This window comes from Rhodohalobacter sp. SW132, assembly GCF_003390325.1.
In the GTDB taxonomy this organism is placed as follows: Bacteria; Bacteroidota; Rhodothermia; order Balneolales; family Balneolaceae; genus SW132.
Window position 1 is genome coordinate 1 of record NZ_QUOK01000012.1, and the last position, 57,671, is coordinate 57,671.

Consider the following 57,671-nt stretch of genomic DNA (forward strand, 5'->3'; position numbering starts at 1 on the left):
CATCACTCAAAATTCAAAATGAATCTCGCCATTCTCCAGCCCGTATTTATTCCTGACCTGCACGACCTTGCCGTGATGATGGCGGTGGAAACAGTGGTTTTGCAGGATTCTGAGCAGTGGTCCCGAAAGGGGAGAACGCACCGGGCACAAATCCGAACGCCTGAAGGCGCGCAGTATCTGAATATCCCTGTTCGGACGGATGACCGGAAAAAAGCGATCTGTGAGGTGCGGATTGACCATTCCGAAAACTGGATCGAACCGATGCTGCGATCGCTGAAATTTAACTACAGCAACAGCGTGTATTACGATTTTTATGAACCGGAAATCAGGGCTGACCTGGAATCCGGTTCAGGTTTTGAATTCCTGCTGCCGTTTAATCTCTATATCCGTGAGCGAATATTCAGATATATGGAAATTGAGCTTAAAGCCACCTACCTGTACAGCAGTGAAATGGAAACGTATTATTCCGATCCCGATCAGCTTGCCAGGCAACTAAAAGCGGAAACCTATTACCAGGAACACGATGCGCGCCACTACCAGCGTCAGGGTAAAACAAAAAGTGAGCTTCCGTTCGAGCATCCCCAATACCGGCAGCATTTTGATGGATTTGAACCGTACTGCTGCCTTCTCGATTTACTGTTTCAGTATGGTCCGGAGAGCTTCAGGATTATTGACCGGGTTCTGGGCAGGGTGGGAAATTGAATTTCATACATTATTCACCTTCAGGTTCCAGTGAAAACTGAAATGATGATCCGCCCTGCGTGAATCTGAACTCTTTATACCGCTCCTCTTCTTCCGACATTTCTTCGAAGACAATCTCAATGCCTGCCTGGTCAAATCGCATCGTCCGCTCATCATAGATTGTAAGCGGAAATGGTCCTTGACCTGTAGCCTGACCGAACATGTTTCCATCCTCGGCAAACAGACGGATTTGCAGCGGGAATCCCGGCGAGGAGTAGGTTCCGGCGTAGAGCTCAAGCTGTTCTTCCCCGAGCGTAATAGGTTCAGATGTTTCGAAAGTGGGCATTTCGAATTCAACGTTGTATATAATAGAGTTGAGAGCGATCAATATGTTGTTAAAATTAAGGTTGACAGCATTGCCCAATACGGCATAGATATATTCATCTTCTGGCTGATACGCACTGTTTGACTGATATCCGTCGATTCCGCCATTGTGGCCAATGAGCGTTTTATCGTGAAATGGAAAGCGAATCAATCCCATGCCGAACGGCCCTTCAAATGAAACCATTGCTTCGAATGATTCTTCATTGAGCAGCTCCCCGTTAAAGAGCGCGTGATAGAAAAGCGCGGTTTCACGGGCAGTAGACACGATGGAGCCGGCGGCGTGCGGAACACTCATATCCGTTTCCGGTGATAGCTGCCACCCACCGCGGTAGAAAAAGGACGCTGCTTCACCGGCATCCGTATCAATTCCGTCACCCACATAGGTTAACATAAGGCCAAGCGGTTGTGAAATACGTTCCTGAAGGGCATCGGCATAACTCATTCCGGTGAGGTCTTCAATGATAAACCCGAGTAAAACATATGCCGTATTGCTGTATTCCACATCGGATCCCGCTTCAAATGACGTTCCGATCTGCTCAAAATTTTCAAGGTGCTGTTCACGGGATCTCGGCTCAGACATATATCCGGTATACTCCTCAAGATTCGTAAAATTTACCAGGCCCGATTGATGACGCAGCATCTGTTCAATAGTGATTGATTCCGATCCGGGAATTCCGGGGAAAAAATGATTGAGTGTAGTATCGAGTGAAAGCTGCCCCTCTTCGACAAGCTGCAGGATCAACACGGCAGTGTAACTTTTGGTGATCGATCCGATGCGATACTTTGATGAAGGCTGTGCCCGCTTGCCATCCTCGCTGATTTTTCCATACGCGTGCTCATATAGTGTTTCATCATCTTTCATGATGAACACGCTTCCCATAAAGCGATTATTCTTTTCAAGAAGAGAAAAGTATTGGTCGATTTTATCGGTATCCAGTGAAGATTGACCATACACTCCGACCGAAAGTGGCAGCAAGAAAAGTAAAAAGGATAGGGTACGTAATGATGAATTCATAACAGATCGGGTTAATTGGAAGATGAATTTTGATACGACATCTTCCGGGAAAAGTTGCTCATTTTCCCGAACCTGTTATGCCCGGATGGTGGAGTTCGAAACCATGTTAATCATATGTGATTTAATTCCCCGACATTCTGGGGCGGAAAGGACGTAAAGTCCCCCTTCGAAGGGGGACACTCCAGAATAATCTCCATATCGATCAAAAAATTATGGGATTCAATAGGGATTTTTTATATCAAAATTGAAGCTTTAGCCCGGCCATAATCCATCGGCGCGGCATTGGTGCTCCAAGGATCTCCTGGTATTCGGTGTCGGTAAGATTCATCACGCGGAGATAAACCGTGGAAGGGCTCCAGCCGGTCTGAGCTTCTATTTTTAGATTGCTCAGGAAATAGGCTGACGGAACATCTCCATCAATAATCTGGTCGGACTCTTCCGAACGAACATGGTAGCTGTTTTCTGAATGAAAGGAGATCCATCGTGCGGTGTACCGCAGCCCGAAGTTTACCTGGTGACTGGGGTGATTTGCAATGTACTTCGACGGATCATCGCCATCACTCGTTGTGCGAATAAAGGTGTAGCCGGCCTGAAGCCCGATGGCCCGGTTTTGATTCAGGTTATGGGTCAGATCAGACAAAAACTCCACACCCACTACGCTGCTCTGTTCGATGTTGGATGCGTAAAAATAGAGTTCATCCGGCTGCAGATTATCGGCATTTGTAATCTGATTGGAATTCACCAGTGCATAATCGATCAGGTTGCTCGATGATCGGTAGAAAACGGTTGGTGAAATTTTGACTGTACTGCGGGGTCTCCAGTCGAGCCCGCCGTCGATGGTAAATGAGCGCTCGGGACGAAGATCCGGATTTCCGATGTTTCGAAGCGGCTGCAGATCAGGAATTTGTGAAGAGATATAGCGCTCGGTAAAATCACCCACGCGAATGGCACGGCCTGCTGAACTGCGAAGCGTGACGGTGCCGGCGGTATAGGAGGCACTCAGCTGCGGCAGAAATTCAGCCGGCACGTTGCTGTCGAACTGAATACGGGCACTGGCCGTGACATTAAATCCGTTGAGCCAGCTGAAGGATCCAATCGCGTAAATTCCGCCCATATCGGTTTGATGGTTTCCGCGGTCGGTACTCTCAATCTGCTTGTTCAGGTACTGTGCACCCGCCATCAGGCGAATGTAATTGAACCGGTTTGAGATTGCATCACTCTGAAGTTCATATTGATGGGAGAGATTTACAAAGATCTGGTCAGTCGTGTGATCATTTGGCGGAATGGCACCGGGCATAAAATCGAACGTATCCTCCACATTCCGGTAGGAAAAATTAAGTTCGGAGCGGTGCGCATTTCGGTCGTGCGTGATTGCTGCAAGTCCCCATCGGCTGCCGATCTGTTCTTCAGATTGATCAAACTCACTGCGTGTGTAAAAATATCGGGCGCTGAAATCCCGCTCTTCAATACCGCCGCGGGTGTAGATGGTGAGGTGATCGGAGAGCCTGTAGGAGAGCGAGGAGGTGAAGGTGGTCAGGTTAAAATAGTTGTTGTAGGTGGGCTGATCAGAAGCACCGGCGTCAAAACCGGGATTGTCGAGCTCCTCACCGTCGGATGAAACGTGCCGCAGCGAGGTGCTGAATCTCCATCGATTTTGCTGGAGGTCAACGGCTATGTCGCCAAGCTGCAGGTTGTGCTGACCCGCGCCAAGATCGGCTGAAACGCGGGTTTGAAGCTGATCACTTCTCGATAGTTCACGTTCGAGGTATGACCTGGTTTTGATATGGATCACGCCGCCAACAGCATCGGCGCCAAAAGAAGCACTTGCAGGACCGCGAACGAGTTCAATCTGACCGATTTCAGAAAGAGAAACCGGAATATTGGTATTGAAATGAGCTGTGAGCGGATCGTTCAGCGGTACATTATCAAGCATAAACAGTACCTGTGAAAACGTGCTGCCGCGAACGCCCACATCCGCCTGTACGCCAAAACCCTGCCGCGCATTGATATTTACGCCCGGCAGTGACCGGAGCAGATCATCCACAGAAGTGACAGGCATCTGGTCGATATCACGCCGGGTGATTACCGAAACATTTTTTCCGCTTTCGGAAACGGTGGAAGAGATCCGGGATGCAGTAACAGCAATAGAATCAAGTTCCACCTCAACCTGTGAAAATACATCCTGAACAATAAAAAGAGCTATAAATGTGAGAGATAAGAGTAACTTGTAAAACATAGAATTTGTACATCTTTAAATTTTTTGATCAACCGGTGCAGAGATATTTCGTGGATTACCCGGTTTTTTTGATAGCTTAGTTAGATTTGTATGCTCGTACATACAGAACACGTATCGGATCGAAAAGATACAGGCATCGGAATTGAATAGAAACCTGAATCCATAAAAGGGTAAATCCAAAATAGAGAGGCAGATTATGGGATTACGCCAGACACAGGGTTCAGATGTTTCATTACGACTCCTTAAAGGGCGCTTACCTTCGATATCGATATTGCTCGTAAGGACTGGTTTTGTATGGAGCGGTTGAACTGTACTGAATTGCGCCGCAATTTGATGGTTAATTACCCTAAATATTCAGATATATCAGATAGAACTGCTGACCGAAAAAATAGTTTTTGTTCAGTTTCTTAAGCCTAAAGCCCGTTAAATTTTAATTTCATTTGATCATTGTTCGATAATTTTGATATTTAAGGGCTGTAAACTCACTATTATCAGGAGTGTGGCATTTTAAATGCAAATTTAATCCCGTTAGTATGTATGATGAAAAAGACTTAAAAACGATTCTTTCAAGGGCTTTACAAATTCAAAAACATAATGAAGGGAGCAGATCACTTTCCGGTTCCATTGAAAAACTATCACTCGATGAAATAGAAGAGATTGCCAGGGAATCGGGTTTATCCCCGGATTATGTAAGAGAGGCAGCAGTTGAACTGGAAGGCATCCCCAATGAGAAACCAATCTTTCTGGAAACTGGAAAAAATCATGAAATTGAACTTTTGGGTTATGCAAAAGGGGAAATTGATCAGAAAAGCTGGGCAGAATTACGATCTGTAATTGAAGAAAATTTTAAAAGTTCAGGAGTTGTAAGAAGATATCCGGATGGCGTTCAGTGGAATGTGAAGCCAACCGGTTTTTTTAAAATGTTCAAGTCGAATAACACAAAAAGTGTAGAGTTTCAAAATTCGGGACTGAGAACGATTATCCGAATTAAAAAGCATCTGAAATTATACCGGAGGATCTTGTATCCCGCCTACGGTTCCCTTGCAGGTGCCTGTATGGTGTTTGCTCTCTTACTCCGGTCGGGAGATATAGGAGCACTTATTGGAATTGCAGCATTTTTGGCTGTTTCGAAGCTATTTTTCAAATGGGCTGATTTTGTTAAGGAGAAATCAAGGGCAAATCTGCAGGACACCATGTCACAGCTTCAAACGATTATTAATCGAAAGTACAAAGCCAATAATCAAGATAAATTAAGCGGCGGTATGGTTATAGATGATAGTGCAGCAGAATCCAGCTCCTATGATAGGGATCAAAAAATGAAACCTTCTGTCAAGAGTCGCACTTCTTAGCATTTTTCAATTTTCGTCTGTTAATAAAAAAGGGATCTGCAAGCCCCGGCTGACGCCTACATTTTCTCTTTCTGTAGGGTAGGTTGATGGCCATTGATTCTTTTGAAGAGAGTTCGGAGTCAGGTTCTGCTCGTCAGCCCGCAGAGGCAGTGTGCAGACGAGGGTTGGGCAGTTGACATTTTTTCAAACCGAAAATGAAAAAACGTCATTTTCATCTCCGAAGTTTGACATTTTTTCAATTTTGAAAACCATTTAAACCGAGTGGCACAGCCGTTGCATGAATACTTAGTGAGTGTTGATGACTAACATTCATTCGTTCAAAGATTCGTAATCAAATCAAACAACCCTAAAAATAATTTAAACCTGGAGGTAACAGTCATGAGAAATCGAAATCTTCCAACCATGTTTGCGGATCGAAATTCAGATGTAGCCAGTTTGAGCAGCTGGATGGACCGCGTGTTTGATGAAGTTGTAAATCGTAACTCCGGAACATTTGTACCTACACTGAATGTCTCCGAAACGGATAAAACATTTGAAATTAATGTAGCACTTCCCGGTATGAGCAGGGAAGATGTTGAAATTCATTATGAAAATGATATCCTGACCATCAGCGGTGAACGTCGCTGGAAAGAGGAAGAGAAAGAAAACGGCCGCCGCTATCACAGAGTGGAATCAGGATATGGTACTTTCAACCGGTCGCTGCCATTGCCAAAAATTGTAGATGCTGAAAACATTTCTGCATCATTTGAAAATGGTGAGTTAATCATAACAGCGCCGAAATTAAAAGAGAAGGCCGGCAAAAAAATCGAAGTGAAATAAAACAGAGTCGCCGGTTTGAAACGTACACTAAAAGCCGTGGTAAGAGCCACGGCTTTTCTTTTTTGGTGATCCTGACACTAAGGAATTTCTATTTCTCAAATAGAGTGACCGGTATTCAAGGAAATATCAGGAGTGTTACGATCATAATTCTAATAATCACTGCTCCTGTTTTTGATCTTAGAATAGATAGTCAGCATCAATTCATAAATAGCTGGCTGTCGGAGCTGCCTTTGATATTTGATTTTATAAATGAGAGAACCAGCTTAATGTTGAAGTCATCCAAATCGATTTTGTAATCCGCTCCACACTGCTTCAGTAGCGAGTGGAACAGTTCTCTTGAGAGTTCATCGTTGCTGGAGGTGATATCGTATTTTAGAATGGAACATGCGTCACCCGTTTTGTAAATCTGCAGGCGAACCTGCTCGTCAACTTCATCCAGTGAGATGGTAATTGGATTGGGATCGCGACCCAGGCAGGCGTAAATCAATTGATTGATTGCGAGTGCAAATGGAATTGCCTGGTTGATGTTAATATCAACCGGAACTGACTCAATGGTTATCTCCGGGGCGTGGTCTCCAGAAGCATTTTTCGCCGCAATTGAGATAAGATCTTCAAGCAGGCTGCCAAACGGTACCTTAGAAAAAGAATCGGATTGATAGAGATTTTCATGTACCAGGGCGAGCGATTGAATTCGGGTGAGTATGCTCTGGATGGATTCAGAATCGGGCTCGCTACTGCTCATCTCAAGCTGGATAATGCCGGAAATCATCGCCAGGTTATTTTTCACCCTGTGATGAATCTCACCGAGCATCAGCTCCTTTTCGTGAAGGGACTCACTGATCTTCATCTGCGACTCTTTCTGCTGGGTAATATCTTTCAATATTCCCATTACTTTAACAGGAGCGCCCTCTTCATTTCGGTAGACCTCAGCCCGTTCAATCACGTGAATCTGTTCACCATCTGCACGGGTTACTTTATGTTCGCATGGGATAAATTCACCACCCCCGATTACACGGGTTACAGCATCTGTAAGTTTTTGTACATCCTCTTCACCTGGAAGCATTTCTTCAAACCTTTCGATAGAAGGTTCAAAAGTATCGGGGTCGGTTCTCATTAGTTGATGGAGCTGAGGTGACCAGGTGAGAATATCTTGCTGTGGCAGCCAGACCCAGTGACCAACCATGGCAATCCGCTGAGCCTGCGTGAGGATATTCAGCGTATCCTGATGACTCATTTCGATCTCTTTCATCTTCTGGATACTTTTGGCGGTAGCGTACCAGAGTCCTTTTTTTTCAGAAAGCGTAACCTCAAACCAAAAACAGTTTTCATTCGCAGATTTTATCAGTGTTTGCCTGGAAAAGTGGTCTGGACGATCATTAGAATCGGCCCATCGATTCAGTTCGTTAATAAACTCAGAGCCGTGGATCAGCTTGGTAAGCGGCTCTCCCGACAGGTCATTCGTGGAATACCCAAGAAGGTGCTGAACCTCGTCGTTGATGCTGAGAATCTTATATAATTTCGGATCGATGGTAAACATCAGATCCGCAGAATTTTTCAAAAAAGTAGCGGTTTTTTCCAGTTCAGCATTTCTTTTTCGCAGATTAAGGCGAACCTCAACCTCTGAGCTCAGAATGCTCAGGCTTTCGAGCTGATGATCCGTCAGCTTTCGAGGTTCCTGATCGATAACACAAAGTGTTCCGATGTTAGATCCGCCGCTTCCTTTAATATTATAGCCGGCATAAAACCGAAAATTAGGTTCATTAAGAACATAAGGTGAGTTTTTAAACCGGTTATCTTCGGCTAAATCCTCAACGACCATTCGTTTATCATTCTGAATGGTATGTTGACAAAATGTGTGTTCCCGCGGGTATCGGCCCACATCAATACCAACGGATGATTTTGTCCATTGGCTATCTTCGTCAATGAAATTGATCATTCCAATCGGGGCGCCGCAAATCCGGGCTGCGAGGCGGATAAGAGAATCAAGATTTTCATCACTATTTAATTCAGGAATATAGTACGATTGAAGTTCTTTAAGGCGAACTTCTTCTACGGTGATGGTACTGCCGTTCACCGCATCTCCCTGATACTGAGATGTTTGTAACGCTGAATGATTAGTCACTTCTGGTAGTAGAATCTTATTGAATAAATGTACACGGAAATTCTTTTCACAATAACAGGAGAACCTGAATTATAACCGTAGTTCGTTTATCGGTTGAAATTAATAAAAGCTTAAAACAGCGGACTTCAACGAGATTTAGCCTAAAGAATGGTGACTTTTTTTCCAAAACGAGTACCTCATTGTATCTAAACAAATGGTACCGCTTATTGTGAGAATTTGGATACTGAATATAATGGGAAATCTTACTCTTGATTGCAGAAGATTGTGGAGATTTGAGACCTTCATAAATAGGCTGTCCTTTGAAATATAGATTCCATTACCTGCTTTTCCACTATATCGGTGATGAAATAGTTTAACCCTTTAAACCTGAGTTCGCTTCTTAAATTTATCGTATATCAACAAAAACAGTCCAAAAAGGGCGTTAGTTAATTTGATTCGTCAACAATTATGTCATGCCGGACTCCGATCCGGCATCTCCTGCCTTGTTAAGGACGGGAGATCACGCATCGAGTGCGAGATGACGCCCTTTTTGGACTGTTTTTGACATTTTTAAATCGAACTCAGGTTTTAAAAATGAGGTTATTATTCAATTGGTTTTAAATAGTTTAGAAAATAAAAAATGGATGAAAATCAGATTATTATGATAGGTGTAAAGATAATTTCACGCTTAGTCTAATGTATAGGCTTGTTAAAATTGAGATACGATTTTGGTATAAAGAATAAGGGGTGGCATAGAAATTTTACAGGCTCTTAAGTAGACATATTGATAACGCAAATGTAATTGAAACAGGGGGTAAGTATGAGGGATAAAGTAGATGTATCAAACTCAATAAAAATATTGAACGAAAATCTGAACAGTGTTGCAAGAGTGGCAGAGTGGGCGGATGTAATGGGGTACGACTGCCCGAAAAAGTTCGCCAGAAGCTTTTTGAAGCATTACTACGAACGCCCGCAAGCCTACCTGAAATATGTCCGTTTGAAAAGTATTACTCGGGATTTGCGTGATGGCAAGCAGTCAAATTTCATGATTGCGATAAAACACGGAATTCCGGATGAGATTGCGCTCAATAAGTTTGTGAACTACCATCTTGGATGTTCACCCACTGATATTAAGCGAATGACGACTGAACAGGCTGAAAGATGTATTGGGAAAATTCGGTAGTAAAGTTCGGTAGTGAGACTCTACTATTATTTATCTATAGTGCATCATAGCAAATGTCTCATTCAACAGCCGGAAGGCTATTAAATTGTGTATAGAGAGGGAACTTAATGATACACACATCTCTAACTTTTCTAACCCGGCAGATCAATGAAGATCTGAAATTACGGACGGATGATCCCGATACGGAACGGATATTTTTGACAAGTGTGGCTACTGAAAGTGCCGGTATTGTGATTCCCGACAGCTCCCTGGGGCTCTCGCTGATCAATATCGAGGAGGAGAGACATTTTAAAGACCAGAAGACCACCGTCTTAAATGAAAATGGCATCGCCGAGCAGATGAATCCGGAGATTAAGCTGAACCTGTTTATCCTGATTTCGGCCAACTTCCAGGATACCCGTCAGCAGGATCCGAGTGATGATTATGTGGAAGGGCTAAAACAATTGTCGTACGTAATCTCTTTTTTTCAGTCCAAAAATGTATTCACCCCGGATAACTCCCCGGCCATGAGTGAAATCGATCCGGAGCTTCAAAAATTGGTAGTTGAGCTCTACTCCTATTCGTTTGAGCAGCTCTACAATTTCTGGAGTGTTGTTGGAGCGAAATATTTACCGTCGGTTCTCTACCGCGTCCGGCTGATTCGCTTCCAGGAGAAATCGATCAAATCTACGGCACTGCCTATCGAGAAAATTGGAATTCACAGTCATGGGAAGAATCATGGTTAGCATTAACTATAAAAGGCTGTTTAACCTCCACTTGTTTCATAATTATTATGAAAACGGGCGTCCGACTGGAATTCATCTGCATCCCGCTCATCAAACCGCCCGCAAGATGAAGGGGGCAAATATGCTCTTTAAGCGAATTCCGGGCGGTGTGGTTGTGCTGTATCGTGCGGGAGAGGACGAAACAACGCCGGTTGTTGAACTGGATCCCGATCAGCGGTTCACGTTCTTCATCACATCAGATCATAAAACCGAATTTCAGAATATCACGCAGCTGGATCTCGCACCAGATGACCGTTTTCATTCCGGCAGCATTCTTCATTTCAGTAATGATCCGGAAAATCCTTCTATCGATCCAGATCAGCCGGAAGGGATCTTCCATTCCATTCTTGACGGAACCCGAAACACGGTGTTCAACTATTTCTTTCAGATTGATGGTAACCCTGATGTGGTGCTCTTACAAGTTAGTAACGATGAGGGGGACTTGATATCCCTTGGTAAAACCGTTGATGGATCACCTCTGCCCACCTCTCTTACTCTGGAGAAAACCGATGAAGACACCTATAGCCGTAGACTTGATCTGCAAAACCAACCCGCCGGGCGATATACGGTGACTATCCGAAACGAAGATGATGACGAAACTTTAAAGGAAGAAACATTTTATGTGGACGACCGGCTGGCATCCCGCAATATTTTGGGTATTGCTGAAATCAAATATACCAGCGGAACCGGCCATCTCTATGGCGCCACCGAAGAGTACAGGCTCAGTTTTACCCGTAAAGAGACCATCTGGACCTACTACATTGTCAACAAAAACGGGAACGTTATTTTTGATGATCATGACCTCGAAATCACAGAACAGGTAACCAACGGTTCTCCTCCCGTGCAGTTTAGCGTCGATGGAGATCAGCCCAACACGGATATTAAAATCAACGGGCAAGAGACTGTGATTTTCAAATCGCAAACTCCCATTCCGTTTACCGACAGACCTAAAGCCAGTCTTCGGCTGCTTAGAAACCCCGGAAGCATAGAGCTGGTCGGGAACCTGCCAAACCCCTCTCATTTTGGTGTCGAGAAGGTGGTTAATGGCATTCCTGAAAGCGAAATATTTGTATTCATTTAACTCTAAATCAACGCCATCATGCCCGATTATAAAACACCCGGTGTCTATATTGAAGAGATCTCAACTCTGCCGGCTTCCGTTGCAGCTGTCGCCACCGCCATCCCTGCATTTGTAGGCTACACACAAAAAAAAGAACGAAATGGGGAGACCATTCCAGACAATACTCCTGTCCGTATCACTTCGATGCTGGAATACCATGAAATATTTGGCATGCCGTTCGATGAGCAGTTTGCTATCACGCTTACACCCAATCCCGATGATCTGGATATCACAGATATTTCGATACCTGATCCATCAGGAATGTCGCCCTACCTGCTTTATTACCAGCTGCAGATGTTTTATGCGAATGGCGGCGGCCCCTGCCATGTAGTTTCAGTAGGAACATACGTAGATGCTCCCGCATCGTCATCCGACATAAGCGTGGGAGACCTGGAGGGGGGAATCACCGCATTGGAACAGGAAGATGAGCCAACTTTGCTGGTCGTTCCGGAGGCTGTTCACTTAGATTCAACCGACCGAACAGCCATTCATAATCAATTGCTGGCTCAGTGCAATAAACTGCAGGACCGGTTTGCCATTATGGATGTTTTGGCTAACCCCGACACCAATACCGTAGAGGAAGATGCTGCCGCATTCCGTGATGAGGTGGGTACAAGCAATCTGAAGTATGGAGCGTCCTACTATCCTTCGCTTAAAACCAGCCTGAATTACTATTACAAAGATGCTTCTGTGCTGATAACCGATGATCGTCCCGATGGACCGTATCATTTGAGCTCGTTGAGGGTAATTGGTGAAGGGGCCAATTACGCAATTGGGCAGATTTCATTTGCCGGCAATGATGTTGTCGGCGATATATTTGACATTGATGGTGAAACATTTGAAGCGGTAGCATCTGAAGGGGATGACCCGGTTACCGGTGATTACGGTTTTGTGCGAGGATCCGGCCCGGCTACAACCGCAGCAAGCCTTCTGGAAGCCATACAGGCAGCCGGCAATGACAACTACACCGCTGAGCGATCCAGCGAAATTATCACCCTTACGGCTACGGCTGAAGGAACTGCAGGGGCGGACATCGTTCTTACCTATACCGACAATGGAGGCGGGGAAGGCAGTGTATCCGGAGACGACACTTTTGATATCATAGATCCGGACAAAACACTCTACAATAGGATTAAAAAAAAGCTCGAAAGGCCAGTTGAACTATATCCGTCCGGGGCCATGGCAGGTATATACGCCCGAGTAGATCGTCAGCGCGGCGTATGGAAAGCTCCGGCAAATGTAAGTGTTAATCGTGTGCGAGAGCCCGGCCTGCCCATCAGCAGCCAGGACCAGGAGGGGTTAAATATTGATGCCAATTCCGGAAAATCGATCAACGCTATCCGCCAGTTTGCCGGTAAAGGAACACTGGTTTGGGGAGCCCGAACCCTGGCCGGCAACGACAACGAATGGCGTTATATTCCTGTAAGACGGCTGTTTATCTTCATTGAGGAGTCAATCGAGAAAGCCACGGAGTTTGTCGTCTTTGAACCCAATGATGCCAAAACGTGGCTTCGCGTAAAATCGATGATAGAGAACTTTCTGGCAAAACTTTGGAGAGACGGAGCCCTGGCAGGTGCCACCCCGGATGAGGCATTTTTTGTGAAGGTGGGCCTGGGGCAGACGATGCCCCCTCTCGACATTCTTGAAGGCCGAATGAATATCGAAGTTGGCCTGTCTGCGGTGCGTCCGGCTGAATTTATCATCCTGAAATTCTCTCATAAACTGCAGGAATCGTGATTGACAACTACCCAGAATTATTCAGGAGTGGTCCCCTTTTTGTCTCATCAGGAAAGGAGACTTTTTGAGAATTAATTTTAAATCAAACTAAGGAAATAACCACCAAATCCCACCACTATGCCAGACTATAAAACTCCCGGCGTTTACATTGAAGAGATCTCCACACTGCCCGCTTCTGTAGCAGCAGTAGCTACCGCAATTCCCGCCTTTATTGGCCACACGGATAAAGCCGGCAAAGGGGATGACCCAGAGGAGCTTCGCGGCGAACCCACCCGCATTACCTCCATGCTTGATTATATCGACATTTTCGGCGGGCCAAATCCAGAAGAGCTCGATGTGACCGTAACCGATACTTACACCGGAACGGACGGCGAAGAGGCAGAAATGATTGACCGGGCAATTACAGGAAATCTGCCTGACCCCATCAGCAACTATAAAATGTACTACGCCCTGCAGATGTTCTTTAACAATGGAGGCGGCCCGTGCTATATCGTATCTGTAAACGATTATGACAACGATGTTGAAGCCGGCGACGATGACACCACACCTACGAATCTTCTTGGCGGGCTAAAAAAGCTTGCAAAATATGACGAACCGACTCTCATTGTCTTTCCTGACCAGATGGGAATTGTTGCCTATAAAGATGTATATGAGGCCGCCCTTGCACAGTGCCGCACTCTGCGCGACCGCTTTGTGATTATGGATGTAAAAGAGGTAACGGATGATCCCATTGCTGATGCAACCACATTCAGAGATGACGGAATTGGGATGGGGAACCTGAAATATGGCGCGGTGTACTATCCCTACCTGAAAACCAGCCTGAATTATGGATATAACGATCAATCTAACGATGAACCAACCTCTTTAAGCATAACTCACCGAAAAGAATATGTCGGTTCAGGCAACCCTTCCGGACCAGCCGGAGTTCCAGGTGATACTACTCCGTTTCTTTATGATATTAGCAATGAGGATCCAAACCTCTATCGCTCTATAACCGCCGAACTATCCAAATTACGGGTTGACCTGGCACCCTCGGCCGCAATCGCCGGAATCTATGCGAGAGTTGACCGCCAGCGCGGTGTCTGGAAGGCACCGGCCAACGTGGATGTCCGCTCGGTTGTTGGCCCTACCCTGAAGGTATCACACGCCCAGCAGGAAACCCTGAATGTGGATGCCGGTTCCGGAAAATCGATCAACGCCATCCGCACGTTTACCGGCAAGGGAACACTTGTATGGGGTGCCCGAACACTGGCCGGAAACGACAATGAGTGGCGCTACATCCCCGTGAGGAGACTCTACATCTTCGTGGAAGAGTCCGTGAAGAAGGCCACTGAATTTGTGGTTTTCGAACCGAACACTGCCAATACCTGGCTGCGTGTAAAATCGATGATCGAGAACTTTCTTTCGAAGCTTTGGAGAGATGGTGCCCTGGCAGGGGCCAAGCCAGAAGAGGCTTTCTTTGTGCGCGTAGGCCTTGGGCAAACCATGAACGCGCTCGACATCCTTGAAGGACGAATGAATGTTGAAATCGGGCTTGCTGCTGTGCGGCCCGCCGAGTTTATCATCCTGAAATTTTCTCACAAACTCCAGGAGTCCTGATATTTCGAAATGGCAATCCACACATTCTAATATCCAAATACGATTAAACCAATAAACCAAACCTGAACGATTATGGCTGTTAATTATCCAGTATCCGCATTTCACTACCAGGTTGAGTCCGGAATGACCCGTATCGGGTTCACCGAAGTCACCGGGCTGAACGTAGAACTACAAACCATCGACTACAGGGAGGGCAGCTCGCTCGATTACCAGGTGAGCAAGATGCCCGGCATTCCACAGTACTCCAATATCACCCTGAAGCGGGGCATATTCAGATCAGACAATGAGTTTTTCCAGTGGCTGAACACAGTAAAAATGAACAACATTGAGCGGCGTGATATCACCATCAGCCTGCTGAATGAAGAGCATGAGCCGGTGATGGTCTGGAAAGTTCGGGAGGCCTGGCCCTGCAAAGTTGAGGGTCCGTCGCTCAACTCCACCGGTAACGAAGTGGCGGTTGAGTCGATTGAACTCTGCCACGAAGGTCTTGTTATCGAAACTCCATAACCGAATATACACTATGGCTCAGTTTCATCCGCCCACCGGTTTTCATTTTTTGGTCAGGTTTGAGGGGCTTCTGCTCTCTTACCCCGGCATTCCTGATATCGGGTTCCAGGAAGTATCCGGAATCAATGTGGATATCGGGGTGGAGGAGTACCAAGAGGGCGGCGAAAACCGGTTCGCGCACAGGCTGCCGCAGCCGGTAAGCTACCCTAATCTTGTGATGAAACGAGGTATGCTGATTGGATCGCAACTAATGCAGTGGTTCAGGGAAGCCGTGGAAGGATTTACTTTTGAAGCAAATGACATCACTGTTGTGCTGCTTAATAGTGATCACATTCCGCTCCAGGCGTGGAATTTCATCAATGCCTGGCCTGTAAAATGGTCGGTTGATGGTCTACACGCCGAAGAAAACAAGATCATGATTGAGAGCATTGAGTTTGCCTACCAGTATTACCGTCGGATCGATCCCACATCCATTTTATAACTATAAAAACTGACCACCATGCCTATAGAAGTTCGTGAACTTGTGATAAAAGCCGTTGTGAACAACAACGAAAAACCGGTATCAGGGAAAAAAGGACATGATAAACAAATCTCCCAAAAAAATGTGGAAGCGGGCCTGGAAGAAGTGCTGAAGCTAATTAGAAACCGAAACGAGCGATAGCAAGAAAATGGGTTTAAAAGATATATTTTCCCCACAAGGGAGCCTCGAGAAGCTAAAGATTACCGCTTTTGAGGATGATGAATATTCAGCAACAACAGCCACCTACGTGGTGATGTATAATCCCACATCGTTCAGCTACAGGGTCACCTCCGACTGGCTCCCTGAAGAAGGAGTAGTTCCTGATGCCCGACAGCTGCAATTTCGGGCCAACAAATCAGACAGCGTCTCTTTTGAATTTCTGTTTGATGCGACGGGTGCCTCTCCTCCCGGAAACGATATGTCCGGCGACCTGGAACTCGGCTACCTTGGTGATAACAGCATCAACGACGACCTGATCAGCGATGAGCGTGAAAGCGCCATTGAAATTATTCAGGAAGATAAACATGTAGACCGGGCCATTACCCGCTACCTGGAAATCACACAAAATATCCAGTCATCTACCCATACACCAAACTACCTTCAGATTAACTGGGGAGCGTACCAGTTCCGGGGAGTGGTTCAGGATACAACGATCAGCTACAAGCTCTTTAATTCTGCCGGTCTTCCTATCCGTGCCACGGTTAGTTCTAACTTTGTACAGTCTCTGTCACGGAAGGAGCAGGCGGCTCTGGCGGGACGGGAATCAGCGGATCTTACCCATAAACGGATTGTAAAAGAGGGAGATACCCTGCCGCTGCTGGCTAAACGAATCTACGGTGATCCATCTTTTTACATCGAAATTGCAAGGGTAAACAAACTGAAAAATTTCAGAAATCTAAAGACAGGGCAGGAACTTATTCTGCCACCTGTTCAAAAATAAATTAACCTACTGTGCCTGTAATACCCACACAAGCCAATACAAACCTGGCAACCTTCCGGATCTTTTCCAACGGCGAAGAACTGCCCGATGAAATAGGTCTTTCCTCAATTTTCGTTACCAAAAGTGTGAACAGTATTCCAAAAGCAACCATTGAACTCTTTGATGGAAGCCTTGCCAATGAAGATTTCACTCTGAGTGCCGGTGAGTTGTTCACCCCGGGTAATGATATTGAAATCAAGGCGGGATACCGGTCTGTTGAGGATACCATTTTCAAAGGAATTTTGATAAAACACGGCATTGAGGCAAAAACAAATCAACCCTCCAAACTTCGGGTTGAACTGCGGGATGTGAGCGTTAAAATGACTATTGGGCGCAAAAATCGATATTTTGAAGACGTGAGCGACAGCGAGATCATCGAAGATCTGCTGGGCAGTTACGGCCTTGATTCAGATGTAGAGCAAACGGCCGTCACGCATAAGAAGATGGTTCAGTATTACTGCACCGACTGGGATTACATGCTGACCCGTGCAGAAGCAAATGGTCAGCTTGTGTTTACGGATGATGGAAAAATCACAGTTAAAGCGCCTTCTCTCGGTGATGAACCAATTTTAACACTGCATTACGGCCAAAATGTATTTGAGTTTGAAGCCGATATGGACGCCCGGGATCAATACTCCTCCACCGTTGGAAAATCCTGGGATTTTATCAAACAGGAGGTTACAGAACTTGAAGCTGATAACAGTGCATCTGATGCCCACGGCAACATTTCAGCTGCTGACCTGGCCGGGGTAATTGGCCTCGATAACTGGACGATGCAACATAATGGACACCTGCCTGACCAGGAACTGCAGGCATGGACCGATGCAAAACTGATGCGCAGCCGCCTGGCGAAGATTCGCGGCAGGGTGACCATCATTGGGTTTACCGACATCAAGCCGGGACACACCATCAACCTTGAAGGGTTTGGCGATCGTTTTAACGGAAAAGCTTTTGTCTCATCTATTTTTCACGAGTTTGCCGCGGATAAAAAATGGATAACGCACATTCAATTTGGACTCGATCCTCAGTGGTTTTCACACAAATATGACGACATCATCGAAAAACCTGCGTCTGGTCTTCTGCCTGCTATCCAGGGTCTTCACCAGGGGATCGTCACAGATCTCGAAGATCCCGATGGCGAGGGACGTGTAAAGGTTCGAATCCCGGTGATCAGTACAGAGGAAGCGGGAATATGGGCACGACTCGCCACACCAGACGCCGGAGCAGGCAGAGGTATCCAGTTTTACCCGGAGCCGGATGATGAAGTGGTGGTGGGATTCTTTAACGACGATCCGCGCGATCCGGTAATTTTGGGAGGGATTCACAGCAGTTCAAAAGCACCGCCCTATGACGTTAACGAAGATAACTTCGATAAAGGAATTGTTACCCGCGGCGAGCTAAAGCTAACGTTTAACGACGATTTGAAGAGTGTTACCATCGAAACCCCGAACGGAAATAAATTGATCATTAGCGATGATGAAGGGACAATCCTTCTGGAAGATGAAAACGGAAATAAGGCACTTCTGGGCAGTGACGGAATCACTCTTGAAAGTGCAAGTGACATGATCCTGAAAGCCTCGGGGGATGTGAAGATTGAAGGGACCAACGTGGAAATTGCTGCCAATGCGCAATTCAAAGCCGAGGGCAGCGCAGGGGCCGAAGTTTCCTCCAGCGGCCAGGCCGTGCTGAAAGGATCGATTGTACAGATTAATTGACCTTTACAGGAAAAGTATACTTTCGACAAATACTCATGAACAAGAAATTTGGGGAGATAAAAGGAATCATAATGAATCTTTTAATGGCGACAGATACAATTTCGAATGTTACTCATTACATAGCCCCCCTCCATATGGAGTGTTTTTGCGAAATAGGAGCCTGTCCGACTACCGGCGGAAGGGGACGGGGGTGGGTCAGAAATATCAATTACCTAATTGGAGGAATATATGCCCGCAGCAGCCCGAATGTCTGATACTACAACCCACGGCGGAACCATTGTTGGACCCGGGGAGCCTACCGTTCTTATTGGCGGAATGCCTGCGGCAGTAATGGGTGATAACCATGTGTGTTCGCTGCCGCCAAATTCCCATCAGCCAACCGTGAGTCCGTTTTTGATAGGAAGCACTACCGTAATGATTGGTGGTAAACCGGCTATCCGTGTCGGTGATACCTGCCTGTGCGGGGCCGGCGCTGCTGTGGGTGAACCAACCGTAATGATAGGATAGAAAAATATGAGTGAACAGAACTCCATATTAGGCCGCGGATGGGCATTCCCGGTGCGCTTCAAAAAAGGCAGTTTTACAGCGGAGCTTTCCGAAGATGAGAAAGATATCCGAGAAAGCCTGATTATACTTCTGAAAACAAGCCTGGGCGAGCGTGTGATGCGGCCTGATTATGGTGCGAATATGGAAGATATGCTCTTTGAGTCGATCAACGTCACTACTGCGAGCATCATCATAAACCGGCTCAAGCGTGCCATCCTGTTTCACGAACCGCGGGTAAAGGCCAATAATATCGATCTGGTGCCAGATCGTGCCGAAGGACGTATTCAGGTTACCCTGGAGTATACCATTATCGCTACCAATTCGCGGCTGAACCTCGTATTTCCCTACTACCTCGATGAAGGAACTAATATTTAATTTATGAGCGACAATTGCCGACATAGCAACCTATTAAAACGCAGCGGTACCAGCCGGCAGGACAGGCTCCTGAAGGCTCTGATTCCGGAGTATGTGGCAGTTGATGAACGTAAAATTGAGGATCTCAAATCCTTTGTACGCGAATATGCAAAACAGATTCAGTACTACGATTACAACCAGGATCCTGATGAATCCCGGCCCGACTGGGAATCATTTTTTGATAAGCAGATCGACCCGGAAAGATATACCGAACCTCATTACGCGCTTTTCATGGCGTTTCTTCAGCTTTTTAAAATTGCACGTGATGACCTGAACCAGATCACACGAAAACACCTCGACTTCTACTATCGCGACGTGCTTCAGCTTCGGGAAAAGCAGCCTGTCCCCGACCAGGTATTTCTGATATTTGATCTGGCCAAAAATGCAGAACAGCACCGGGTGGCAAAAGGAACACAGTTAAAGGCCGGAAAAGATGAGTCCGGCGTTGAGCTGATCTATCAAACAGACCGTGAAATTGTTCTGAATAAAGCTGTCGTAACAGATCTGAAAGCTATTTTTAAAGAAGAAAACAGCAGGATGTACGCCTCACCTGTCGCAAATTCAGCCGATGGTGAGGGAGCCGAGATTGAATCATCAGAAATGAACTGGCGGACATTTGGCAAACCGACTGGAGACTGGCCGGATCAGGACCGCCCGCAGGCGGAAACGGGCTTTGCTTTTGCCACTCCGCTTCTTTTTTTAGCGGAAGGAGAACGGGAGATTACTATTACCCTTACACTGAAGGAGAACAGTTGCAATACGGTGGGCAGCGAGCTGAAAAAACTATACGGGAGTAAACCATTTCAGGTTCAATTTAGCGGCGAAGAGGAGTGGATTGAACCACAGTTAAATGATGAGATAGCAGAGGACTGGACTATTACAGCCGCAATTGTTGAACGGATCTTAGATTTGCTGAACAAGGCGGAAACATGGCAGGACATTGCAGGTGTTAAACCCAGAACCGGTCCGGTTTTTGACGATCCTTCCACTGGTCACAGTGGTTCCCGCCCGGGATATGATATCGGAAGAATTACGGCGAATGAAATTTTGAATTACCGTAAAGATAAGCTTCCCAGTGGACGATTTAAATCACTTGAGGAGGTTAGGGCAGTACGAGGAGTTGGGGAGGATAAGATCAATGACCTGATATACACATTCCGAAAACCAATAAACCAGACACTTGTTGTTCCGGATAAAAGGCAGATTATTATCAAGAGAACCATTACAAAAGATCAGGGTCCAATCGTAAAATACGTACAGAATGATGGAGATTTGTCCGATCCGTTTGTGACTGATTGGCCGGTTGCCAAAATTACCTTGCAAACAGACCAGCATCCTTACCATTATGACACTCTGAAGAAGTTTGAAATTGAAAAAGCAGATATATCCGTCCATGTCTGTGAGGTGCGTAAGTTAATCGTGCAGAACGATCAAACTGTGCTGGACCCGGGTAAAGATTTTCAGCCTTTTGGGATGCGCCCGGTAAAAGGCTCCAATTTTTACATCGGCAGTCGGGAGGTCTTTTCTAAAAAGCTGGATAAATTGAAGATTCACCTCAAATGGCACGATCTGCCGGATGAAGATGATGGCTTTGAAAGCTATTACACCAAATATACCGGTCCGACCCGCACCAACGACTCCTTCCGGACCAATCTTTATATGCTCGATCAAAAAAAATGGAAGCCTCTCTTTGCGGAATCGGCTTCAACCGCTCTCTTTCTGCATGACGGTGGTAAGCTATATGAGGAACATCTGATATTAATAAATGATACGGAAAAATTGACGGATGTTCAGCGGGATCCGGGCCTTAAAGAATTGGACTCATTCAATACTGATACCCGAAAAGGTTTTTTGAAAATGGTGCTGGCAGGGCCGGATTTTGGGCATAAGGATTTCCAGCCGTCATACACAAAGGCTGTTATGGGAGCATTTGAGGAGGGTGGAACTTTCGATGATAGTGCTGAACTTCCAAACGAGCCCTACACCCCGGTTCTGAAAGAGATCTTTCTTACCTATCAGTCCTCAGCAGAATTCGATCTGACAAAACATTCATCAAAAAATAAAGAGAATAAGATACACGAACAGTTCTTCCATGTGGGTCCATTTGGCGTTTCGGAGCAGCGAAAAGAAAATCACAGCGCCCATGTAAAATTATATCCACAGATTGATAGTGAAGGAAGCCTCTATATCGGGTTGGAGAATTTCACCGCCGGGCAGACGCTTTCACTTCTATTCCAGGTTGCCGAGGGCAGCGCTGACCCCGATCTTGAGCCTCAGCCTGTTCGATGGAGCTATCTCTCGGACAACCGGTGGATCCATTTTGAACCATTTGATATCCTGTCCGACAGCACATCGGGCCTGCTCACATCCGGTATCATCCGGTTTAGTGTACTCAAAAAAGCTTCCGACCAGAATTCTATTCTACCCTCAGGCCTGCACTGGCTCAGGGCTGCCATTACCAAAGATTCAGACGCGATTTCTGACATTATTCAGGTATCGGCCCAGGCGGTAACGGCAACTTTCAAAGATCAGGATAATGATCCCAGCCACCTGAAAAAGGCTCTACCCGCTGAAACCATCAGCAAGCTAAAAAATGCCGATTCAGCCATTGGCGGAGTTGAGCAGCCGTTTTCCTCCTTCGGCGGAAGTACCAAAGAGAAACAGAACGATTTTTATACACGGGTAAGTGAACGCCTTCGCCACAAAAAACGAGCAGTTACCTTCTGGGATTACGAGCGGCTGGTACTGGAAGAGTTTCCCTCGGTCTATAAGGCAAAATGCCTGAATCATACCCGCTATACCGGGAGCCTGGATACCTATTCAGAACTGGCACCGGGCCACGTTACGCTGGTTGTGATTTCCAATGTACGTAACAAAAATGCGGTAGATCCACTACGTCCTAAAACCAGCCTGATTACTCTCACCAAAATCAGCCAGTTTCTCTCCGGTATAAACTCTTCCTGTGTGGATCTGCATGTTAAAAACCCAATTTATGAAGAGATCAAAGTGAAGCTGAACGTAAAATTCCACGAAGGATTCGATAATGGTTTTTACGGTAAGCAGCTCGAAGACGATCTGAAAGGATTTCTCTCTCCCTGGGCGGTTGATGCCGGATCCACACTTGAGCTGGGCGGCACCATTCACAAATCGGTCATTTTAAATTTTGTGGAAGAGCGGGCCTACGTGGATTTTCTCACTTGTTTTGAGACGTGGCATATCATTTTTGATCCGGCGACCGGTGAAGAGATTTCCCGAAACAGTGTAAACCAGGCGGAAGCGAGTACGGCTGTATCCATCCTTGGCTCTACCGGGCAAATGGGGCACTATGGAGATCATGATATCACCGTGCTGGAGTCAGACGATTGTGAATGCCCCGACAATGAAATTCAGACAACAGCCACGATCGCTTCAGCGGATGACTGTGGCTGTGAAGAAGATCAACAGTTTAAAACGTAAGAATCAAATGAATGGATGAACCTGTAACCATATCAAAACATGCTCCGGACCAGAAGAGTATGGATTATGAGCTGCTCCGCCAGGAAGCCATCAATTACATTCAGACGGTTGCTGGAAAAGTGTGGACCGATTTCAACACCCATGATCCAGGAGTGACCATTCTTGAGGTGTTATGCTATGCCATTACCGATCTCGGTTATCGCACATCTTATGATATCAAAGATCTCATCGCAACGGACCCGGACAGCCCTGAAAACTCTGCAATTCAAGATTTTTTTACAGCAGCTGAGGTTTTGCCCAGTGCTCCCGTCACCGCCAATGATTACCGCAAGCTGATGATCGACGTAGCGGTAAAAAGTTCAGAAGCCGGGTGCAGCAGTGTTGGTGTAAAAAATGCATGGATCGAAAAGGCGAAGGGACCGGAACACGATATCTATGTGAACAAACAGGAGAGCCATCTGGGCTTTGAGCCGGAACATTCGGGGGATGAGCCGCTGGATCTTAAGATTTTGCATAATGTGTTACTGGAGTTTGATGAGTGCGAGACCTATGGCGACCTGAATGACAACAAACTCGTCCGTGATTTTATCCTTACTGAACACACTCCCGACCCGGAGCTTGAGGGACTCATCATCCGGGTTGAGGTGGAGTTTCCACGCTGGGATGATGAAGAAACGGACTTTGAGGATGAGCAGAGCATTGCCGGAGAAATACGCGATATCTACCTCACCTTTCTGGATGCCGGTGGAAATTATACTTTTAGTTACAGCCTTAACTCCGTAAATGAGGTGATTCTTTCAGGTACAAAAATGTCGGTATCCGGCCCGGTTCCAATTGCAGGAATAGAGCATCTGACACTGAAACTGAACCAGTTCATCTATGATCCCAATGAAGGGATAATTCATTTCTATCGCCTGAAGATCGCAAAAATCCGGGAGATCGCCGACCAGGTGGAAGCACGAGTGAATGCCAATCGAAATCTCTGCGAAGATTTTATGCAGTTCAACGCGCTGCGAATTGAGGAGATTATCGTATGCGCAGACATTGAACTCACGGCCGATACGGACGTGGACCGGGCCCAGGCTGAAATTAACCACGAAATTGAGCGATTTCTATCTCCGACGGTTCATTTCTATTCTCTAAAGGAGATGACCACCCGATGTTTTGATCAACACCGCTACGACCTCACAGGTGTGGATACACAGCAAAAGATCATCAGCATAGCGGGAGTTCCAGACCCGCTGCCGGAACCCGGTGCGATCGTCACCATAACCGGGTCAAACAATAATAATGGTCAGTATACCGTGGCCTGGGTTCATGTCAATCCGGAAAGCGAAAACCGGCTGGATATTTTCGTGCAAGAGACGATCCCATCGGATTTCCTTTCAGATGACGATCAGCTTATCCTTGCAGATCTCGAACAAGAGCAGTGCTCTCCCACAGAATCGATCTTTGAAGGGCCTTTGCTGAATCATGGATTTATCGATGACAACGAACTTAAACAGGCCGGCCGCAGAAAAACGATTTATGTGTCGGACCTCATTCAGATCATTATGGACGTTCCCGGTGTAACAGCGGTCAGGGATATCCAGATTGCCAATCTTCCACAGGATAATGAAGATGGAAGCATCGACACCAAAAGTGTGAAATGGTGCCTGAAGCTTGCGTATGATGAAAACTATGTTCCAAGACTGAATTCAGATCGTTCCAGGTTTACATTTTATAAAGATCAGCTTCCTTTCCGGGCCAGCCGGCTGACGGTGGATGGGATGATGTCCGAACTTCGATCGGCTGAGCGGCCTCAAAAATTTTACCCGTCGGGACCCTACGATATCGCGCCGCCAAAAGGGGAGTATAAAAACCTGGAAGAGTACTCGACCATACAGAACGATTTCCCTCTCGTGTATGGCATCGGTGAAGAGGGAGTACCCACACGCAGCGACCAGAGTATCGGGTCAGATCTGCCCACGGAGATTGATGCCCTGCAGCTCAAAGGATTTTTGATGCATTTTGATCAGCTCCTGGCCAACTACCTCTCGCAGCTTGCTCACGTGAAAGAGCTGTTTTCGATGAATCCTCAGAAAGATGAGTTTGGGAATTTTGTGATTGGCAGGACCTATTACACGCAGCCTCTTTTTGATATCGTCCCCGGTTCGGAGAAACTCTATTTTGATGAAGACGGCCATGCGGCTGATTTGAAAGCCATTGCGGAATCCCCTGAACAGTTTCAGGATCGCCGGAACCGGTTTCTCGATCACCTGATTGCCCGGTTTTCGGAGCAGTTTACCGATTACGCACTGCTCACAAGCCGGCTTTCCGGATCAAAAGCACAGGAGGAGCTGATAGAAGATAAGCTGGCTTTTTTAAACGGCTATCCCGAGTCGAGCAGCCGCCGGGGCACGACTTTTGATTACCGGGATCGCTACAGGTTGTGGCATAAAGATAATATTTCAGGCCTGGAGCACCGCGCCGGTCTGCTCACCGGTATTGATGAGCGAGAGGCTTCAACACTTCATTTTAGTCCGAATTTCAAAATCACAGGTTCAGAACCGGAACTCCATTTTTCCATTGAAAACAGTTCTGCTGAAAGTGTTCTGAAATCACCATCACCATTTGAAACAGAAGCTGATGTAAAAGAAGCGCTCGAATCTGTAATAGTTGCGGGTCTGCATAAAGATGTGTTTGAAATTTATTCTGATGACGGTTCAGCCTATCGGTTTCAGCTTGTTTGTGAAGGCGAAACCATCGCCGAAAGCACAAAAGCCGATTACACATCCGGAGCTCCCGGCGGCGACGCAGACCTGGCAATTGATGAGACGGTTGACATTCTTACCGCGGAGTTTTTTGAAAATCCGGAATCAAACCGGCACAATCTTGTCTCCCCGCTGTTTAACTATTTCGATTATACAATTCAACTGGATATGGAGGCGAACCCGCCGGAGTTCACAATCGCCTATGACCTCTATAATAAACCGTTTGAATTTGGATCCGGTGATTCGCTCCTGACCGGTGAATATACCGGGGAAGGCCGACCAAAAGAGCCAGCTGCTATCGAGGAATCAGATCCCGCAACATCAACATTCAAAGTTGCAGGCAAGATAACAGAAAACCTGGTAGAGGGTGATGTGGTACTGGTCCGGAACTCAGTATCAAATGATGGCGTGTACACGATCTCCGCCTTTTCAGAGGTCGGAGATTCCACAGAGATTATTGTGGATGAGTCAATTCCCTCAAACACCGGACCGCTGGGCCAGCTTCTTTACAACATTGAAACAACAGGTGGACTAAGCGAGCTGGCTGAAGAAACGGTAGAAGACGTATTATGGCGGGTTGTCAGTTTTGGTGTTCGGCGGACTAGCTACCGGTTCAACCCATCTACTCCACCATATACTTCACCCTACACGTTCCGGATTTACGATCGCGGCGGAAACCTGCTGGGGGAAAGCGCACAGTTTGATTTCAACGAACAGCCTGCAAATGAGATTCAATCAGTGGGTAGCGGAACAGTTTTCATCTCAAATCCGGATGATGAAACAGAACGGGAAGAGTACAACACGGTAAATGCCACGGCCCGCGGTCCGGTGATCGATGTGGAACTGGACACTGTTCCAACCACCCAGCCGAAGCCCGGATGGCTTCTGGAGATATCCGATTCATTTGAAGTGACTGCGCTCGATCAGGCCGGGCAAACATTTACCGTAGATGGTGATGTAACGGACAGAATTTCTCCCGGAGAATCAATAAAAATCTCCGAACATGCCTCTAATGACGGCAGCTATTTGGTCCTGAGGATCACATCGGATGGTTCAGAAAGCGAGATTGTTGTGAAGGAACCCATTCCCTCCGGTAAGCGCGGAGTAGATCCGTTTTTTCTTAGTTACTCCAAATCGTTCGAAATAACGAAATCATCCGGAAGCGTTGTCACCATCAAAGGCGGCGCTGATGAGCTGGCCGTTGAGGCAATGATCCGGTTCCTGGTGAAAACGTTTTACAGCCACGAGGGAATGCATCTTGTGGAACACCTGCTTCTAAGGCCCAAAGTAAACGGACCCCATTTTGTGGATGCGGATACTTCCACGCTTTCAGACGACCTGGACAACCCGGGGATCCTGACCTTCACCCGGCAATTCCCAATCGCTGCTGCGGATATCTCATCACGGACATTTTTAATCGAAGGGGATATCACACCGGACCTTTCAGCCGGAAAGGAGATTGTCGTGGAAAACACGCCCCTGACCAACGGCTCGTTTACGATCACCTCATTTACGTTTAGCGATCCCCTTACGGAAATTGTGGTACATGAGGTGCTGGTAGAGGAAATTGAAGCTGCATCACCAACCGGAACTCTCTCCTACCGTATAGAGAACCCGATCGCCGATGTTGATGCGGATCAGATTACGATTACCATCTCCGGAAATGTTGCCGAATCAATTTACGCGGGCAGTTTGCTTGAGATTTCAGGTTCTGAAGAGGGCGAAAATGACGGACGATACGCGGTTCTGAGCGCAGCAGATGCCGGGACTGATACAGAAATAGCCATCGAAAAAGTGGAGAGTATCGTACAGGATAGACTTTTGTCTATCAACCTGGATGAAGAGTGCGAATGCTCACTTACCGATCCCTACACCTGTATGGCGCATGTGGTGCTGCCCTACTGGCCGGGCCGTTTTATTAACAACGACTTCAGAACCTTTTTTGAAAAGACCCTGCGCCGCGAAGCCCCGGCCCATGTCTACGTGAATATCTGCTGGGTGAGCAACCGCCACATGGCCGTATTTGAGCGTGCCTTCAAACGGTGGCTGATCGAAAACAGCAGGGCCGCCGCAGATCCCGTTTCCCTGTCGAATGCCCTTGGCGAGTGGATCAATAGCATTGAACAGCTCAGAAACGTCTATCCCACAGGTACGCTGCACGACTGCGATGAAGATGAAAATCTTGAAAACTCCATCATTTTAAACCATTCCGTTTTGGGTGAACTTTAAATCCAGCCTATTATGAGCACTATAATCAACACATATCCGGTTTTTGAAAGCAGCCAGGTTCTTACCAGCTCCCAGCTTAATCAGGTGGTCTCTTATCTCGATCAGCAAGGACGCCTCACCCGCACACGGCTGATTGGCATGGGCATTGTCTGTGGACTGGAACTCAGCTACGACGATTCAGGAGGTGATCTTCATATAACCATATCGAAGGGTACCGCCGTCACTTCTGAAGGGTACCTCATTAAGCTTGGGAACTGCGTAACGTCCTGGTATCGTCCCTATAGCCTTCCGGAAAGCGTAAAATACGCACCGTTTGACAATACAGATCCGGCCATCACTCTCTTTGAACTACTCCGGGAACAACCGGAAGATGGTTCTGATGTGATTTCACTCAATTCCGATCCCGGTTTCCTGGACGACAAATTCGTCTTGCTGTTTCTTGAAGCATATGACAACGACATCAAACCATGCCTTGGCAACACCTGTGATGAGCTGGGGATCGATCGTATCTTTACGATTCGAAAACTCCTGATCAATAGGGATGACCTGGATGAACTCCTGGAACACTCCGCAAACGTGGGGAATCTCTACCCGAAGAAGTTTGATCTGCCGGATATGGTGATGCCGCGCACTCTGTTTGATCCCGATGCGGATCACAGCCAGGAGGTTTCGGCCTTTACCAATCATCACATTTCATCCATTCATCCGGTTTTCACCGTCCTGTTTGGTGAAAAAAACGGTGATGGTGCAAGAACGCCGGGAGCCCTGCATCAAAGCTATTCGGTGTATGATCTTCTGCTGGGAGCGGAATACGGTTTTGAAAATCCGTTTGGCAGCATGGAAATCAATGGTCTGATTGACGACTTTGAAACCTATCTCGCAGACGCATCGGATTCAGGTACAAATACGCCCGGAATACAGTACTTCTCCGATTTTATGAAGGATCTGATACTGGCCTACGATGAATTCCGGGAAACCGCGTTTGAGCTGGTGTCCGAATGCTGCCCGGATATGTCCCGTTTCCCGAAACATGTGATGCTGGGACGTGCAGCAACAGAGCATGAGACACCGGAGGAGGTCGCAGAATATCGCCATGGGTTTGTTCAGCCGCCCATTTACAACCACCAGAAATACCTGATGGAAAAAGCGGTGTCACTTCACAAACGTCTCGTGCTGATGGTTGAATCTTTCAGCCTGGATCTTATTCAAAACCCGGATCCCGATGGCGAAGAAATGAATCCGCTGCGAATCACGCCGAGTGACGAAAAAAACACGCCGCTGAGCCGGCGATCCATCCCTTTTTATTACGACATCAAAAGCGAGGGTCAATTCACCGAAGATGATACGCTCGAACAGCACTGGAATTTCGATCTTGCCAGGAGAGCTGGGCCGGGAGAGAATGTCGAGGTACTGAGTTATCACAACCAGGCGGAAGATCAGTCAGAAATACTGAGTCCAACCGAAACGCCGCTTTATTACGATTTGGATAGCTATCCGTTTCTTCGGATTGAGGGACTGCTTGGCCGCCACCACGGAGAGATCATCGAACGCCTGCAATCCTTACAAAGGACATTTAACCTTCCGTTTGATGTAACCGCTCTACAGCTTGATCCGGAAGCCAACCTGCTGAGTCCCGACTACAGCTGCGGATTTGAGGACTTGCAGGAGGAGTATAAATCAGCTCAAAGTAATTATTGCGGCTTCACCCGGGATTTGATGCAGTTGTTAAGATTTGCAATTGAACATCAGGAATCCCTTTTCGGATCCGATGAAGAGACCACCGAAGATCTGCACAGTCTGGGTGATATTTCGAAATCCTTCCAAACAGTATGCCGGCAGCTTCCCGAATGTCTCGATGAATTTAGTTTTGTTGATTTCCAGCAAAGCTATAAAGAAGCCCTTCAACAGCTTCTCCATTTTATTCTTATCGAAAAGCGATTGCTGGAAGAGATCGATTTTAACGAAAGAGAAGACAGTGAGCTGGTACAGGCCATTAACGGTTTCATTCAGCATCTGTCTCCGCTTCTGTATCGGTTCGTGGATCTGTTGTTTTATAACACATTTTTGCGGGTGTACTTGTCGTTCAGACGCCGGGAGTATTACCTGCAGCAGAAGAACGTTTTCTCATCCTATCTTCGAAACCATCCCGGGGTTGTTCACCAGGCCGGAGTTCCGAAAGGCGGCACGTTTATCGTGCTGTACAACAGCGCCGAAGAGCCCGCCGTTATCGGAGATTTTTCCCTCCCCTATCTGTGCTGTGGCACAGATCACTGCATCCCAATGTGTGATGAACGGGACGGAGATTTTGTTCCCGATATTCCACCCTTTGCACGGCCAGATTTTGTGGTAACTACAATCGGCCGTCCGGTTGAAATTCGAGTATCCGTAAACGATTATGGCATGGAAAACCGGCCTCTGGCGGTGGAAATTGAACAGGAAGAGACAGAAGGCGGTTCTATAAGTTTAACCGATGAAGAGGGAACCATTCTATACAGACCCCATGAAGTGTTTCAGGGTGTGGACCGGTTCTACTATATTCTCATTGATAGAGAAACCGGAAATTCTGACCAGGGCCTTGTCACTGTTTTAGTAAAAGAGGAAGATGTGGACCGGCGATCCGGTTGCTATCCTCCCGAAATTTTAACTTGCTGGGCGGATGGGGATGTGGATAAACTTTTAGAAATCTATCAAAGACGCGAGCCTGATGACCCTGTCGGTGATGATATTCAAACCGTCGCTAACGCACTTCATCAAAGTTTACGCAGAACAGGAGGATTTACAGATAATGAACTGGATAGGACCACAAGACTTGAGGATCCTGAGGAACGAAGGTTTTTACTCCAATGTATTTATCCGGATTTGTCGACAGAAAATATAGAACGGGATGAGCTTGGACGAAGAATTCGACAATACCAGGAAGAAAATTGCGGGAATCATGAAAACCCCTGTACGGTCACTGAGGTATGGGGCCAGGTTGTAGATCACAGTACTGGTGAACCCATTCCTGGGGCTACCATAATGGTAGAAGGAACCTCGCGTGGTGCAACAACAGATATGGAGGGAAATTTTTATTTAAATCTGGGTCAAGCTGGACAAACGCTAAGAGTCAATAATATAGGATACACAACTCAGAGAGTTGATATTTGTCATGAAGCAGAAATCCAGATAATGTTGCAGGAAAATGAACTTAGAACTGTGGGCATAAATGTAAACTTCTTAGATCGAAGAGAATTGGTGAGAATACTCGATCATCGAAATATAGGTACTGATGATGTGCAAAATGAAGAAGAAGCATTCACAAAGCTCAATTCTTCCGAAAGAGGTAATTCACTGACCAGGGAAGAATTACAATTTTTGAAAAATGACACACTGAAAAAAACGCTGGATGACAAAGGTATATCGTATTTATCGCAAGATAATAAAGATGATTTAGTTAATAAATTATTAAGAGGGTAACCAATGCCATCCCAAGAACATATCGTTAACCGGCAAATTCTGGACTTTTCATTTCCTTCCAGGCAGGCCGCGATGGATGGACAAAACAGGCTCAGTCAGATCTTTAAGCGAGATCTTATTCCCCTGATGCAGCAGGTGTTTGACGAGGTGGTTTCCCCGGATGATCACCTGAGAATCCGGCGGCTTGAGGTGGACCTGGGCGAACTATCAGCCGGTAACTTTGAGAAGGAGCTTGCCGGTAAACTCACCTCACAACTTGAGGATCAGCTTCGCAGGCACCTACAGTACGCTCAAACAAACAGGACCAGCGACCGGGCCAAATCTACCCAACTAAACGATCAAAATGCTGTAGAGGTGCGAATCGCATCATCTCAGCAAAAAGCGATTGAGTTATTTACAACCTTCATCCAAACAGGCCGATATCCCTGGTGGGCCGGGAAAACCACCGCAGCTTCCCCCGATCAGCTTGCCAGGTTGCTGGTCGATGAAAAAACCGGGGAATTTAAAACGCTTTTTACTACGCTTTACCAATCCGAAGTTTATAGCCGCAGGCTGATCCACCAGCTTTCAGACTCCACACTGGAACAGATTCTGCTGCTGGCCGGGAATCGTCTGCCGAACGCGAAGATTCGCTCTCTGATGGATGACTTGATGAAGCTTCACACCATTTCTTCGCTGGTTCCCCTGAACCGGGCCAATTTCAGGCTGCTGGTTTGGCGTACAGTTTTCGACATTTGGGTGGAAAAAGATGGCTATCAGAAACACATCCACCCTGAAAGATCAAAACCTGGTTCTACACCATCAGACAGGAAGAGAAACCAAATTAAAAAATCTCTGGAGTTTTTCCTGTTCTGTTTTTTAAACAAGCTTGCTGTTAGTTCCGGGAAAAAGCATCTCCAGCCTGGCCGACAACACTACCTGCAATTGCAGATCCGATTCCTGCAGCGCAGTGTGTCAGCCGCCGGCATGCAAGGAGGGCCACTCGGGAAGTTTCTACATTCAGTGAATTCTGTTAAACCGGCAGAATGGAAATCTATTGAGCAGGAAACTGGAATTCAGTATGATATCAGGGGAAAAGAAGCCTCAAAAGCGGGTAAACAGGTTCAGGATAGTTCTCAAAAAATGGATAAGGATAGAAAGATCGACTCAAAAACGGAGGTCGACCGACTCGAGGTTAAAAATGCCGGGCTGGTTCTGATCGCCCCGTTTCTTCCCATCTTTTTTGACACACTCGGTTTGCTGAAGGAGAAAGAATTTATCACCCCGCAGGCTGCTGAACAGGCCGCCCTCATCCTGCAGTATATCGTTGCGGGAGACACTGAAATGCCCGAACATGAACTGATACTGAATAAAATTTTATGCGGTATCGATATTGATGAACCTCTGCCACAACATCTTGATATCGGAGACCGGGAAATTGATGAAGTAAACAACCTTCTGGATTCTGTGATCGAACACTGGTCGGCACTGAATGGGACGTCCGTCCAAGGGCTTCGTGATACATTTATCAACAGGGAAGGTACGCTTGCGCCACAGCAAAATGGCTGGAAACTTTTCGTGGAGCGAATCACCCCTGATGTACTGATTGACCGGCTGCCATGGAGCATATCCATCATTAAACTACCATGGACGAACGAAATCATCCAAACAGAATGGTAAAACGGAACATACAACATAATGCCAGGGATATTGGAGCTGAACTGGACTGGTTCAGACAAATTCTGAAAGTACGCTCGAAGCTAAACGCCCGCGAGGAGACAGAAACTGATGATGTGTACACCATCAAACCGCCCGTTTTTAATGGAAGCCGGTCGGCCTACTCCAAATTCATCAAAGAGTATAAACTCGATTTCGAGGAGCGATTTCTGGTAATCCTGGCACTGGTCCCCCACATCAAACCGGAATTACTGGATCTTTTTTTAGCGAAGAATCGAACAACAGAACAGATTTATACGGAATTTGGGGGCAAAAAAGGAAAGCACCACCACGGATTTCTGCCGACCGGGGAAACGGCAGCCTTCATCCTGGCAGGCAGTGATCTTGAACGGCGTTTTTCTATTCAAAACACGTTCGATGCAGATCGTACATTTTCGAAATTCGATATTCTCAGTCTGGAGGAGATGGAGAACGGGGAGCCTCCCCTCAGTGGTGCACTTCAGCTATCGCGGCAGGTTCTGGATCTGTTGATCCTGGGTGAGCATCGAAAGCCACAGTTCAGCACGGAGTTCCCGGCCCGGCTGCTCACTACAAAAATGGATTGGAATGACCTGGTACTCAGCGATTCCATCCTGGGGCAGCTTACCGAAACCGAAACATGGATTCTTCATCGCGACACGCTGATGAAGAAGTGGGGAATGGAGAGAATACTGAAACCCGGCTACAAAACCCTTTTCCATGGCCCCCCGGGAACAGGGAAAACGCTAACGGCAACACTGCTTGGTAAAAAAACAGGCCGGGATGTCTACCGTATTGATCTCTCGCAAACGGTTTCCAAATATATCGGGGAAACGGAGAAGAACCTGTCCCGAATTTTTGACCGCGCTGAAAACCGGGATTGGATTCTCTTTTTTGATGAAGCGGATGCCCTATTTGGAAATCGTACCGCCACGAAAGATGCGCACGACCGGTTTGCCAACCAGCAGGTCTCCTATCTTCTGCAGCGGATTGAAGATCACAACGGGCTTGTCATCCTGGCATCCAATCTGAAAAACAATATTGACAGTGCTTTTCTGAGACGCCTCCAAACCCTGATCCATTTTCCAATGCCGGGAAGCAGGGAGCGTTTAATGCTCTGGCAAAACGGGTTCAGTGATTCAGTCGAACTGGAGTCAAAAATCGACCTGGAGGCGATTGCAAAAGAGTACGAACTCTCGGGCGGAACGATCATCAACATTATACAGCACAGTTCGCTGAAAGCCCTTGGCCGGAAGAGTAACAGGATTAAACAGGCTGATCTGCTGGAAGGGATCAAGCGGGAGCTTCATAAAAACCGACGAACGCTTTAATTATTGAGGGTTATTATGTTTACAGAACCATTACAAAAACTTCCGGCAAGACATAATAACATCATGCCTAAATTCAAGATCGGCAAACCGGGCGATCGGTTTGAACAGCAGGCAGACCGGGTGACCGATGCTGTGATGCGCATGCCGGATCAGCCCTTGCAAATGCAGCCGATGGAAGAGGAAGAGGAGCTTCAGATGGCCCCGGCGATTCAGCGGCAGGAGAGCGGGGAAACAGAAGAGTCGGAAGCCCCGGCCAGCAGGAATCCACTTACAGATGCGGTGAGCGGCATCCTGAGGGAACAGCTATCTGAAGATGCGCTGAAGAAACATCTTAAATCACTTGGTAAATCACTCCGGGACATGGCCGCTGAAGGATCTGTTGATCCCATAGAAGGACCGGCTGCTGCCATACAAAGGCTTACCACTCTGAATATCCCACAGGCATTTCAACAGACTTCGCAGGAGATTATCCGGGATCCGGCGCTTGCTCAGCTACGACAGCAAATTATTGATATCGTTGGCAGAGATGACCGGACAGCTATGCTTGCTGTGTTAGCCGCAGGCCTGGCCGCTTTTATCGCAGATGTTGATCTCAGCGGCGAACCTTCGGTTGAACTCGGAGCCGGTTTCACTGTTGGAGGTATGTTTGATTTTGGATCTGCACAGGATATTGAATTTAACCAGGTTCGGTCGTACGTACAGTATGCCAACAGCTATTTCCGGGGCCGGGTTACCGGCGGACTTGAACAGGAAGAGGCAGATGATGAAACCGGTGAGGAGGAGCAACTTGTGGGTACCGGAACCGGTGAAATCCGGGTCGGTACCGATATTAATCACCTGATGTTGCGGGGATCGATTAATTCAAATCAGGAGATCACCCTTACGGGACGTTTATCCGGCGGGCCTACCTTTGGAAATACCAACCGTTTGGTATTTACGGCTGATGTTTCGCACATGTTTGCTACCGGCGAAACAGTATTCCGTCCCAGCGTGAGCGGACGATTCAATCTCGGCAGGGATCAGAGGCTGGAAATTGGAACGCAGCTTCAGGTTTCCAGTGATGAAGGACTGAACCGGCTTACCGGTTTTGTTGAGTATCAGCATGACCGGTTTTTCCTTCGTTTTGAGGGCAATATACAGGGTTTCCAGGGTACTGAAAGCATCAGTCCGGGTAATGAGATACCGATCCAGTTACGTGCCATTGTTCCATTTGATTTTTAAACAGGAGATTTTACCATGATTGCATTTAATACACCACATAAACCTCAGCCAAAGCTGAAAATTGGATCGCCGAACGATAAATATGAACAACAGGCCGATCGGGTTGCTGATGCCGTTGTGAATACGCCGGGACAGCCCTTGCAAATGCAGGCGATGGAAGATGATGAGGAGCTTCAAATGAAGTGCAAAGAGTGTGAAGAGGAAGAGAGGCTTCAGATGAAGTGCAAAACATCCGAATCGATACAGATGGCTCCCTCCGGTGCTCCACAACAGCAGCCAGGTTATACATCGGCAGGGGTATCTAATAAAATCAGCAGTTTGAAAGGAACTGGACAAAAACTGCCCTCACGCCTAAACCGTGAATTGTCTCATAAAATAGGCACAGATTTTTCAGATGTATCCATACACAAAGGAGATGAAGCCTCCTCTTTAAGTAAACAAATAGGTGCGCGTGCGTTTACTCATGAAAAAGATATTTACTTCAACTCCGGAGAATATAAACCTGACTCTTCGGAAGGAAAACACCTGCTGGCGCATGAATTGACACACGTGGTGCAGCAAGACGGTTATGAAGCATCCAGTCCAGTCCAAAGACAATCTCCGACAACAGAGTCGGGGAATCCTACCTCTGAGACGCTCAATCAGGAACAGAGAAATTGGCTATACCAGCGAATAGAACACAGGCTTGGTTCTGCGTTTACAACCTTTGCTATAGCCTGCGAACGACATCGTGATGAGCTCCGTGCAGCTGCGGCAAGACAAGAGGAGGCAGCGAGTCTTGTACTAGATGTGGTGCTAACGTTTGCATCCCCCGGGCTGGGAAGACTTTTACAGCAAGCCGTTTCAAGAGCGGTCCATACAGGAGCCTCGCTCATGGCATATCGGATTGCACTTGGAGCAATCAACCGCAGCGACCAAATTGTATCAGCAGCTGGTTCGATCGCAAAACTGGAGGCAAAGCATGGTTTTCAGGCAGTGCTTAGCCGGAGCGCAGAAGAAAATTATGTTGATGAGCTGTATCAGGCCATGCGAGTAGCCATTGACCATCTCCATCAGGGTCTTCCCGAAATGTCGGATGAGGAGTTGAGTATCATCTACACAAACTATGATCCGGAAATTGCTACTCTCAACTATTATGTCGCGGAAATCGGCCGCTTGATCTCACTTTATCAATCGCAAGTGGCACCAATTGGTCAGCGAACCGACGGGGTATATGGACTAATGAAAGCGCGATGGGTCGAAGGTTCCGTCTGGAGAGCATTAGCACTTACGGGCGAAGGACGATATTACAACCAAGATAGAAGGCCTCATTTTATTGCATGGATAAGCCCTAACATGCGTACACTTGCTGAACGCGCAACCGAAGCAGTTAACCAAAACGGAATAAATAGTGTCCATTATCAGGATTTAAATCTCACCGGCGCAGATGGAGAGCGTGCTTTAGCCATGCTTGACTCGGAATACAGTTTCCTTTACCAATGTGGAATGGTAGTGGAACGGTCGCGTGGGGTACCTCAGCGGCAAGGCGCTGCTTGTCCAGGATGCCACGGTGAAAATACGCGTACTCTGACGCCTGAGCCCAATTTAAATAGATTCGACAGCCAAGCTTGGCAACTCTTCCAACAAGGCGAGCAGACTCTCGTTGATACAGAGCGACTACGCGAGTGGATAGAGCGCGATGAGTAGGAATAACCGGAACTATCGTCCTTTGGCTGGTTATAGGCTACAACCCGGACTGCTCCTGGAACCATAAACATATTGTGCCCGGTGATAGATATTGATTGTGTAGCTTTATCCATTTTACCAAGCTTTTAGAATAAATTGTGTATACGCAGAATAACTTTAACATTATTCGTGTACTTTTTAAACGAACCTAATGGACTGAATACTGCTAAATTCTATGATAAGATTTTCTGTTTTGAACTAGTCCCAAGCATAAATCCCATGAAAAACTATTACATCAACTGGTGGAACCTGGAAAACCTGTTCGATGTGGAAGATTCAAATGATCGGCCTGATTATTTGAAAAGCCGGTTAAGAAGTGAATTGAAGGGGTGGAATGAACATGTACTGGATAAAAAATTAAATCAGATCTCTTCAATTATCCGGCAAATGAATAACGGGCAGGGACCGGAAATTATCGGTGTTTGTGAAGTGGAAAATAAGCCGGTGATGGATAAACTGGTTGACAAATTGAACCCGCTTAACCGTAATTATGTAACTGCCCATCACGATACGAGTGACAACCGCGGGATTGACATCGCCTTTATTTATGATGGCGACCTGTTCGATTTTGAAGGGCAGTTTCATTACGAAGTGTTAAAAAGAAGCGCCACAAGAGATCTGTTCCAGGTCAATTTCCGAACCAAAAAGGGAAATGCCTTTATTTTAATTGGCAACCACTGGCCTGCACGAAGCGCCGGGATCTATGAATCAGAACCCTACCGGATTATTGCCGCCGAAACATTAAGCTACTGGCTGGTGCGAATTTTTGAAATCAGGGGAAGCGGTATTCAGGTGTTTGTAATGGGAGATTTTAATGACGAATGTTTCAACAGATCGGTGTGTGATTATGCGCTCTCCACCAATTCCGAAGATAAAGTGCGATACTCGCATATACCGAGGTTATATAATTTAATGTGGCAGTCGCACGGGCAGACGAAAGGCACCTATTATTACCAGAATTTTCCCCTGAATATCGATCAGGTTTTAGTTTCGAAGGGTGGTATTTTGAAAAACTCTCCACTGCGGATCGCTAATTTTCCAGGGGGCGACAGAGCCTGGATAGAAACCTTCCCGGAAATGGTGAGCGGCGGCCGTTATCCCGCGCCCATTCGGTTTGGCAGGCCGTCATCGAAATCTACCTATCACCCGGATACCGGATTCAGCGATCATTATCCCGTATCAATGATGCTTAGTGAGAAGTAGATTTGTAAAGCTTTATTCCCGTTTGAATCCCTGATATGATCACAGAATTGTAGAAATTGCTCCAAAAAAATTGGTTTTACAATCTTAAAGTCAATGAAAGTACAAAATTATTTTTCTGCTGAGCTTACCCGGCTAAGACTGGGTGAAGATGGATGAATGTGTTCATTTGGGTGGCACATTTATTGAGGATATCTGTTGATGATTTTCGCAGCAGGTAGAGTATCTATCCTTTGTAGCGTTAAAAATTTCGGTAGTAAAGTTAGGTAGTTCAACTTTGTTCTATAATCTTATCTTTTAATAAAACGGGGTATTTGATGAAAAAACGAATCAGAGTCGTACAACAGATATTACAAGAAAAAGGCCTCTACGACGGCGCGATTGATGGAATTGCCGGTCCGATCACGATGCGGGCACTTGCTTCGATTGATGAGGTGAATAGCAGCGATCCTAAAACGCGGCAAATCACCACATTTGTTCAGGTGGAGGCGAACAAGCGTGGTATTGATGCCGGGCCGGTAGATGGACTTTGGGGACCGCAGACCAATGCGGCATTTGAAGAATTGGTATATCGGATAGAGAACGGAGAACCGACACCTGAATGGAGGCCCGATGAAATTGAGATTCAAAACCCGAACCAATGGCCGGTTCAGCGTACACCGGAATTTCGAGAATTTTATGGAGAGCGCGGCACACGTCAGGTGATGCTCGATTTTCCCTACCCGATGCGATTATCCTGGGATCTCAGGATTCAATGCAGGCGAACGCAATGCCATGAAAATGTTTATGACAGTCTTGGGCGGGTTCTGCAAAAAGTAAAAGAGATTTATGGTGAAAACAGTATTCGCGAACTTCACCTGGATCAATTTGGCGGCTGCCTGAACGAGAGGCCAATACGCGGTGGCAGCGCTTGGTCGATGCACTCCTGGGGTATTGCACTCGATTTTGACCACAGAAGAAATGCGCTGCACTGGGGACGCGACCGCGCAGCATTTGCCCATCCCGATTACAACGACTGGTGGAAATGCTGGGAAGAAGAAGGGTGGATCAGCCTTGGCCGAAAACGCAACTTCGACTGGATGCACGTGCAGGCCGCAAGGCTACCTGAGTAGGTTCTATAGTTTGCTTATAAGAAAAAACCCAAAACTGCTTTGACATTACAGTACGCTTTCAACTGTAGGTAATGAGTTTGCAGGCAGGCATTAACAATAGAACGACTGCATTTTCTTAACAGCTGCGGACGAATTTTATCGGAGCTTATTTGAGTATTAATCACTTTAAATATTACGAATGCACCTCAAATAAAATATACCACCATGAGCCAATCTTCTAATTTCCTCGGAATCATAAAAAAAGGACAATTCCACGTACTTGATCCGCCACAAGCTGTAGGTAAGTCATTGCGTTTTACGAGTATGTCCATGCAGGAATCGCGTCGACCGGAAAGCGCTGAACTCGACCTCAAGGAGTTCGAGGGAAGTGCCGTACTGATCAGGGGGCACGGTGACAGCGGCTGGGTTTATTCGGCAGAGATGATCGATCAGGCTACACCAATCGTAACTGAGCTGGTTCGACGCGTCTTTGCCACTTCCCATTCGGATGAAAAAGGCAGTGATCAGATCGTGCGTGGCTATTTCGGTCTTGGCACCCATGAAAATGTTGTCAGAATTAACAGCAGCCATGACTATCGCCTGCATATTTGGGCCAGGAATGTTGAAACTTCACAAGGCGGTATACAGATCATGACTCCTCAGAGTCAATTTAGGGGAAGCGGATCATCCGGGGCGAATGATGCACTGGTTCTCGACGTCCCCGCGCAGACTGGCAAAGATCTTGGCAGTGTAGGTGCACAGGGTGGCGAGACCATAACTATCAGTAACGCATTTGGTGCCAGAGGATCCGTATTTTTAACAGTCATTACGGCTAAAGGTGCAACCGTCTCTATGACTCCGGCGTAGAGCGTTCAATAGTCTGTTAGAGCAGGCGAAAGCACCAGTTCATGGCATGACATTTATTCGACGTGATCGATTCAAAATCTCAATTTCAAAATTGTCACCATGAGCTTCACAAAGATCACAAGTTAATTGGAAATGGGGAAAATGATTTAAAAGAAACTGCTGAAAACGTTGATGCTATAGTTTGACAATCACCTATCAGTATGAACACTATATCTCCAATCTATAATCTATGATCTCCCATTCAAAATCTAAAACCTGTACACCACCGAATTGATATTCATACCGGCGCCGACGGATGCGAAAACCACTTCATCTCCGGGGTGAATTTGTTGCCCCTCCATTTCGTCGCGAATAATCAGGTCAAGCAGGGTGGGGACGGTTGCCACGCTGGTGTTGCCGAGCCAGGATATGGTCATCGGCATGATGCCGTCCGGGATATCATCTGACCCTAAATCATACAGTTTGAACAAGCGAGAGAGAATCGCTTCATCCATCTTTTCATTTGCCTGGTGGATCAGCACTTTTTTGATGTCGGTGATTTCAAGGTTGGCTTTGTCGATGCTTTTTTTCACCAGTCCGGGCACATGGGTGATCGCATACTGGTAGAGCTTGCGGCCATCCATTTTCAGAAAAAGAGTGTCGTCGTGATTGTGGTTGTACGATTTATCCATCGCCAGGTAGAACGCCTGTGATTCGGTATCGGTTCGTGCGGCGTGAGACAGAATTCCTTTTGAACCGCCGGGCTCTCCTGCCTGTAGGATGGTTGCCCCGGCTCCGTCGGCATAGATCATGCTGTCGCGGTCGTGGGGATCACTGATTCGGGAAAGAGTTTCCGTACCGATGATGAGCGCTGAATTTGCATCGCCGCTCCTGATAAAATAGTTCGCCTGGATGATCCCCTGAAGCCATCCCGGGCAGCCGAACGGCAGATCATACGCAATACACTCAGGATTTATGATTTTTAGTTTTGCTTTCACCCGCGAAGCGAGGCTTGGAACCATATCAGAACGCCGGTTTCCGTGGCGGACATCCCCGAAATTATGAGCGACGATTATATAATCGAGTGATTCCGGATCCATACCGGAGTCTTCAATCGCTTTTTCAGCTGCAGCGGCGGCTAAATCAGAAGCAACCCAATTGTCATCCGCATACCGGCGCTGTTTGATGCCGGTGATTTCCTGAAATTTTTCGATAATCTCCCGGTTTGATTTCCCGAATGAGTCTCCGTTACGTTCAAGAAAACTGTGGTCTAAAAAATCGCTGTTGTCGACAACAGTTTCAGGAATATACGATCCTGTTCCGGTGATGACTGATGTAATACTTTTCTCCATAATATGTGTGCATCCTGATTTCACGATAACTCTGTAACTCTATGAGAGATACAAAAATATCAAACCATTTTCATGAAAAGATCGGCAATCTGCTATTCACCTGGTTCGCCGTACTCAGCATAATATCTGAGATACTCGTAGACAGCCCGCGCCTGCTCTTCGCTGATTCCGGTGCTGGTCATCGATGCAGAATAACGATCTGACAACTCCTGTCCGATGGGGTGGTTTCGCCGGTTTTCGGCGGGATTGAGCGTGTAGTTTATGATAAACTCTGCGGTTCGATTATCAGCCACACTTCCCAGTGCGGGACCGCTGATGGATGTATTTAACCCGTGGCACGCATCACAATACGTTTCAAATATCTGTTTTCCTTCAAGGGCGAGCTGACTATTCGGTTCATCTTCTTTATCTACCGGACTGGTAACCGGACCGTACCCGTGCCGGTCTTCCCACGGTTCGCTTTCCCCGCAGGCTGTGAATGTGAGTAACATAAAGAACAGAATAAATGTAGGAAGAACAGAGGATTGCCGAAAAATCATATTAAAAACGAAACTAAGTTCTGGCATGAGTTGAAGTGTTTATATAGTGAGAAGCTATGATGGCAATACAACTTGTTCGATTTCTTTGAAATTGAAAGATTTACAGAAATTATATTTTCTTTTTTTATAGGGTATGCAGTATGTTTGAAAAAGTGATTTTAATCAATAATAAATCAAAAAATACAAAAATGAACACATTGATTGCAGGTCTATTATTAACAGTAAGCTTTGCGATGGTTGTTCCTGTTCAGGCTCAGAGCAGTGAATCAGATACCGAACAAGCTCTTGTACATACAGTCTTTTTCTGGTTTAATGATGATGTGAGTGAGGAAGATCATTCAAACTTCTATGAAGAACTGAAAAAACTCATGGAGATCGACGAGATTCTTCACGGCTGGATTGGGGTTCCTGCTGCAACAGAAGAGCGTGGAGTGATTGATAATACATACGACTACTCAATCACATTTGTGTTTGAAGATGAAGCTGCAGAACATGAATACCAGGTTCACCCGATCCACCAGGAATTTATCGAAAAAAATGCGCACCTCTGGGCAGATGTGACGGTATACGATGCAGTAACACCGGGAGAGTAGGGCTTACCTCAAATCCTTGTTCGAACTCGGAATCCCGCTATTGGCAGGTAAGCAGAGCGTACGCTTCATCGTTTCGGTGCAGCACCGGAACGAGGGTGGGGGGTGGATTAAGACCTGTGATTACCTATGACTTAGAATCGGACTTTTGTAATTTTTTTGTGTATATTGAAAACAAGACTTTCAATATACACGATCTAAAATGTCCTATATTACACGTGAACTGGAAAAAGAGGTCCGATCCTCGTTATTGAAAAACCCCGTGACGGCTGTTCTCGGACCGCGTCAGTGTGGTAAATCCACGCTTGTGAAGCAGATCATCAAAGATCTGAAGGATGTCATCTACCTGGATCTTGAGCGGCCATCCGATCTGCAAAAACTGAATGACCCGGAATGGTTTCTGTCATCACAGAAAGAGAAGCTGGTTTGCCTGGATGAAATTCAGCGTCATCCGGATCTTTTTCCCGTCATTCGCAGCCTTGTGGATGAAGACCGGACACCGGGCAGATTTTTAATCCTGGGATCTGCTTCACGTGATCTGATTAAACAGAGCTCCGAATCACTTGCCGGACGTATTTCATACAAAACGCTTACCCCTTTCTTGTGGAGTGAAATATCAGACCGGGTGACGATGGAGCAGTATATAGCAAGAGGCGGATTTCCGATATCTCTGCTCAGTAATGAGGAACCTGATTCTTATGAATGGCGCCGTGATTTTATTTCTACATTCCTGGAGCGCGATCTGTTGCAGTTTGCAGGTTTTACTTCCGTAACCATGCGCCGTTTATGGCAGATGCTGGCCCACAGTAACGGACAAATGCTGAACCTGAGCAGCATTGGGGAGTCGCTTGGTGTGAGTCATACTACTGTTCGAAACTACGTGGATCTATTGGAGCATACCTTTATGGTGAAACAACTTCACCCGTGGAGAGGCAACACCAGGAAACGGCTGATGAAATCACCAAAAGTGTACCTGACCGACAGCGGTATCATAGCTGCGCTCTTGCAGCTAAATGGATTTGACCAGGTTGCGGGGCATCCTGTATTTGGATCTCTTTGGGAATCCATCGTACTGATGCAGCTTAAGGCTCACTTTCCGAACGCAGAATTCAGCTATTACAGAACAAACCACGGTAATGAACTGGATCTGATTCTTTCATTTCCCAATAAAATTGTTGCTGTTGAATGCAAAGCAACGGTTGCCCCATCGCTCACAAAAGGAACGTACAAAGCTGCAGAGGATGTGGGTCCGGATCGCCTTTTTGTAGCTGCACCTGTCGATCAGGGCTATCCGATGAACAAAGATGTTGAGGTAGTTTCACTCAATGAGTTGATTAAGCGGGTAGACGAGGAAGTGTGAACGCGGGATTCATCTCTGATCCTTCTCTGATCACTGCGTTTGCCCCGAAAAATCCGGGACCAGGTGTGGCAAAGAGGGGAGGCTCGTTGATAGGACTTTGAGCCTATTCAAAGCGCCATGCCGAACTGGATCGGTATCTCATCTCCCAACCTGGTTTAGTTTGTAAACCACATGATGGGTTGGTAAGCAGAGCGTACACTTTATCGTTTCGGTGCGGAGTACCGGAACGAGGGTTGTTTGGAGAATGTGAATCTAAATAAGGCTTCATACTACGTTGCAGCGTGGTATCTCACATTTGTATAGTGATCGACTAAAACGGTTTTCATTGCGTTGACGCGGTGCCTGAATTCTGTAATCAATAATTTTTTTAGGCTGTTGAGTCAGGGTTTACCAGCCGATTTTACGAAAATCATATCATATAACGTCTAAAACAACACAACCCCCGGTATGTAAACCGTCTCGTAGAGACGATAGTTTGTAGAAAAAGAAGGAGTCCCCAATTCGGGATGTTCCGGAGAAACAATATGTTGTTTTGAACAGGCTTTGAGCCAGTAGCATATCGATTTGCCATGCGAAACCATATCGTTCAGGTCTCCTTCCCACAAGTCCCGAAAGGGACGACCTAAAGGGTAGCCTTCGGTTCTACCGGAGGTTTTGTTTATTGTTATCAGCCCTCTCGGGTCGGCGGCCCGAACTACGTGTTCCAATCTCTGTTTAAGGTCAAAACCTCTATCAAACATTAAATATTGATATTTTTAATGTTTGATGCGGAATATTCCATTACTTTAAGGTCTGATGAAGTGGCGTACATTAAAAAAGAGTTAAATTAATGCCTGATTATACTCTGTAATACGGATGACGTACATGAATTTCGAATATCGAACAGTTGAATACCGAATATCGAAGTACTCTTTCTTCTCCGTTTGACATTCAGTATTCAATATTCTGCGGTTCAATTAATTTTTTAAAAACTTAATTCATGTCCAAAAACCTGCTCTACCCAATCAATCCCGATCGGACCAAACCGTGGAATGATCTGCCCGATCTTCCAATCGCGCCGGAACTCTACCGGGATGTGGAGATCTACGAACAGCTTGGCCACGCAAAAGAGGCGCTGGCGCTGCTGACCGGTCGCAGTATCGCCATCCCGAACCCTTCCATGCTGATCAACTCCATCACACTGCAGGAGGCGAAGGTCTCCAGTGAAATCGAAAATGTATTTACTACGGACGATGAGCTCTACAAGGCCGTGAGCGACACATCAAACGATCACGAGGCCTCTGCATCTACAAAAGAGGTGCTTCGCTACCGGGAGGCGTTGTGGGACGGGCATCACTACCTGAAGGAACACGGGACGTTTGACCGCGACTATTTCATCCGGCTCTATCGCATCATCCAGGAGAGCGGAGATGGAATTCGTCCGCCTTTTGCACGGACGTTTATCCGGATGGGCGGAACGGGTCCGAATGCGGGAAAGCCGGCTTTTACACCGCCCCGGGGAAAAGGAGTGGTCGAAGCCAAGCTGGATAACCTTATTGAATTTCTTAATCGTCCTGAATCAGAACCGGCAGATCCATTGCTGAAAATGTGCATCGCCCACTACCAGTTTGAGGTGATTCACCCGTTTCGCGACGGCAACGGGCGGGTTGGCCGCATCATGAATATTCATATTGTCACACGAGATTCTCAGCTTGATCTCCCGATTCTCTACCTTAGCCGGTACATCCTGGAGCACAAACACGATTACTATGAACACCTGGCCGGGGTATCACGCGCAGGGCAATGGAAGAAGTGGATCCTGTTTATGCTTAAAGCAGTGGAATGGACCTCCCGCCTGACTCTCCGCAAGGTGAACGACATCATCGAAACCCGTGAGGAGATCCTGCAGGTGATCCGCGAACAGACCGACATCCGCCGACCCGAAGATCTGGCCGAGGCAATCTTCACACAGCCCTACACCAAGGTGACTCACCTGACCGACCGCGGCCTCTACGCCGAAAACACCGCGCGAAACTACCTCAATGAGCTGGTTGAGCTGCAGGTGCTGGAGAAAAAGGAGATCAAAGGACGGCACTACTATATTAACCCAGCACTGACGGAGATTTTGTCTTATTAACAGACCGAGGACCGACTCACCCCTTGATCCCTCTCTACTCTCTCCATTCGCATAGAGGGGAAACTCGTTGGTAAGGATTCAGGGCCTGGAAGCGGTCGGGTTTTGAAATATCGAACACTGAATAACAAACGCCGAATGTCGAATGATCAGAATATCGAATATTGAATCAAGAACGCCGAATTTCGAACAGATAACACTTCGATATTCTATATTCATCTGTTCGATGTTCGATATTTCACCACTTCGATATTCATTATTCAATATTCAGCGTTTGATATTCCCTCTCGCACCGGCATGAATACTCTTTTTTGGAAGGGTTACACAGACCAAAAAATAGAGATCACACGTTTAAAAGTTTATTTTCATCTGATGAACTATCTGCTATTTTTAAGAGATCGGAGATTAAAATAATCCATGAAATATGCCCATTCCTGATTCACTTGAACAAGATGCCTTAAAGCTTGAAGAGAAAGATCGCTTGCACCTTCTGCTTAAACTCCTTGAAAGTTTTGAGCCGAATACAAAGGGGCGAAATACAATTCAAAATTGGGTTGAGGAAGCAGATACCCGTTATCAGTCCTGGAAGGCAGGGGAAATGAAGACAATTCCTGAAGAAGAAGTGTTCCGGGAAATCAGAAGCGATCGGAAGGATCAGGTTGAATTTTTTGAAGCTGCACGATTTGATTTGAATAAAAGCTTTCATTATTACTCAGGCATTGATACTGAACTTGAATCAGACTCAGTTTTAAAATTCGAACATATATTCTGAATCGGGCTCAATAAAAGAAATTATGGGCAAAGATGGGTGGATCGTCTTGCAGGTTTACGGATATATCGCACCTAGGGCGCTCCTATACTTCATACTCGCTCTTACCCCATGGCCACCGCTGCGCTGTGACCATGGGCTACGGATATGCCGCCCCGGAACGGGGCTGTCATTATCAGATTTGTTTGAAATTTTACGGAAGCTGGGTTACCATTCGATATTCCCCACCCCTTCAACATTCGTTATTGATTATTCAGCATTGTGTTCATACGTCCAGGGATTAATCACTTCAACAACTGAACCCTCCAAATCCTGCGTATTTCTTGTCACAACCTATAGATCATGAACCTGGGCTGTGGCGGCAATAAGTGTATCAATGGCCGGAAGTGGTTTCCCTTTCTGTTCTGCTGTAGCTAAAATTTCACCCCATTTATTCACTTCTTCCATATCAATGCTGAGGACACGATTTTTGAATCGCTGGTTCAAATCCTCTTTTACCCATCTATTTAGCTCTTTCTTCTTTTTCGAATCGGGTAATTTTTCAATTCCTTTTCTCAATTCGCCAAACGTAATGACGCTTAAATACATGGAGAACTCATCCCGATCGGCGAACCATCTCACAACATTTGGATTTGGTTTCTTTTTAACCAGCTCTGAAATACAGCATGTATCTATCAGATAGCTCATAGCTCAACTTTACGGGAGGGGGACTTGTCTCGCGTAAGATCAATTTCAACTTCTGAAAGAGGAGATTTCTGAAAAAACTCAACCAGGGATGTTCTCGGTTGTTCTAATTTCCGATAGTCTTCAGCTGATAGCACCACTACGCTGTCTTTTCCATGCTTCGTAACGGTTTGCGGTCCCTCTTCGAATGCTTTCCGAACCACTTCGTTAAACCTGTTTTTAGCTTCCTGTAACTGCCACTTCTTAGATTTTGTGTTCATACATACTTCCATTTTCATCTAGTCTGTCTAGAAAATACTGTCTTATAACAGATTATAGAAGTCAAAATTGCATGTTGTAATCAGAGGTAGCAGGATAGCAGAGCTTTCTCCTTGCCGTTCCGGTGCAGAGCACTGATACGAGGGTGAGGGTGCAAAACGGGACGAGGTTGTCGGGAGATCGCGGGTCAGGCCCGCGATGACGTTGATTGGGAATGTGAGTGGTGTATAGATTCCGGAAACATGCGGTAATAGCAAATAATAGCAGAGGGGAAACTCAGGATGGATACGGTTGTAGAGTGGTTGGAAATGAGTTAAATTTATCCCGCAGCAATAAATTGCAAACTGCCTCGTAAGGTCAGTACGACAAGACAAATCTATAAAAAAGTATTATCACTCCATTCTCCAGATATATCTCTTTATTTCTCCTGCTGGTTTTTGCAAGTTCTGCAATTACGGGTGTTTCTGGGAATAAGCCCTATTCTTTCTCAATTCCTGACGGAAACTGGGCTGCCGGCATCAACTGTATCAACAGTTTGCAAAGTGGTGATAATGAATTCTTAGGAACTTCAGATCCTGTGGCAAATCAAGAGAAATCCTCAGAAACCGGTTCAATGGATGGGGTTATTACATGTAACTCCAATATTTTTCATTCCCCTGCCGGATCGGTTGATCAGTCGTTTCCCGACTATCTGGACGAAATTCATGCTTTTCTGAATCCACTCAATAAATCACAGCTTTTCACTTTTCGCGAACCCGACCCTCCACAATTGGCATAAGCTGAATTCTCCCGATGCGTCCTCTTTCTGCAATCGGGATCCGCTCTCTTTTTCAAATCATCTATAAATCCCGTAATCGGGCAGTTCTGAATTGTTTCTGATTGTTCAGGAAAACATCAGTATTGCCGGTATTGCGTGATTAACATTCAACTTATTGCCACATATTATGAAAGCTATATATAACATCAGAATTGTCATCGTCTTAGTACTCTCGATTGCAACAGCTGCGTGCAATCCGCAGCAAAATCAATCACAATCAGCCACCGACACCGTTCAGCACGAGGCTGGAGAAACCGTTTCAGAGGAGTTGCCGGAAGCACCGGATTTTCAATTAACCGATATGCATGGAGAGGAATTCATCCTTTCTGATCACAATGGGAAAGTTGTTGTACTGAATATCTGGGCCACATGGTGTCCGCCATGCCGGGAAGAGATACCCTACTTCATTGATCTTCAGGAAGAAATGCGGGATGATGCAATTTTTGTGGGCGTATCTGTAGATGAAGAAGGCTGGGAGGTTGTAGAGCCTTTTGCCGAAGAGTTTGGAATCAACTATCCGCTTGTGGTGGATAATGGAACTGTATCTGATAAATACGGCCCCTTTCGCGGAATACCCGCCACATTTTTCATTAACCGGGAAGGAGAGGTCGCCTACATGGCACCCGGAATGATACCCGAACAGATGATCCGTGCAATACTTGAAGAGTTAATCGACGGGTAAGGCCTGCTTCTCTGTAAATCAACTTTATGAGACAAATCACAAAATTTATCAGATATGACGAAATCAGAACAAGTACCAAAAAAATCCCGGTTCAAAAGTGAGGCGATCCAGTGGTCCGTTATGATAGCTGTAGCCGCAATTCTCTATATGACCGGCCTGCACAAAGATGTTATCGCAACGCTTCAGCGGGCCGTAATGTGGACCGGTTTGTATGATGTGACGGCACAAATCGATGAACTGAATGGGCCGTTTTTAAATGCATCAGATTATCGATTTACGATGACGGATCAGGAAGGTGTGCAGCTGAATCTCGATTCATTTGAAGGAGATGTTTTATTTATAAACCTCTGGGCATCCTGGTGTCCGCCCTGTATTGCCGAGATGCCAACCATCCAGGCTCTGCATGATGGGGTGGCGGACCGCGACAATATCAGCTTTATCATGCTTTCGCTGGACCAGGAACGTGACGAGGGAAGGAACTTCATGGAGAATCGCGGATTTGAAATGCCGTATTACTTCCCCGCTTCATCCATTCCTGCAGAACTATCGAGTTCGTATTTACCAACCACATTTGTGATATCGGCAGAGGGTCAGATCGTCTATAAGCATGAAGGTTTCGGGAATTTCAACACACCGGAATTCCGGAATTTTCTGATTTCACTGGCAGAAGAGTCGTAATGGTTGGATCGATGAGATAGATGAAACAGAAACTGTCTGCTTTTATGATATGATATGAAGCGAAGGGTGATCAGATTCATTATTTTTAAAATAAAACGGTATCGCCATGATGAAAAACCGTGCTGATTTACCTTCACTTGATTCTGCACTTGAAGCCGGACAAAAAATTTCGGACCTCGGTATTACGAAGCAGTTTGAACCCGGAGATACTATCGTTAACGAACATGCTTCAGTCCGGTCGATCCCTTTCATCACTAAAGGAAGCGTAAAAGTGATGCAGTCAGACGAGGATTATAAAGAGATGGTGCTCTACTATCTTCGTCCGGGTGAAACCTGCATCATGTCGTTTTTAGCAGGGATTTCCCACGATACCAGCAAGGTAAGAGCGGTGGCAGAAGAAGCCTGTGAAGTTGTGTTTATACCGGTACATACATTCCAGGAGTTGATTGGTAAACATCCTGAGTGGCTAAGCTATATTTTTCAGATCTATCATATGCGGTTTGAGGAGTTGCTTGAGGTCGTAAACGCTATTTCTTTTAAAAAAATGGATGTTCGTCTGCTTAAGTTTCTTCAGAAGAGATGTGCGGTGATGCAAACTGATACACTTTCACTCACGCACGAACAACTTGCCCATGAATTGGGTACGGCACGTGAAGTTGTTTCCCGATTGCTGAAACAGCTGGAAAATGAGGGTATGGTTGAGCTGGGAAGAAACAGAATCAGACTTTTACCGGCAGGAAAACTGAACAGATAAAATTCCCGGCAGTTCATCGGTGATTTGAGTTATGTGACAAATGTTACTGAGATTGGCACACGCATGGGGTAATTTAATGTCTTGGTGAATAATGCAGGCGAAATGAAATTAACTGAAAACCTATGACTTCAATAGCACAAAGAATCGTAACAAACTGGCACCCGATGAGGTGGCTGGTACTGGCAATCGGACTTTTTTTAGCATTCCAGGTTTTTGCTTCCGGTGACGGCTTTTTAGGTGTACTGGGAGCATTCTTTCTGTTCCAGGCTCTGACCAATTCCGGATGTATGCTCTCCGCTTCCTGCGGATTTCCGGCTGCAGATCGTGTTAAAGCTGAATCTTCAGAAATCAAAAATGTTGAATTCACTGAAATAAAAGAGGAATAAAAAAATGCCCAAAATGAATACAAAACCAACTTCTTTTACAGAACTGATTAATGGAGACACACCTGTACTGGTTGATTTTTATGCTGACTGGTGCGGACCCTGTAAGATGATGGGGCCAATCCTGAAAGATTTAAAAAAGAAGGCCGGAGACACTGTTAACATCATAAAAATTGATGCTGAAAAAAATGCCGATGCAGCAATCCGCTATAATGTTCGGGGAGTTCCCACACTGATTCTGTTTCACCGGGGGAAAGTTCTGTGGCAGCAATCGGGTGTAGTGCAGGCTGATCAGCTTCATTCAATCATTAAGCAAAAAACCGAAGAGTTATGAAAAATCTGCCCTATTCATACAGCGTAGATCTAAACTGGAAAGAGGGACGAAAAGGTACGCTGAGTTCTTCAAATTTACATCAGTCGGTTGAGGTGGCAACCCCGCCGGAATTTAAAAATGGCGTGGAGGGAATTTGGTCTCCCGAACATCTTTTGGTGGCATCGGTCAGCAGCTGTTTTATGACAACATTTTTAGCAATTGCTGAAAATTCAGGTCTGGATTTTGTAACTCTGGATGTGAATGCAGTAGGTCTGCTCGATAAAAAAGATGGGAAATTCATGATTACGGAGATTGAACTCGAACCGGAGCTTGTAATATCCGATGATAAATATGGTGAAAAGGCTCTGCGAATCATGCATAAAGCAGAAGCAGCCTGCCTTATAACGAATTCTTTAAAAACCACAATTGCCTTTAACCCTCGTGTACTCATTGGCGAGGAAGCGGGGTGACTCGCTGATCTGAGACCAGGTTTTGAATATCGAATAATGAATCACGAACGATCAGAATATCGAACACTGAATAACAAACGCCGAATTTTGAACGATCAGAATATCGAATAATGAATCACGAACACCGAATTTCGAACAGATAACACGTCGATATTCTATATTCATCTGTTCGATATTCGACATTCCCCTGTTCATTATTCATTATTTTTTTTGGCGGTTTGAATGCTTTTTACAAAAATGGCGATCAGCTCATTTACTTCTCTGATGGCATTTGTGATCAGAGGTGTATCCGTCAGAAATCCCTTCTTCCGCATGATCTTCATATTAATTCTCGTCTCGCGCAGTTCTTTAAGCATGATGCTGACTTTGTGTATAAAATCCTTCCGTGATTCCGCACTCTGCGCCTCGCCATACACCAGAGCCGGCGACGTTCCGGAACGGATGATTTGTCCCGATAAATACCTTCCGGCATCTGTTCGCGGAAGAGCTTCTGCAATATCAATTGACTGTACAGCAAATTCGATCAGCCGATCTTCAAGATCATAATTTTCTCTTTTCATCATTTTCTCCATTGTAATGTAGTTATCACTCTTGTGTCAATAGTATGATCCAAAATCTGCGCTTTACTTACAGAAATCTTTCAAATATCGAACGGTCAGAATATCGAACACTGAATCATGAACGCCGAATGTCGAACGGGGGGAATATCGAATATTGAATAATGAATGCCGAATGTCGAACGATCAGAATATCGAACACTGAATAACAAACGCCGAATTTTGAACAGACAACACTTCGACATTCATCCGTTCGATGTTCGATATTCATCTGTTCGATGTTCGACATTTCACAGCTTCGATATTCGTTATTCAATATTCAGCGTTCGACATTCCCACTTCCTTCGTTATTCGACATTCATCTGTTCGATATTCGATATTCAACATTCCTACCGTTCGAAATTCATTTCAAACCCTTGCATCTGCAGTTCCATCTCATCTTTGAGGCGGCCGGGATCGACGGTACTGGTATATCCGTATTCATACATGATCTCTGTTCCCATCAGCTGATACACCCCGATGACTGATGGAATCAATTCTGCGTAAAGGCCAAAGATGTGACGGATGCTTTGCAGGCGGGTAAAGTCGCTGTCGTGGGAAAAATTGGCAATGGAGGCGTCATCCATTTTTTCGATGAGTGACTGCAGGTTGTAGATATATGCAAGCTGGTTAGCGGATGAAAACGGAACATCTTTAAAGATCCCGGTACTTAGCATCATTTGGTAGGCTGATGATCGCAGTAGCGGTGGCATCGCCCCTCGCCATCCCTCAAGCTGGTAGCCGTACATCTCGCGGACCGGCTCACCGGCCTGCATCAGGCTGTCGATCTGACTGGTGATATACGTGTAATAGTAAAAATTTTCCACCATACGGTCGTGATTGTAGCGCATCTCCGCCGCGATTGACGTAAGTGCATTTTCAGCTACAGCCCGGTTGTTGCGGCCTTCGCGCCACTCATTAACCAAAAAACCAATCATCACGCCGATCACAATTGCAGCCACCTCCAGGATCAGAAGCCAGCCAAAACGCTGATTCCCTTTTGAAGTGAGATACGGATCCGACGCCCTCCTGTGATGACGTAACATAGGCAAGAATATTAGTTACCAGATTCCACCAATAAACGCCAAAACAACATTTGTTGCAAGCAAAACGTGGGAAATGTTGAATATCGAATATCGAATGACAAATGCCGAATAATGAACAGAGAACACTTCGATATTCGAAATTCAATATTCAGCGTTCGATATTCCCCCCCGTTCGATATTCGATATTCAATATTCAGCGTTCGATATTTGTCTCCGCTTGTTTCCAAAAATGAATGATTTCCTGCATTTTTAGTGTTAACCTATTGTATATTTTCTGTTTATGATAAATATTTTGTATAAATGTTCGCCATGGAAAAGAGACTACATATATTCTTTCTGTTTCCGGTTTTGATCCTGTTGGTTTTCGCCGGGTGTTACGAACATCCTATGCAGCAGAGAATAGATCAGCAAACCTCAGATGAAGAATCTGCTGAGGTTACAGGGCAATCGGATATTCTTCAGACCGGAGAGGCGAGCTGGTACGGGCCGGGATTTCATGGTCGGCTCACCTCAAACCGTGAACGGTTTAACCAGAATGACCTGACAGCCGCACACCGAACGCTTCCTTTTAACACCATCGTGGAGGTGGTGAACACCGAAAATAACGAAACGATTGAGGTGCGTATCAACGACCGGGGACCATATGCGCGCAATCGCGTCATTGATCTCTCCCGGGCGGCGGCTGATGAGATCGGCATGATCGACGAGGGAGTGGCCGATGTGGAGCTTGTTCTTGTTGAGGCGGGCGGACCCATACCTGAAAATCTGAACCGGCCAACGTTCACCATTCAGCTCGGGGAGTATAACCTGGCCTCATACGCTGGCCGGTTTGCCGACGAGGTGGGAGATGGGGTGCGTGTGGAGCAGCGATTTCCGCGCGGCAGCGTCCGCACGGTTTACATGATCTACTACGGAAACTACACCTCCATGAGCAGCGCCAACGCCGACCTCGAACAGCTGCGCGAACGCGGATTCGATGGCTTTGTCCGGCAAATAGACTGAAAAATATCGAACACTGAATAATGAACGCCGAATGTCGAACGGGGGGAATATCGAACACTGAATGATGAACACCGAATTTCGAACGATCGGAATATCAAATATTGAATCATGAACGCCGAATGTCAAACAATCAGAATATCGAACACTGAATCACAAACGCCGAATTTCGAACAGATATCACTTCGACATTCGTAATTCAATATTCAGCGTTCGACATTCCCTCATTCTTTCGTTATTCGACATTCATCTGTTCGATGTTCGATATTTTGCTCGTTCATTATTCATTATTTCTTTTGGCGGTTTGAATGCTTTTTACAAAAATGGCGATCAGCTCATTTACTTCTCTGATGGCATTTGTGATCAAAGGCGTATCCGTCAAAAACCCCTTTTTCCGCATAATCTTCATATTAATTCTCGTCTCGCGCAGCTCTTTAAGCATGATGCTGACTTTGTGTATAAAGTCCTTCCGTGATTCCGCACTCTGCGCCTCGCCATACACCAGAGCCGGCGACGTTCCGGAACGGATGATTTGCCCCGATAAGTACCTTCCGGCATCTGTTCGGGGAAGAGCTTCTGCAATATCAGTTGACTGTACAGCAAATTCGATCAGCCGATCTTCAAGATCATAATTTTCTCTTTTCATCATTTTCTCCATTGTCATTGTAATGTTGTTATCACTCTTGTGTCAATGGTATGATCCAATATCTGCGTTTTACTTACAGAAATCTTTCAAATATCGAACGGGGGGAATATCGAACACTGAATGATGAACGCCGACTTTCGAGCAGACAACACTTCTATATTCTATATTCAACTGTTCGTTATTCGACATTCATCTGTTCGATGTTCGACATTTCACAGCTTCGATATTCGTTATTCAATATTCAGCGTTCGATATTCCCTCATCCCTTCGTTGTTCGACATTCCTCCTGTTCGATATTCAACTATTTTTATTGAATCTTAGGATCGTTTAGTTGAAATTATCGTCTCAAGAGTCATTAAACCATCTTTGATTATTTTATCAACGGACCCTTCCATATCAACTGAATCACCGGCCCTGAAGGTGTTGGTTATTCTGGGCCATCCGCGAATGCACAGTCTCAACTCGGCACTCGCCGATTCCTATTGCAGCGGGGCCGAGGAGGCGGGCGTGCAGCTGAGACGGCTGAACCTGGGGGAGATGGATTTTGATCCCGACGTGCATGAAATCTCGCCGGCGGATCAGCCCCTGGAACCGGACCTCCAGCATGCCAAGGAGTTGATTGAGTGGGCCGATCACCTGACCTTCATCTATCCCGGCTGGTGGGGCGTGGGCCCGGCCCGGCTGAAAGGATTTCTGGACCGGGTTCTGCTGCCCGGCTTTGCCTTTACCGAGCGCAGCGACGGCACCTTTAAAGCTCTCTTAAAAGGCCGGACCGCCCACCTGATTACCACCCTCGATATGCCCTCCTGGGTCTATCGCATCATTTTTCGTGCGCCGGGCCACAATGCCATGAAACGCTCGTCGCTCGGTTTTTGCGGTATTGACACCACCCGGATTCTCACCCTGGGTCCGGTGAAAGATTCAACGCCCGACCAGCGCAAATTGTGGCTGCAAAAGGCCCGCAGCCTGGGATCTTCGCTTCAGCGGGGAGTGCGGAGCCGCACCGGGTCTGTTCTGCACAACACTGCATCCTGGCTGAAAGCACTGCGCCTTCAGTTCTATCCCATGACCTGGATTGCCTATACCGTGGGGGCGCTGGGTGCAGCGGCTGCAACCGGCGTCTGGGATCTCTGGATTTACGTGTTAGGCTTCTGTTTCCTGTTTTTCCTGGAGGCGGCCACTGTTTTCACGAACGAATGGTTTGATTTTGAGACCGACCGCATCAACGAGAATTACGGCCCTTTTACTGGCGGCTCGCGCGTGCTGGTTGATGAAAATCTCTCTCACCGGCAGCTGGCCGTCGGAATTGGAACGGCACTGTGTTTAACGGCCGGAAGCATGTTCCTGCTTCTAACCCAGTCCGGCTTCTCTGTTCCCATACTGACCATCATGGGAGTCATGACCGTTCTGGCCCTGGGATACACAATCCCTCCGCTGAAGCTTTCATGGCGGGGATTTGGCGAGCTTGATGTGGGCTTTACGCACAGCCTGGGAGCTGTGCTCTGCGGATACCTGTTCCTGGACGGCCACTGGATGAGCCCCTTTCCCTGGCTGGTGAGCATTCCCCTGTTTTTATCTGTATTGCCGTCGATCATCCTTGCCGGTATTCCGGATTATAGCGCCGATAAAAAAGCGGGCAAAAAGACCCTGGCCGTTTTGCTGGGGAGAAAACGCGCAAAACAGGCGGCCCTGCTGTTTACGCTGCTGGCGGTCGTTTCTGTGGCTATTCTTCAAGGCCGGCCGGCTTTGATGGGTACGCTCAACGGACTGATTATTCCGGCAGCCCTGCACGGAATGTTTCTTATGTATACGCTCTACCAGGATCAAAAAGGAGAACAGAGTGAGGGCCGGATAGACAGCTTGATGGCACTTTCACTCAGTTTCATCCTTTGGTTCGGCATCATCCCCCTGATTCACATTTATTGAATAACGAACACCGAATCACGAACGATCAGAATATCGAACACTGAA

The 57,671-nt window shown here is 46.4% G+C and carries 49 protein-coding genes; 38 read left to right on the forward strand and 11 right to left on the reverse strand.

Going from position 1 to position 57,671, the window contains the following annotated elements; genetic code table 11:
• A partial coding sequence (locus tag DYD21_RS17860) for a WbqC family protein (RefSeq protein ID WP_116038376.1) occupies window positions 1–702 on the forward strand: 702 nt, incomplete at its 5' end.
• A gap of 10 nt (window positions 703–712) precedes the next feature.
• Here the strand turns inward: DYD21_RS17860 and DYD21_RS17865 are convergent.
• Window positions 713–2,080 (reverse strand): serine hydrolase, encoded by a 1,368-nt coding sequence (locus tag DYD21_RS17865; RefSeq protein WP_116038377.1) that lies wholly within the window; start codon window positions 2,078–2,080, stop codon window positions 713–715.
• 238 nt (window positions 2,081–2,318) lie between these two features.
• The gene (locus DYD21_RS17870; RefSeq protein WP_116038378.1) at window positions 2,319–4,316 is read right to left on the reverse strand and encodes a TonB-dependent siderophore receptor; all 1,998 of its coding nucleotides are present in this window, start codon (window positions 4,314–4,316) and stop codon (window positions 2,319–2,321) included.
• A 533-nt stretch (window positions 4,317–4,849) separates the two neighbouring features.
• Between DYD21_RS17870 and DYD21_RS17875 the strand changes: the two genes are divergently transcribed.
• The gene (locus tag DYD21_RS17875; RefSeq protein ID WP_116038379.1) at window positions 4,850–5,665 is read left to right on the forward strand and encodes a hypothetical protein; all 816 of its coding nucleotides are present in this window, start codon (window positions 4,850–4,852) and stop codon (window positions 5,663–5,665) included.
• Window positions 5,666–6,043: 378 nt separating this feature from the next.
• Window positions 6,044–6,484, forward strand: coding sequence for an Hsp20/alpha crystallin family protein (locus DYD21_RS17880; RefSeq protein WP_116038380.1), 441 nt, complete (start codon window positions 6,044–6,046; stop codon window positions 6,482–6,484).
• A 196-nt stretch (window positions 6,485–6,680) separates the two neighbouring features.
• Here DYD21_RS17880 and DYD21_RS17885 read toward each other — a convergent pair whose 3' ends face one another.
• A complete protein-coding gene (locus tag DYD21_RS17885; RefSeq protein WP_116038381.1) occupies window positions 6,681–8,606 on the reverse strand; it encodes a histidine kinase dimerization/phosphoacceptor domain -containing protein in 1,926 nt (641 codons plus the stop codon).
• A 799-nt stretch (window positions 8,607–9,405) separates the two neighbouring features.
• Between DYD21_RS17885 and DYD21_RS17890 the strand changes: the two genes are divergently transcribed.
• From DYD21_RS17890 to DYD21_RS17990, 22 genes are all read left to right on the forward strand, one after another.
• Window positions 9,406–9,768, forward strand: a complete 363-nt coding sequence (locus DYD21_RS17890) for an AraC family transcriptional regulator (protein ID WP_116038382.1) — start codon at window positions 9,406–9,408, stop codon at window positions 9,766–9,768.
• Window positions 9,769–9,875: 107 nt separating this feature from the next.
• Window positions 9,876–10,493 carry a DUF4255 domain-containing protein gene (locus DYD21_RS17895; RefSeq protein WP_116038383.1) on the forward strand — a complete coding sequence of 206 codons (618 nt, stop codon included), beginning with the start codon at window positions 9,876–9,878 and terminating at the stop codon, window positions 10,491–10,493.
• The gene (locus DYD21_RS17900; protein ID WP_116038384.1) at window positions 10,474–11,613 is read left to right on the forward strand and encodes a hypothetical protein; all 1,140 of its coding nucleotides are present in this window, start codon (window positions 10,474–10,476) and stop codon (window positions 11,611–11,613) included. The genes DYD21_RS17895 and DYD21_RS17900 overlap by 20 nt, the downstream gene beginning before the upstream one ends.
• 18 nt (window positions 11,614–11,631) lie before the next feature.
• Complete coding sequence (locus tag DYD21_RS17905) at window positions 11,632–13,389, forward strand: phage tail sheath C-terminal domain-containing protein (protein ID WP_116038385.1); 1,758 nt, start codon at window positions 11,632–11,634, stop codon at window positions 13,387–13,389.
• A 117-nt stretch (window positions 13,390–13,506) separates the two neighbouring features.
• Window positions 13,507–14,988: a phage tail sheath C-terminal domain-containing protein gene (locus DYD21_RS17910; RefSeq protein WP_116038386.1), complete on the forward strand. Its 1,482-nt coding sequence runs from the start codon at window positions 13,507–13,509 to the stop codon at window positions 14,986–14,988.
• Between the two features lie 72 nt (window positions 14,989–15,060).
• Complete coding sequence (locus DYD21_RS17915) at window positions 15,061–15,495, forward strand: phage tail protein (protein WP_116038387.1); 435 nt, start codon at window positions 15,061–15,063, stop codon at window positions 15,493–15,495.
• Between the two features lie 13 nt (window positions 15,496–15,508).
• A complete protein-coding gene (locus DYD21_RS17920) occupies window positions 15,509–15,976 on the forward strand; it encodes a phage tail protein (protein ID WP_116038388.1) in 468 nt (155 codons plus the stop codon).
• Between the two features lie 18 nt (window positions 15,977–15,994).
• Window positions 15,995–16,156, forward strand: a complete 162-nt coding sequence (locus DYD21_RS21155; RefSeq protein ID WP_158607360.1) for a DUF5908 family protein — start codon at window positions 15,995–15,997, stop codon at window positions 16,154–16,156.
• A gap of 7 nt (window positions 16,157–16,163) precedes the next feature.
• A complete protein-coding gene (locus DYD21_RS17925) occupies window positions 16,164–16,955 on the forward strand; it encodes a LysM peptidoglycan-binding domain-containing protein (protein ID WP_116038389.1) in 792 nt (263 codons plus the stop codon).
• Between the two features lie 11 nt (window positions 16,956–16,966).
• Complete coding sequence (gene vgrG, locus DYD21_RS17930) at window positions 16,967–18,709, forward strand: type VI secretion system tip protein VgrG (protein WP_116038390.1); 1,743 nt, start codon at window positions 16,967–16,969, stop codon at window positions 18,707–18,709.
• Window positions 18,710–18,937: 228 nt separating this feature from the next.
• Entirely contained in the window at window positions 18,938–19,216 is a 279-nt protein-coding gene (locus DYD21_RS17935) for a PAAR domain-containing protein (RefSeq protein ID WP_116038391.1), read from the forward strand.
• A gap of 6 nt (window positions 19,217–19,222) precedes the next feature.
• The gene (locus DYD21_RS17940) at window positions 19,223–19,630 is read left to right on the forward strand and encodes a GPW/gp25 family protein (RefSeq protein ID WP_116038392.1); all 408 of its coding nucleotides are present in this window, start codon (window positions 19,223–19,225) and stop codon (window positions 19,628–19,630) included.
• A 3-nt stretch (window positions 19,631–19,633) separates the two neighbouring features.
• Window positions 19,634–23,125 (forward strand): baseplate J/gp47 family protein, encoded by a 3,492-nt coding sequence (locus DYD21_RS17945; RefSeq protein ID WP_116038393.1) that lies wholly within the window; start codon window positions 19,634–19,636, stop codon window positions 23,123–23,125.
• Between the two features lie 11 nt (window positions 23,126–23,136).
• A complete protein-coding gene (locus DYD21_RS17950) occupies window positions 23,137–28,107 on the forward strand; it encodes a hypothetical protein (protein ID WP_116038394.1) in 4,971 nt (1,656 codons plus the stop codon).
• 12 nt (window positions 28,108–28,119) lie between these two features.
• A complete protein-coding gene (locus tag DYD21_RS17955) occupies window positions 28,120–31,563 on the forward strand; it encodes a carboxypeptidase-like regulatory domain-containing protein (RefSeq protein WP_116038395.1) in 3,444 nt (1,147 codons plus the stop codon).
• Window positions 31,564–31,566: 3 nt separating this feature from the next.
• A complete protein-coding gene (locus DYD21_RS17960) occupies window positions 31,567–33,222 on the forward strand; it encodes a contractile injection system tape measure protein (protein ID WP_116038396.1) in 1,656 nt (551 codons plus the stop codon).
• Entirely contained in the window at window positions 33,189–34,568 is a 1,380-nt protein-coding gene (locus tag DYD21_RS17965) for an ATP-binding protein (protein WP_199535595.1), read from the forward strand. The genes DYD21_RS17960 and DYD21_RS17965 overlap by 34 nt, the downstream gene beginning before the upstream one ends.
• A 63-nt stretch (window positions 34,569–34,631) precedes the next feature.
• A complete protein-coding gene (locus DYD21_RS17970) occupies window positions 34,632–35,789 on the forward strand; it encodes a hypothetical protein (RefSeq protein ID WP_147303639.1) in 1,158 nt (385 codons plus the stop codon).
• Between the two features lie 15 nt (window positions 35,790–35,804).
• Window positions 35,805–37,475 (forward strand): DUF4157 domain-containing protein, encoded by a 1,671-nt coding sequence (locus DYD21_RS17975; RefSeq protein WP_116038399.1) that lies wholly within the window; start codon window positions 35,805–35,807, stop codon window positions 37,473–37,475.
• 258 nt (window positions 37,476–37,733) lie between these two features.
• A complete protein-coding gene (locus DYD21_RS17980; protein ID WP_116038400.1) occupies window positions 37,734–38,717 on the forward strand; it encodes an endonuclease/exonuclease/phosphatase family protein in 984 nt (327 codons plus the stop codon).
• Window positions 38,718–39,031: 314 nt separating this feature from the next.
• A complete protein-coding gene (locus DYD21_RS17985) occupies window positions 39,032–39,826 on the forward strand; it encodes a M15 family metallopeptidase (protein WP_116038401.1) in 795 nt (264 codons plus the stop codon).
• Window positions 39,827–40,030: 204 nt separating this feature from the next.
• A complete protein-coding gene (locus tag DYD21_RS17990; RefSeq protein ID WP_116038402.1) occupies window positions 40,031–40,672 on the forward strand; it encodes a hypothetical protein in 642 nt (213 codons plus the stop codon).
• A 248-nt stretch (window positions 40,673–40,920) separates the two neighbouring features.
• Here DYD21_RS17990 and DYD21_RS17995 read toward each other — a convergent pair whose 3' ends face one another.
• Window positions 40,921–42,003 carry a 3-oxoacyl-ACP synthase III family protein gene (locus DYD21_RS17995; RefSeq protein ID WP_116038403.1) on the reverse strand — a complete coding sequence of 361 codons (1,083 nt, stop codon included), beginning with the start codon at window positions 42,001–42,003 and terminating at the stop codon, window positions 40,921–40,923.
• Between the two features lie 92 nt (window positions 42,004–42,095).
• Window positions 42,096–42,569 carry a cytochrome c gene (locus DYD21_RS18000; protein ID WP_116038404.1) on the reverse strand — a complete coding sequence of 158 codons (474 nt, stop codon included), beginning with the start codon at window positions 42,567–42,569 and terminating at the stop codon, window positions 42,096–42,098.
• 161 nt (window positions 42,570–42,730) lie between these two features.
• Here DYD21_RS18000 and DYD21_RS18005 point away from each other — a divergent pair, with 161 nt between their 5' ends.
• Together DYD21_RS18005 and DYD21_RS18010 are read left to right on the forward strand one after the other, a co-directional pair.
• Window positions 42,731–43,135, forward strand: coding sequence for a Dabb family protein (locus DYD21_RS18005; protein WP_158607361.1), 405 nt, complete (start codon window positions 42,731–42,733; stop codon window positions 43,133–43,135).
• Window positions 43,136–43,334: 199 nt separating this feature from the next.
• Window positions 43,335–44,492 carry an ATP-binding protein gene (locus DYD21_RS18010; RefSeq protein WP_116038406.1) on the forward strand — a complete coding sequence of 386 codons (1,158 nt, stop codon included), beginning with the start codon at window positions 43,335–43,337 and terminating at the stop codon, window positions 44,490–44,492.
• Between the two features lie 425 nt (window positions 44,493–44,917).
• On the opposite strand, the gene DYD21_RS18015 is transcribed toward DYD21_RS18010, so the two are convergent.
• Window positions 44,918–45,232 (reverse strand): hypothetical protein, encoded by a 315-nt coding sequence (locus DYD21_RS18015; RefSeq protein WP_116038407.1) that lies wholly within the window; start codon window positions 45,230–45,232, stop codon window positions 44,918–44,920.
• A 239-nt stretch (window positions 45,233–45,471) separates the two neighbouring features.
• Between DYD21_RS18015 and DYD21_RS18020 the strand changes: the two genes are divergently transcribed.
• Together DYD21_RS18020 and DYD21_RS18025 are read left to right on the forward strand one after the other, a co-directional pair.
• A complete protein-coding gene (locus tag DYD21_RS18020) occupies window positions 45,472–46,608 on the forward strand; it encodes a Fic family protein (protein WP_116038408.1) in 1,137 nt (378 codons plus the stop codon).
• A 421-nt stretch (window positions 46,609–47,029) separates the two neighbouring features.
• On the forward strand, window positions 47,030–47,377 hold the full coding sequence (locus DYD21_RS18025) for an addiction module protein (protein WP_116038409.1): 348 nt from the start codon (window positions 47,030–47,032) through the stop codon (window positions 47,375–47,377).
• Window positions 47,378–47,707: 330 nt separating this feature from the next.
• On the opposite strand, the gene DYD21_RS18030 is transcribed toward DYD21_RS18025, so the two are convergent.
• Window positions 47,708–48,061, reverse strand: coding sequence for a type II toxin-antitoxin system VapC family toxin (locus DYD21_RS18030; RefSeq protein ID WP_199535596.1), 354 nt, complete (start codon window positions 48,059–48,061; stop codon window positions 47,708–47,710).
• Window positions 48,058–48,318 carry a type II toxin-antitoxin system Phd/YefM family antitoxin gene (locus DYD21_RS18035; RefSeq protein WP_199535597.1) on the reverse strand — a complete coding sequence of 87 codons (261 nt, stop codon included), beginning with the start codon at window positions 48,316–48,318 and terminating at the stop codon, window positions 48,058–48,060. Before DYD21_RS18035 ends, DYD21_RS18030 begins: the two co-directional genes overlap by 4 nt.
• A gap of 575 nt (window positions 48,319–48,893) precedes the next feature.
• Here DYD21_RS18035 and DYD21_RS18040 point away from each other — a divergent pair.
• The 7 genes from DYD21_RS18040 to DYD21_RS18070 all read left to right on the forward strand — a co-directional run bounded on the left by DYD21_RS18040 (window position 48,894) and on the right by DYD21_RS18070 (window position 52,413).
• Complete coding sequence (locus DYD21_RS18040; protein ID WP_147303640.1) at window positions 48,894–49,094, forward strand: hypothetical protein; 201 nt, start codon at window positions 48,894–48,896, stop codon at window positions 49,092–49,094.
• A 166-nt stretch (window positions 49,095–49,260) separates the two neighbouring features.
• Window positions 49,261–49,815: a TlpA disulfide reductase family protein gene (locus DYD21_RS18045; protein ID WP_116038412.1), complete on the forward strand. Its 555-nt coding sequence runs from the start codon at window positions 49,261–49,263 to the stop codon at window positions 49,813–49,815.
• A 54-nt stretch (window positions 49,816–49,869) separates the two neighbouring features.
• Window positions 49,870–50,493, forward strand: a complete 624-nt coding sequence (locus DYD21_RS18050; protein ID WP_116038413.1) for a TlpA disulfide reductase family protein — start codon at window positions 49,870–49,872, stop codon at window positions 50,491–50,493.
• Between the two features lie 106 nt (window positions 50,494–50,599).
• A complete protein-coding gene (locus tag DYD21_RS18055; RefSeq protein ID WP_199535598.1) occupies window positions 50,600–51,247 on the forward strand; it encodes a Crp/Fnr family transcriptional regulator in 648 nt (215 codons plus the stop codon).
• 122 nt (window positions 51,248–51,369) lie between these two features.
• Window positions 51,370–51,633, forward strand: a complete 264-nt coding sequence (locus tag DYD21_RS18060) for a hypothetical protein (RefSeq protein ID WP_116038414.1) — start codon at window positions 51,370–51,372, stop codon at window positions 51,631–51,633.
• 13 nt (window positions 51,634–51,646) lie between these two features.
• Entirely contained in the window at window positions 51,647–51,964 is a 318-nt protein-coding gene (gene trxA / locus DYD21_RS18065; RefSeq protein WP_116038516.1) for a thioredoxin, read from the forward strand.
• Window positions 51,961–52,413 (forward strand): OsmC family protein, encoded by a 453-nt coding sequence (locus tag DYD21_RS18070; protein WP_116038415.1) that lies wholly within the window; start codon window positions 51,961–51,963, stop codon window positions 52,411–52,413. Before trxA ends, DYD21_RS18070 begins: the two co-directional genes overlap by 4 nt.
• A 194-nt stretch (window positions 52,414–52,607) precedes the next feature.
• Here the strand turns inward: DYD21_RS18070 and DYD21_RS18075 are convergent, their stop codons facing one another.
• Window positions 52,608–52,973, reverse strand: coding sequence for a four helix bundle protein (locus tag DYD21_RS18075; RefSeq protein WP_199535600.1), 366 nt, complete (start codon window positions 52,971–52,973; stop codon window positions 52,608–52,610).
• A gap of 386 nt (window positions 52,974–53,359) precedes the next feature.
• Entirely contained in the window at window positions 53,360–54,055 is a 696-nt protein-coding gene (locus tag DYD21_RS18080; protein ID WP_116038416.1) for a hypothetical protein, read from the reverse strand.
• Window positions 54,056–54,364: 309 nt separating this feature from the next.
• On the opposite strand from DYD21_RS18080, the gene DYD21_RS18085 reads away from it, so the two are divergent.
• Window positions 54,365–55,057, forward strand: coding sequence for a septal ring lytic transglycosylase RlpA family protein (locus DYD21_RS18085; protein ID WP_158607362.1), 693 nt, complete (start codon window positions 54,365–54,367; stop codon window positions 55,055–55,057).
• Between the two features lie 277 nt (window positions 55,058–55,334).
• Here DYD21_RS18085 and DYD21_RS18090 read toward each other — a convergent pair whose 3' ends face one another.
• The gene (locus tag DYD21_RS18090) at window positions 55,335–55,700 is read right to left on the reverse strand and encodes a four helix bundle protein (protein WP_199535601.1); all 366 of its coding nucleotides are present in this window, start codon (window positions 55,698–55,700) and stop codon (window positions 55,335–55,337) included.
• Between the two features lie 414 nt (window positions 55,701–56,114).
• Between DYD21_RS18090 and DYD21_RS18095 the strand changes: the two genes are divergently transcribed.
• Window positions 56,115–57,626, forward strand: a complete 1,512-nt coding sequence (locus tag DYD21_RS18095; RefSeq protein WP_116038519.1) for an NAD(P)H-dependent oxidoreductase — start codon at window positions 56,115–56,117, stop codon at window positions 57,624–57,626.
• Window positions 57,627–57,671: the final 45 nt, after the last annotated feature.

Coding starts and splice junctions, on each gene's coding strand:
- DYD21_RS17865 (WP_116038377.1), bottom strand. CDS start 2,080: ATGAATTCATCATTACGTACCCTATCCTTTTTACTTTTCTTGCTGCCA.
- DYD21_RS17870 (WP_116038378.1), bottom strand. CDS start 4,316: ATGTTTTACAAGTTACTCTTATCTCTCACATTTATAGCTCTTTTTATT.
- DYD21_RS17875 (WP_116038379.1), top strand. CDS start 4,850: ATGTATGATGAAAAAGACTTAAAAACGATTCTTTCAAGGGCTTTACAA.
- DYD21_RS17880 (WP_116038380.1), top strand. CDS start 6,044: ATGAGAAATCGAAATCTTCCAACCATGTTTGCGGATCGAAATTCAGAT.
- DYD21_RS17890 (WP_116038382.1), top strand. CDS start 9,406: ATGAGGGATAAAGTAGATGTATCAAACTCAATAAAAATATTGAACGAA.
- DYD21_RS17895 (WP_116038383.1), top strand. CDS start 9,876: ATGATACACACATCTCTAACTTTTCTAACCCGGCAGATCAATGAAGAT.
- DYD21_RS17900 (WP_116038384.1), top strand. CDS start 10,474: ATGGGAAGAATCATGGTTAGCATTAACTATAAAAGGCTGTTTAACCTC.
- DYD21_RS17905 (WP_116038385.1), top strand. CDS start 11,632: ATGCCCGATTATAAAACACCCGGTGTCTATATTGAAGAGATCTCAACT.
- DYD21_RS17910 (WP_116038386.1), top strand. CDS start 13,507: ATGCCAGACTATAAAACTCCCGGCGTTTACATTGAAGAGATCTCCACA.
- DYD21_RS17915 (WP_116038387.1), top strand. CDS start 15,061: ATGGCTGTTAATTATCCAGTATCCGCATTTCACTACCAGGTTGAGTCC.
- DYD21_RS17920 (WP_116038388.1), top strand. CDS start 15,509: ATGGCTCAGTTTCATCCGCCCACCGGTTTTCATTTTTTGGTCAGGTTT.
- DYD21_RS21155 (WP_158607360.1), top strand. CDS start 15,995: ATGCCTATAGAAGTTCGTGAACTTGTGATAAAAGCCGTTGTGAACAAC.
- DYD21_RS17925 (WP_116038389.1), top strand. CDS start 16,164: ATGGGTTTAAAAGATATATTTTCCCCACAAGGGAGCCTCGAGAAGCTA.
- DYD21_RS17935 (WP_116038391.1), top strand. CDS start 18,938: ATGCCCGCAGCAGCCCGAATGTCTGATACTACAACCCACGGCGGAACC.
- DYD21_RS17940 (WP_116038392.1), top strand. CDS start 19,223: ATGAGTGAACAGAACTCCATATTAGGCCGCGGATGGGCATTCCCGGTG.
- DYD21_RS17945 (WP_116038393.1), top strand. CDS start 19,634: ATGAGCGACAATTGCCGACATAGCAACCTATTAAAACGCAGCGGTACC.
- DYD21_RS17950 (WP_116038394.1), top strand. CDS start 23,137: ATGGATGAACCTGTAACCATATCAAAACATGCTCCGGACCAGAAGAGT.
- DYD21_RS17955 (WP_116038395.1), top strand. CDS start 28,120: ATGAGCACTATAATCAACACATATCCGGTTTTTGAAAGCAGCCAGGTT.
- DYD21_RS17960 (WP_116038396.1), top strand. CDS start 31,567: ATGCCATCCCAAGAACATATCGTTAACCGGCAAATTCTGGACTTTTCA.
- DYD21_RS17965 (WP_199535595.1), top strand. CDS start 33,189: ATGGACGAACGAAATCATCCAAACAGAATGGTAAAACGGAACATACAA.
- DYD21_RS17970 (WP_147303639.1), top strand. CDS start 34,632: ATGCCTAAATTCAAGATCGGCAAACCGGGCGATCGGTTTGAACAGCAG.
- DYD21_RS17975 (WP_116038399.1), top strand. CDS start 35,805: ATGATTGCATTTAATACACCACATAAACCTCAGCCAAAGCTGAAAATT.
- DYD21_RS17980 (WP_116038400.1), top strand. CDS start 37,734: ATGAAAAACTATTACATCAACTGGTGGAACCTGGAAAACCTGTTCGAT.
- DYD21_RS17985 (WP_116038401.1), top strand. CDS start 39,032: ATGAAAAAACGAATCAGAGTCGTACAACAGATATTACAAGAAAAAGGC.
- DYD21_RS17990 (WP_116038402.1), top strand. CDS start 40,031: ATGAGCCAATCTTCTAATTTCCTCGGAATCATAAAAAAAGGACAATTC.
- DYD21_RS17995 (WP_116038403.1), bottom strand. CDS start 42,003: ATGGAGAAAAGTATTACATCAGTCATCACCGGAACAGGATCGTATATT.
- DYD21_RS18000 (WP_116038404.1), bottom strand. CDS start 42,569: ATGCCAGAACTTAGTTTCGTTTTTAATATGATTTTTCGGCAATCCTCT.
- DYD21_RS18005 (WP_158607361.1), top strand. CDS start 42,731: ATGAACACATTGATTGCAGGTCTATTATTAACAGTAAGCTTTGCGATG.
- DYD21_RS18010 (WP_116038406.1), top strand. CDS start 43,335: ATGTCCTATATTACACGTGAACTGGAAAAAGAGGTCCGATCCTCGTTA.
- DYD21_RS18015 (WP_116038407.1), bottom strand. CDS start 45,232: ATGTTTGATAGAGGTTTTGACCTTAAACAGAGATTGGAACACGTAGTT.
- DYD21_RS18020 (WP_116038408.1), top strand. CDS start 45,472: ATGTCCAAAAACCTGCTCTACCCAATCAATCCCGATCGGACCAAACCG.
- DYD21_RS18025 (WP_116038409.1), top strand. CDS start 47,030: ATGCCCATTCCTGATTCACTTGAACAAGATGCCTTAAAGCTTGAAGAG.
- DYD21_RS18030 (WP_199535596.1), bottom strand. CDS start 48,061: ATGAGCTATCTGATAGATACATGCTGTATTTCAGAGCTGGTTAAAAAG.
- DYD21_RS18035 (WP_199535597.1), bottom strand. CDS start 48,318: ATGAACACAAAATCTAAGAAGTGGCAGTTACAGGAAGCTAAAAACAGG.
- DYD21_RS18045 (WP_116038412.1), top strand. CDS start 49,261: ATGAAAGCTATATATAACATCAGAATTGTCATCGTCTTAGTACTCTCG.
- DYD21_RS18050 (WP_116038413.1), top strand. CDS start 49,870: ATGACGAAATCAGAACAAGTACCAAAAAAATCCCGGTTCAAAAGTGAG.
- DYD21_RS18055 (WP_199535598.1), top strand. CDS start 50,600: ATGATGAAAAACCGTGCTGATTTACCTTCACTTGATTCTGCACTTGAA.
- DYD21_RS18060 (WP_116038414.1), top strand. CDS start 51,370: ATGACTTCAATAGCACAAAGAATCGTAACAAACTGGCACCCGATGAGG.
- trxA (WP_116038516.1), top strand. CDS start 51,647: ATGAATACAAAACCAACTTCTTTTACAGAACTGATTAATGGAGACACA.
- DYD21_RS18070 (WP_116038415.1), top strand. CDS start 51,961: ATGAAAAATCTGCCCTATTCATACAGCGTAGATCTAAACTGGAAAGAG.
- DYD21_RS18075 (WP_199535600.1), bottom strand. CDS start 52,973: ATGAAAAGAGAAAATTATGATCTTGAAGATCGGCTGATCGAATTTGCT.
- DYD21_RS18080 (WP_116038416.1), bottom strand. CDS start 54,055: ATGTTACGTCATCACAGGAGGGCGTCGGATCCGTATCTCACTTCAAAA.
- DYD21_RS18085 (WP_158607362.1), top strand. CDS start 54,365: ATGGAAAAGAGACTACATATATTCTTTCTGTTTCCGGTTTTGATCCTG.
- DYD21_RS18090 (WP_199535601.1), bottom strand. CDS start 55,700: ATGAAAAGAGAAAATTATGATCTTGAAGATCGGCTGATCGAATTTGCT.